The organism is Streptomyces sp. NPDC056835, assembly GCF_042789485.1.
Classification (GTDB): domain Bacteria; phylum Actinomycetota; class Actinomycetes; order Streptomycetales; family Streptomycetaceae; genus Streptomyces.
Window position 1 is genome coordinate 1 of the sequence record NZ_JBHUBB010000047.1, and the last position, 48,809, is coordinate 48,809.

The 48,809-nt window shown below is 69.9% G+C and carries 41 protein-coding genes; 34 read left to right on the plus strand and 7 right to left on the minus strand.

Going from position 1 to position 48,809, the window contains the following annotated elements:
* Positions 1-164 precede the first annotated feature (164 nt).
* Complete coding sequence (locus ACFRMN_RS35225; protein ID WP_383027734.1) at positions 165-1,139, minus strand: LacI family DNA-binding transcriptional regulator; 975 nt, start codon at positions 1,137-1,139, stop codon at positions 165-167.
* A gap of 491 nt (positions 1,140-1,630) precedes the next feature.
* Here ACFRMN_RS35225 and ACFRMN_RS35230 point away from each other — a divergent pair, with 491 nt between their 5' ends.
* The 11 genes from ACFRMN_RS35230 (at position 1,631) to ACFRMN_RS35280 (ending at position 13,485) form a co-directional block, all read left to right on the plus strand.
* Positions 1,631-3,082, plus strand: coding sequence for an ABC transporter substrate-binding protein (locus tag ACFRMN_RS35230; protein ID WP_383027737.1), 1,452 nt, complete (start codon positions 1,631-1,633; stop codon positions 3,080-3,082).
* A 64-nt stretch (positions 3,083-3,146) separates the two neighbouring features.
* Positions 3,147-4,190 (plus strand): carbohydrate ABC transporter permease, encoded by a 1,044-nt coding sequence (locus ACFRMN_RS35235; protein WP_383027739.1) that lies wholly within the window; start codon positions 3,147-3,149, stop codon positions 4,188-4,190.
* On the plus strand, positions 4,190-5,044 hold the full coding sequence (locus ACFRMN_RS35240) for a carbohydrate ABC transporter permease (RefSeq protein ID WP_383027742.1): 855 nt from the start codon (positions 4,190-4,192) through the stop codon (positions 5,042-5,044). Before ACFRMN_RS35235 ends, ACFRMN_RS35240 begins: the two co-directional genes overlap by 1 nt.
* 5 nt (positions 5,045-5,049) lie before the next feature.
* The gene (locus tag ACFRMN_RS35245) at positions 5,050-6,216 is read left to right on the plus strand and encodes a hypothetical protein (RefSeq protein ID WP_383027745.1); all 1,167 of its coding nucleotides are present in this window, start codon (positions 5,050-5,052) and stop codon (positions 6,214-6,216) included.
* On the plus strand, positions 6,217-7,206 hold the full coding sequence (locus ACFRMN_RS35250; RefSeq protein WP_383027747.1) for a hydroxyacid dehydrogenase: 990 nt from the start codon (positions 6,217-6,219) through the stop codon (positions 7,204-7,206). It begins immediately after the preceding gene.
* The gene (locus ACFRMN_RS35255; RefSeq protein ID WP_383027750.1) at positions 7,203-8,192 is read left to right on the plus strand and encodes a D-2-hydroxyacid dehydrogenase; all 990 of its coding nucleotides are present in this window, start codon (positions 7,203-7,205) and stop codon (positions 8,190-8,192) included. The genes ACFRMN_RS35250 and ACFRMN_RS35255 overlap by 4 nt, the downstream gene beginning before the upstream one ends.
* A 216-nt stretch (positions 8,193-8,408) precedes the next feature.
* Entirely contained in the window at positions 8,409-9,203 is a 795-nt protein-coding gene (locus ACFRMN_RS35260) for a polysaccharide lyase family 7 protein (RefSeq protein ID WP_383027753.1), read from the plus strand.
* A gap of 351 nt (positions 9,204-9,554) precedes the next feature.
* Complete coding sequence (locus tag ACFRMN_RS35265) at positions 9,555-9,962, plus strand: nuclear transport factor 2 family protein (RefSeq protein WP_383027755.1); 408 nt, start codon at positions 9,555-9,557, stop codon at positions 9,960-9,962.
* Entirely contained in the window at positions 9,959-10,471 is a 513-nt protein-coding gene (locus ACFRMN_RS35270) for an SDR family oxidoreductase (protein WP_383027758.1), read from the plus strand. Before ACFRMN_RS35265 ends, ACFRMN_RS35270 begins: the two co-directional genes overlap by 4 nt.
* Positions 10,472-10,675: 204 nt before the next feature.
* Complete coding sequence (locus ACFRMN_RS35275) at positions 10,676-12,187, plus strand: GMC family oxidoreductase (protein ID WP_383027761.1); 1,512 nt, start codon at positions 10,676-10,678, stop codon at positions 12,185-12,187.
* 236 nt (positions 12,188-12,423) lie between these two features.
* A complete protein-coding gene (locus tag ACFRMN_RS35280) occupies positions 12,424-13,485 on the plus strand; it encodes a protein kinase family protein (protein WP_383027763.1) in 1,062 nt (353 codons plus the stop codon).
* Between the two features lie 33 nt (positions 13,486-13,518).
* On the opposite strand, the gene ACFRMN_RS35285 is transcribed toward ACFRMN_RS35280, so the two are convergent.
* Entirely contained in the window at positions 13,519-15,237 is a 1,719-nt protein-coding gene (locus ACFRMN_RS35285) for a (2,3-dihydroxybenzoyl)adenylate synthase (RefSeq protein WP_383027765.1), read from the minus strand.
* Between the two features lie 256 nt (positions 15,238-15,493).
* Here ACFRMN_RS35285 and ACFRMN_RS35290 point away from each other — a divergent pair, with 256 nt between their 5' ends.
* The 7 genes from ACFRMN_RS35290 to ACFRMN_RS35320 all read left to right on the plus strand — a co-directional run bounded on the left by ACFRMN_RS35290 (position 15,494) and on the right by ACFRMN_RS35320 (position 21,785).
* A complete protein-coding gene (locus ACFRMN_RS35290) occupies positions 15,494-16,963 on the plus strand; it encodes a benzaldehyde dehydrogenase (protein WP_383027768.1) in 1,470 nt (489 codons plus the stop codon).
* Between the two features lie 128 nt (positions 16,964-17,091).
* On the plus strand, positions 17,092-17,853 hold the full coding sequence (locus ACFRMN_RS35295; protein ID WP_383027771.1) for a TetR/AcrR family transcriptional regulator: 762 nt from the start codon (positions 17,092-17,094) through the stop codon (positions 17,851-17,853).
* 120 nt (positions 17,854-17,973) lie between these two features.
* Positions 17,974-18,729: an Asp/Glu racemase gene (locus ACFRMN_RS35300; protein WP_383027774.1), complete on the plus strand. Its 756-nt coding sequence runs from the start codon at positions 17,974-17,976 to the stop codon at positions 18,727-18,729.
* Positions 18,730-18,774: 45 nt separating this feature from the next.
* Positions 18,775-19,428: a VOC family protein gene (locus ACFRMN_RS35305; protein ID WP_383027776.1), complete on the plus strand. Its 654-nt coding sequence runs from the start codon at positions 18,775-18,777 to the stop codon at positions 19,426-19,428.
* Positions 19,425-19,670: a hypothetical protein gene (locus ACFRMN_RS35310; protein WP_383027779.1), complete on the plus strand. Its 246-nt coding sequence runs from the start codon at positions 19,425-19,427 to the stop codon at positions 19,668-19,670. The genes ACFRMN_RS35305 and ACFRMN_RS35310 overlap by 4 nt, the downstream gene beginning before the upstream one ends.
* Positions 19,667-20,911 (plus strand): hypothetical protein, encoded by a 1,245-nt coding sequence (locus ACFRMN_RS35315; protein ID WP_383027782.1) that lies wholly within the window; start codon positions 19,667-19,669, stop codon positions 20,909-20,911. The genes ACFRMN_RS35310 and ACFRMN_RS35315 overlap by 4 nt, the downstream gene beginning before the upstream one ends.
* Before the next feature lie 160 nt (positions 20,912-21,071).
* Entirely contained in the window at positions 21,072-21,785 is a 714-nt protein-coding gene (locus ACFRMN_RS35320; RefSeq protein ID WP_383027785.1) for a TetR/AcrR family transcriptional regulator, read from the plus strand.
* A 67-nt stretch (positions 21,786-21,852) separates the two neighbouring features.
* On the opposite strand, the gene ACFRMN_RS35325 is transcribed toward ACFRMN_RS35320, so the two are convergent.
* Both ACFRMN_RS35325 and def read right to left on the minus strand, forming a co-directional pair.
* Entirely contained in the window at positions 21,853-22,656 is an 804-nt protein-coding gene (locus tag ACFRMN_RS35325) for an SDR family oxidoreductase (RefSeq protein ID WP_383027787.1), read from the minus strand.
* A 71-nt stretch (positions 22,657-22,727) separates the two neighbouring features.
* Positions 22,728-23,405, minus strand: coding sequence for a peptide deformylase (gene def, locus ACFRMN_RS35330; RefSeq protein ID WP_383027790.1), 678 nt, complete (start codon positions 23,403-23,405; stop codon positions 22,728-22,730).
* Positions 23,406-23,517: 112 nt separating this feature from the next.
* Here def and ACFRMN_RS35335 point away from each other — a divergent pair, with 112 nt between their 5' ends.
* Together ACFRMN_RS35335 and ACFRMN_RS35340 are read left to right on the plus strand one after the other, a co-directional pair.
* Positions 23,518-24,114 (plus strand): winged helix-turn-helix domain-containing protein, encoded by a 597-nt coding sequence (locus ACFRMN_RS35335; RefSeq protein ID WP_383027793.1) that lies wholly within the window; start codon positions 23,518-23,520, stop codon positions 24,112-24,114.
* A gap of 335 nt (positions 24,115-24,449) precedes the next feature.
* Positions 24,450-25,736 carry an MFS transporter gene (locus ACFRMN_RS35340; RefSeq protein WP_383027796.1) on the plus strand — a complete coding sequence of 429 codons (1,287 nt, stop codon included), beginning with the start codon at positions 24,450-24,452 and terminating at the stop codon, positions 25,734-25,736.
* Positions 25,737-25,759: 23 nt separating this feature from the next.
* Here ACFRMN_RS35340 and ACFRMN_RS35345 read toward each other — a convergent pair whose 3' ends face one another.
* Positions 25,760-26,698, minus strand: coding sequence for a MerR family transcriptional regulator (locus ACFRMN_RS35345; RefSeq protein ID WP_383027799.1), 939 nt, complete (start codon positions 26,696-26,698; stop codon positions 25,760-25,762).
* A gap of 306 nt (positions 26,699-27,004) precedes the next feature.
* Between ACFRMN_RS35345 and ACFRMN_RS35350 the strand changes: the two genes are divergently transcribed.
* Genes ACFRMN_RS35350 through ACFRMN_RS35360 form a run of 3 tightly spaced genes read left to right on the plus strand, consistent with a single transcriptional unit; the run spans position 27,005 to position 30,362 of the window.
* A complete protein-coding gene (locus tag ACFRMN_RS35350) occupies positions 27,005-27,760 on the plus strand; it encodes a (5-formylfuran-3-yl)methyl phosphate synthase (protein WP_383027801.1) in 756 nt (251 codons plus the stop codon).
* Between the two features lie 8 nt (positions 27,761-27,768).
* Entirely contained in the window at positions 27,769-29,220 is a 1,452-nt protein-coding gene (locus ACFRMN_RS35355; RefSeq protein ID WP_383027804.1) for an aldehyde dehydrogenase family protein, read from the plus strand.
* Positions 29,217-30,362, plus strand: coding sequence for an NAD(P)-dependent alcohol dehydrogenase (locus ACFRMN_RS35360; protein ID WP_383027807.1), 1,146 nt, complete (start codon positions 29,217-29,219; stop codon positions 30,360-30,362). The genes ACFRMN_RS35355 and ACFRMN_RS35360 overlap by 4 nt, the downstream gene beginning before the upstream one ends.
* 59 nt (positions 30,363-30,421) lie before the next feature.
* On the opposite strand, the gene ACFRMN_RS35365 is transcribed toward ACFRMN_RS35360, so the two are convergent.
* Positions 30,422-31,327 (minus strand): class I SAM-dependent methyltransferase, encoded by a 906-nt coding sequence (locus tag ACFRMN_RS35365; RefSeq protein WP_383027810.1) that lies wholly within the window; start codon positions 31,325-31,327, stop codon positions 30,422-30,424.
* Positions 31,328-31,877: 550 nt separating this feature from the next.
* On the opposite strand from ACFRMN_RS35365, the gene ACFRMN_RS35370 reads away from it, so the two are divergent.
* The 3 genes from ACFRMN_RS35370 to ACFRMN_RS35380 all read left to right on the plus strand — a co-directional run bounded on the left by ACFRMN_RS35370 (position 31,878) and on the right by ACFRMN_RS35380 (position 35,375).
* Positions 31,878-31,997, plus strand: coding sequence for an azolemycin family RiPP peptide (locus tag ACFRMN_RS35370; RefSeq protein ID WP_383027812.1), 120 nt, complete (start codon positions 31,878-31,880; stop codon positions 31,995-31,997).
* 88 nt (positions 31,998-32,085) lie between these two features.
* On the plus strand, positions 32,086-34,257 hold the full coding sequence (locus tag ACFRMN_RS35375) for a TOMM precursor leader peptide-binding protein (protein WP_383027815.1): 2,172 nt from the start codon (positions 32,086-32,088) through the stop codon (positions 34,255-34,257).
* 44 nt (positions 34,258-34,301) lie between these two features.
* On the plus strand, positions 34,302-35,375 hold the full coding sequence (locus ACFRMN_RS35380) for a SagB/ThcOx family dehydrogenase (protein ID WP_383027818.1): 1,074 nt from the start codon (positions 34,302-34,304) through the stop codon (positions 35,373-35,375).
* 83 nt (positions 35,376-35,458) lie between these two features.
* Here ACFRMN_RS35380 and ACFRMN_RS35385 read toward each other — a convergent pair whose 3' ends face one another.
* Entirely contained in the window at positions 35,459-36,046 is a 588-nt protein-coding gene (locus tag ACFRMN_RS35385; protein WP_383027820.1) for a tetratricopeptide repeat protein, read from the minus strand.
* A gap of 171 nt (positions 36,047-36,217) precedes the next feature.
* Here ACFRMN_RS35385 and ACFRMN_RS35390 point away from each other — a divergent pair, with 171 nt between their 5' ends.
* The 8 genes from ACFRMN_RS35390 (at position 36,218) to ACFRMN_RS35425 (ending at position 48,778) form a co-directional block, all read left to right on the plus strand.
* A complete protein-coding gene (locus ACFRMN_RS35390; protein ID WP_383027823.1) occupies positions 36,218-36,658 on the plus strand; it encodes a hypothetical protein in 441 nt (146 codons plus the stop codon).
* A complete protein-coding gene (locus ACFRMN_RS35395) occupies positions 36,655-40,491 on the plus strand; it encodes a hypothetical protein (RefSeq protein ID WP_383027825.1) in 3,837 nt (1,278 codons plus the stop codon). Before ACFRMN_RS35390 ends, ACFRMN_RS35395 begins: the two co-directional genes overlap by 4 nt.
* Before the next feature lie 151 nt (positions 40,492-40,642).
* The gene (locus tag ACFRMN_RS35400; protein WP_383027828.1) at positions 40,643-41,743 is read left to right on the plus strand and encodes a LacI family DNA-binding transcriptional regulator; all 1,101 of its coding nucleotides are present in this window, start codon (positions 40,643-40,645) and stop codon (positions 41,741-41,743) included.
* A gap of 133 nt (positions 41,744-41,876) precedes the next feature.
* Positions 41,877-43,490: an FAD-dependent oxidoreductase gene (locus ACFRMN_RS35405; RefSeq protein WP_383027831.1), complete on the plus strand. Its 1,614-nt coding sequence runs from the start codon at positions 41,877-41,879 to the stop codon at positions 43,488-43,490.
* Between the two features lie 125 nt (positions 43,491-43,615).
* Complete coding sequence (locus tag ACFRMN_RS35410; protein ID WP_383027833.1) at positions 43,616-45,745, plus strand: hydantoinase/oxoprolinase family protein; 2,130 nt, start codon at positions 43,616-43,618, stop codon at positions 45,743-45,745.
* Complete coding sequence (locus ACFRMN_RS35415; protein ID WP_383027835.1) at positions 45,742-46,380, plus strand: hypothetical protein; 639 nt, start codon at positions 45,742-45,744, stop codon at positions 46,378-46,380. Before ACFRMN_RS35410 ends, ACFRMN_RS35415 begins: the two co-directional genes overlap by 4 nt.
* 4 nt (positions 46,381-46,384) lie before the next feature.
* Positions 46,385-47,665 (plus strand): TRAP transporter large permease subunit, encoded by a 1,281-nt coding sequence (locus ACFRMN_RS35420; protein ID WP_383027838.1) that lies wholly within the window; start codon positions 46,385-46,387, stop codon positions 47,663-47,665.
* 27 nt (positions 47,666-47,692) lie between these two features.
* Positions 47,693-48,778 (plus strand): hypothetical protein, encoded by a 1,086-nt coding sequence (locus ACFRMN_RS35425; RefSeq protein ID WP_383027841.1) that lies wholly within the window; start codon positions 47,693-47,695, stop codon positions 48,776-48,778.
* Positions 48,779-48,809 lie beyond the last annotated feature (31 nt).

Below are 48,809 nucleotides of genomic sequence, written 5' to 3' on the forward strand. Positions count from 1 at the left end.
CGGGTCCCGCGGCCGCTTGACCCGCCTGGGTGGGCGGCACCCCCCTGGCCCCGGGCCCCGCGCCGCCCCGCTCCGGCCGGAGCGGGGCGGCGCGGGGCGGGTGCGGCGCGGAAAGCCGGGGGACGGCTTCGGATACGGCCATCGGCACGATTCATCTCGCTGAATCAGCCGCTGTAGGACAGCGGCGGAGCGCTCGTGTCGCCCAGGATCAGGTTCATCGGGATGAGGCTGGGTTCGCCGTCGAATTTCGACGTCATGAGGATTTCCAGCGTGTCCACGGCAATCCTGCCGAGTTCGTCCCTGGCCCCGGAAACCGTCGTGAGGCGGCCCGGGGACGGCTGCCGGTCGAGGGCGAGGTCATCGCAGCCGATGACGGACATGCCGGTGGGGACGGTGACGCCGCGTTCCTCCAGCGCGGCCATCGCACCCAGAGCGACCAGGTCGTTGTACGCGACGATCGCGGTGGCGGCGGGGTCGGACAAGGCGCTGACGGTCTGGTACCCGTGGCGGCTCGTCGTACCGCACGGGACGACCGTCACCTGAAGGCCGAAGGCCGCCGCGGCGTCGAAGGCCCGGACGCGCTCGGCGTTGGCCCATGAGTTCTCGGGGCCGCTGAGGTAGAGCACCCGGCGATGGCCGAGCTGGGCCAGATGTCCGCAGACCAGGGCCATACCGCCGTAGAAGTCCACCGAGACGGAGGGGGTGCTCAGGCCGGGGGCCATCCTGTTCACCAGGACCATGGGCCGGGAGTGGAGGGCGAGTTCGGCCAGGGACGCGCGGTCCATACGGGTCGAGCAGAGCAGGACTCCGTCGCACGACCTCATCAGGTCGAGCGCGAGTTCGTACTCGCTCGCGGCGTCTTCGTCCGATTCCATGATCATGACGCGACGCCCATAGGTCCGAGCCGTGCGAGAAACCGCTTTCAGGATATTCGGGAAGTAGGGATTCGCCAGATCGGGGACGAGTACGCCTATCGCGCCCGCCTCGCCCCTCGCGAGCCCTTGCGCGGCGGCGTTCGGGCGGTACCCGAGGTCGGCCACGGCGTCCTGGACGCGCCGGGCCAGCGATGGATCAACCTTGGCGGTGCCATTGAGCACGCGAGAGACCGTGGAGGTCGAGACGCCGGCGGCCGCGCCCACGTCTCGGATGGTCACCCGGGGCCGTTCGGGCCCGCTTGTCCTGCCGACCCGTTCCCGCGAACTGCTCAAGGACCGCCTCCGATTCCGATTCGGGTGAGTGGGACCGCGTGCCGCCACGCGTGCGAGCGACCGCAACGGGCCAGGCCGCCCCACCAGTTGACTATGCCGACCGGACGGCATGGTCGGTACCCAATCATGCCGAGGTGGTCCGTCGGCCCACACCCCACTCCGCACCCCGCCGCATCTGACCGGTCCCGCCTGTCGACCGGCGGGTGATCCCTTCCTGAAAACGTTCTCTCGAATCTAACAGCACGATGCGGATTCCTGCGACCTCCCTGCATTGTCGCAGGTCAGATGGATGTGACGGCAAGGGGTGATCCCCCCGATAAAGTTGATCTTGTGAAAACGCTTGCACACGGAGAGGGGCGTCCCTAGCCTCATCCGCACCTCGGGCCCTTCGGTTCGGCGTGGACGACTGCGGGAGGTCATTGATGCTCAGGAGAAAATGGGTAGGGGCGGCGGCGGCTCTGGCGCTGCTGGGGACGGCCCTGGCCGGCTGTGGCACGAGCGGAGACAGTTCCGCGTCATCCACGCTCACCATCTGGGACTTCTCGGCGGAGCAGACCGACTTCCACAAGAAGGTCGCCGCCCAGTACGCCAGGGAGAATCCGGGCAAAACGATCGAATGGCGGTCGATCTCCCAGGACGAATATGTGAAGACCCTGCCGCTCGCCTTCCAGAGCAAGCAGGGCCCGGACATTTTCTACTGGCGGCCGGCCGGTCCGACGGACATGGCCCAGCTGCTCGACCAGAAGTGGATCCAGCCGCTGAACGGCAACGGCAAGGTGCCGAAGTCCTTCACCGACCGCTGGCCCGAGGGCTCCTTCGTGGAGGGGATCAACACCCGTGACGGGAAGACATACGGCTTCCCGTTCTCCGAGAACCTGTACTGGGGTCCGGGCTACATGTTCCTCAACAAGAAGGTGTTCGAGGACGCCGGGCTCGACGCTGCCAAGCCTCCGCGTACCTGGTCGGAACTGACTGACGCCTGCGCGCGGATCACCAGCGAGACGGACGCGTCCTGTATAGCCTCGCCCAGCAAGGGCCTTGACCTCCAGCGCATCTGGTTCGCACTCGCGTCGGGGGTCTCGACGGACCTCTTCTTCGACTTCCAGAAGGGCAAGTTCAGCCTGGACGATCCGCAGTCGCTGAAGACGTTCTCGTTCATCCAGGACCTTCAGAAGAAGAAGTACATCGCGCCGGGGCTCAACGACAAGAACTTCAGCCGCCAGCAGTTCGCCGTGGGACAGGCGGGCATCTATCTGGACGGAACCTGGACGCCCAGCGCCTGGAACAGCCAGGGTTTCCTGGCCGACCAGTACACCGTGGCGCCGCGTCCCGTTCCGGACGGCGGCGCGACCGGCGCCCTGGCCCGCCAGCACGACGGCAACAAGTACTGGGTGAGTGCGCAGAGCAAGAAGTCCGCGGAGGCCTGGAAGTTCCTCCAGTGGATGACCGATCCCGACGGGTACTTCGCGAAGGAATACCTCAAGGCGGGCTTCGGGACCCTCGCCTTCACGGACAACGCCGCGCTTATCAAGGACCCCGCCATCCAGAAGATCATGAAGGTCGCGGACCAGCCGGGCTACCGCGTCGAGGTGCCGGTGGCCGTAAGGAAATGTCCCGATCTCGTCAGGTCGAATGCCTATGTCAAGGCCATCTCCGAGCGGCCCAACTGGGAGTACGAAGCGATGGTCGAGGCCCTTACGTCAGGAAAGCCGCTTGCCCCCGAGGCGAAGAAACTCGTCGCCGAACGCCAGCGGATCCTCGAATCGGAGCTCAAGAAGGAAGCGGCGTCGGGCCTCAAGGTGTCGATCGACTGCTACACCTTCCCGGACTGGAAGTACACCGAGGACTACCCGCGGGAGAAGTACCAGAAGTAGCCCGGTAACTCTCCTCCGACCGGTGATCCTTTGATCGCTCCAGAACAGAACCAGGGAACTCTCTATGGTCTCCGCACAGACCGCCGCACCACCGCCAGGGGCGGCATCGGCACCCACGCCGCACGACGACACACCGCACGACGTAACACCGCGCAACGACACACGACGGGATCGGCCGGCCGATGGTGAGCGTCCCCGCGAGCGGGCCAAAGGGTGGAACCGGGTATGGGTCGCGCTCTTCCTCGCGCCCTTCCTCCTGCTCTACCTCGGCTTCACTCTCTGGCCGCTGGCGGCCACGGTCTACTACTCGTTCTTCGACTGGTCGGGCAGCGGACCGGTGGAGAACTTTGTCGGACCGGGCAACTACCGCTCCATTCTCACCGACGAACTGTTCTGGCTGGCGGTCGCCAACACCCTGATCTTCGCGGTCCTCACCACGGTGATCAAACTTCCGCTCTCGCTGATAGCGGCCGTGCTCTTCACCCGGAAATGGCTGCGGGGAAAGAAGTTCTTCCGTACGACGTTCTTCGCTCCGCTCATCATCCCGGTAGCCATGGCCGGACTCGTCTTCACCTATCTGCTCAACCCGTCCAACGGTGCCCTCAACGCTCTGCTCCGGGACATCGGCCTCATCGACGAGTCGGTGGACGTCTTCGCCTCCCGCTGGAGCGCGTTGCTCGCTCTGGTGCTCATCTCGGTGTGGCAGGTCTTCGGTCAGTACGTCATCTACTGGATGGCCGCCATCCAGAACGTGCCCGAGGAACTGTACGAGGCGGCCGAACTCGACGGCGCCACGGAATGGCAGAAACTCACCCGCATCACTCTGCCCATCATCAAGCCGGTGGCCGTCGTCATCCTGCTGCTCGGACTGGTCAACGCCATGCACGTATTCGGGCTCGTCGTCACCCTCACCGGTGGCGGTCCCGGCACCAGTACCTACGTCATCTCGTACTTCATCTACGACCGGGCGTTCGCCAGCGTGCCCTTCTCCTACGGCTACGCTTCAGCGGCCGCTCTTCTCTTCTCCGTCATCGCCTTCCTCATCGTGATGGGCCAGGGCTTCTTCGTAAGCCGCGCACAGAAGCTCCGGAAGGAGTACGGAGTCTGATGGAAGACAAGGGAAAGCGTCTCCCCCTGAGCAGGGGAACGCGCGCCAACCTCATCGCCCTGCCGCTGCTCCTGATCGTCTCGCTCCTCTGGGTCTACCCGTTCCTGTGGACGATCTCCGGAGCCTTCAAGACGCAGGCGGGCCTGTTCACCGGCGGGGCGAGTCTGATACCCGACCAGCTGAATTTCGATAATTTCCGGCGGGCCTGGGTGAACGCCGGATTCTCCCGCTACTTCTTCAACACCGTCCTGTACACGGTGGTCTCCACATTCGTGGAACTGGTGAAGTCGGCGCTGTGCGGCTACATTCTCGCGCGGTACGAATTCCCCGGCCGCAAGCTACTGCACCGCACGATCGTCGCGACGCTGTTCATCCCTGTCGCTTCCATCATCATCCCGCAGTTCGTACTCGTGGAGCAGCTGGGTCTTCTCAACACCAGGGCAGGCGTGATCCTGGCGATGTCCGGCGCGGCGGGAGCGCTGTACGTACTGCTGTTCATCGGGTTCTTCTCCAGCGTCCCCCATGATCTGTTCGACGCGGCCAAGTTGGACGGCGCCGGATTCCTGCGCACCTTCTGGCTCGTCCTGCCGCTCGCGAAACCGGTGATCGCGGTCGTGGTGATCTTCCAGTTCGTCACCAACTGGAATGAGTTCAATATCCCTCTGGTCTTCACCCTGGGCCAGCCGGAGCTCCAGAACCTCGCGGTCGGAATGCTCTCGTTCAAGGGCGAACACGCCGTCGACTGGACCGGATTCGCGGCCGGAATGACCATTTCCGTCATCCCGATGCTTCTCGTCTTCCTCTTCTTCCAGAGCTACTTCGTGCGTGGCCTGGCCGGCGCGACCAAGGAGTGACCCGAGTGACCCGATCGAATCCCACCGGCTCGGACGGCGTCTTCGCCTACACCTGGGACATCGTGGGCGACCCGGCCGCCGCCGAACGGCTGGCCTCCCTGGGGGTCGGCTCGGTGACGCTCCAGGCGAGCTACCACGCCGTACGGGCGATCACCCCCCGCCACCCGCACCACCGCGTCGTGCACGCCGCGCACGCCGCCGCGTACTTCCCGCTGTCGACGGACATCTGGCGAGGCCAGCGGCTGAGGCCACTCGCCCCGACCTGGGGCGTCGAGGTGTCCGACCGGTTCGGCGCGGCGGCCACCGCGCTGGGGGAGGCGGGGCTGCGTACGGAGGCATGGCTCGTACTCACCCACTCCTCGGCCCTCGGCGCCCGAGCCCCTGAACTGACCGTGCGCAACGCCTACGGCGAGCAGTACACGTACGCGCTCTGCCCGGCGCACCCGGACGTCGCGGCGTACGCCGTCAACCTCGCCCGGGAGATCTGCTCGCGCTACGACGTGCCGGCGCTGATGCTGGAGGCCTGCGGCTGGCTCGGCTTCGAGCACGGCAGCCACCACGAGAAGACCCATGGCGCCGACCTCTCCTCCGGCTGCCGCGCGCTGCTGTCCGTCTGCCTGTGCCCGTCGTGCGGCGCCGCGCTCGCGGGCGGCGGAGTGGACCCCGATGACCTGGCACGGGACATCCGTACCGCTGTCGACGGGGAACTGCGGGAGGGGCGTACGGTCGCCCCCACCCTGGGCGAGACCCTTGGCGAAGACCGCGCCCAGCGGCTCTTCGACCATCGACGGTCCGTGATCACCGGGCTGGCCCGTCGTATCGCCACCGTCGCGGCCGGGCGCGAGCTGCTGCTGATGGCGGAGGACAACCCGCAGGCGACCGGGCCCGACAGCGCGCTGGACCTCGCCCGGTACGACGGGCCGGCCGATACCTACGTCCTCAAGTGCTGGGACGAGCCGGACGCCGCGCTGACACGGGTGAAGAGCGCGGCGCTGAACACCGCCGTGCCGATCGTCGCCAACGTCTCCGTCATAGAGGACCCGCCGGGCGAACTCGCGTCCCGGATCGCCGGACTGCGCGCCGCCGGCGCGCGCCACTTCCGCTTCTACCACGCGGGATTGGCGTCTTCCGCCAGGCTCGACGCCCTGCGCTCCGCCGTACGAGGAGGATGAATGACACTCAACGGCATCTACGCCATGGACCCGGCCCGCTTCGAAGAGGTGTACGGCCCCGACGAGCGCGCCGCCATCGAGCGGTACGTGACCGTCCCCGGCCCCAACCGGCCGGCGGGCCACCTCCTGCCGGACCAACTCGCCGCCGCCCAGGTACTGATCACCGGCTGGGGCGCGCCCCGGCTCGACGCCGACCTGCTCGCGTCGGCGCCCCGGCTCGAACTGGTGCTGTACGGAGCGGGCTCGGTGCGCGACGTCGTCACCGCCGACTCCTGGGAGCGCGGTCTCCGCGTCACCGCCGCCGGGTCGGTCATCGCCGACTGCGTCGCCGAATTCACCCTCGCCCAGATCCTGTTCGGGCTGAAGCACGGCTGGCGGTACGTGCTGCGGGCCCGTGCCACCCGCGCACCCGTCCCCAGGCGCGGCGAACCGGGAACCGAAGGTTCCGTCGTCGGACTGGTCTCGCTCGGGGCCGCCGGCCGCGCCACGGCCCGACTGCTCGCCCGGCATCCGGTACGCGTCCACGCCTACGACCCGTACGCCGACCCGGCCGAGGCGGCGGCCCTCGGTGTCCGGCTGACCGGGCTCGACGAACTGTTCGCGACGAGCGATGTCGTCAGCCTGCACACCCCGCTGCTTCCCGAGACACATGGCATGGTCGACGGCCCGCTCCTGGAGTCCATGAAGCCCGACGCCACCCTGGTCAACACGGCGCGCGGCGGGCTGATCAACGAGGCGGAACTGATCGCGGTGGCGGCCCGCCGGCCCGATCTGTTCTTCGCCCTCGATGTGACCGACCCGGAGCCGCCGCCCGCCGGATCACCCTTCTTCTCCCTGGAGAACATCGTCCTCACCCCGCACCTCGCCGGAAATCTGGGGCCGGAACGCAGACGGCTCGGCCGGGCCATGGCGGAGGAACTGGCCCGCTACACACGAGGACAGCAGCTGCGGCACGAAGTGACCGCCGACCGGATGGAGTTCGCGGCATGAGCGACGCCACGAGCAGAGGACCGTACACCCTGGTGATGCTGCCGCCGCGCGCGTCGGTGACCGAGGAGTGGGCCGAACGGCTGGAGCGGGAGCTGCCCGGCCTCCGCCTCCTCCGGCCCCGGCGGCCGGAGGAGGCCGCGCAGGCGCTGCGGGAGGCGGACGCCGCGTACGGCGCCCTCCCCGAGGATCTGCTGCCGCACGCCGTACGGCTGCGCTGGCTCCAGGTCCCGCAGGCAGGGCCCCCGCCCGGCTTCTACTACCCGGCGCTGATCGAACATCCCGTCCGCGTCACCAATATGCGCGACACCTACACCGACCACGTGGCCGCGCACACCCTGGCACTCGTTCTGGCCCTGGCGCGTGGACTGCCCCGCTATATGCGCGATCAGCAGGTCGTGCGGTGGGAACCCGACTGGAACCCCGGTTCTGTGGTGCCCCTGGCGGAGAGCCGCGCCCTGGTCGTCGGAGTGGGGGCCGTGGGCGCGGAGGTGGGGCGGCTGCTCGCCGCCTTCGGCACCGAGGTCGAGGGCATCGACCCCCGGCGCACGGGGGAGGTTACGGGCTTCACCCGGATCCACCCGGTGGACCGGCTCGACGCCCGCCTCCCCCTGGCGGACTTCGTCGTGCTGACCGTGCCGCACACCCCGCACACCGAGGGGCTGGTCAACGCCGCACGGCTCGCCCGTATGAAACCCACCGCCTGCCTGGTCAACATCGGGCGCGGGCCCACCGTACGGCTCGACGCGCTCGTACGGGCGCTCGACGCGGGTCAGCTGCGCGGGGCCGCGCTCGATGTGTTCGAGACCGAGCCGCTGCCGGCGGACCACCCGTTGTGGCGCCGCTCCGACGTCCTGATCACGCCGCATGTCGCGGGCGCGGGACCGCACGCGGACGAGCGGCGGTTCGCCGTGCTGCTGGAGAACGCCCGGAGATTCATGGCCGGTGAGCCGCTGATCAACGTGGTGGACAAGGCCGAGTGGCACTGAGCGCGGACGCGGGAGCGGCGTGCGGCCGTGCTGCGTACGACTGTGCTTCGTACGACTGAGCTCCGTACGACCGAGCCCGCGCCGCTGCCCCCTGATTCCCCGACGCCAGTGCCGACCGGACCGGCCCCTGGCATCGATGTTGACATGAACAGCGAAAGGAGGTGACACCCCCACCCCCAGCCCGGCCATCGATCCTTTCTCGAACAGGAGTCGCACATGCACAAGATCACATCCACCCACACCTACCGCCGCCGGGCGGTATACGCCCTCACCTCCTTGGGGCTCGGCACCACGCTGCTCACCGGCCCCACGGCCGTCGCGGCACCGAGCGCCTGCCCCTCACCCTCCACGGTCCTCGGGATGACCAGCGACTGGAAGATCCAGCTGCCGGTCGACGACCCCGACGCCTCGGGTACCCAGCCGCTGGAGATCAAGCAGCCCGACCTCGCGTCGTACAACAACGCCCCCTGGTTCACGCCGACGTCGGCGTGTGACGGGGTGCGGTTCCGTGCCGCCGTGAACGGAGCCACCACCACGAACACGTCCTACCCGCGTTCGGAGCTGCGGGAGATGACCAACAGCGGTAAGACCAACGCCAGTTGGTCGTCCACCTCGGGCACTCACACTCTCATCGTCGACCAGGCGATCAACCGGCTGCCCAACACCAAGAGCCATGTGGTGGCCGGCCAGATCCACGACGGCAACGACCGGTCGGTCTTCCGGCTGGAAGGCACCAACCTGTACGTCACCAAGGACAACGACACCCACTACAAGCTCGTCACCGACAACTACCGGCTCGGAACGGTCTTCGAGGCGAAGTTCGTCGTCGGAGGCGGCAACATCAAGGCGTACTACAACGGGGTCCTTCAGACCACCATCCCGGTGAAGTTCACCACCGGATACTTCAAGGCCGGCGTCTACACCCAGGCGAACTGCGGCAATTCCTCGCCCTGCGACACGAGCAACTACGGCGAGGTGACCGTGTACAACGTCAGCGTCAAGCACAGCTGAGCCGCCATCGCTGATCCACACACGACCGACCTGCCACATCTGAGCCGGCACGAGTGAGCCGGCCCGGCCGGGCGGCCCGCTACCAGGCGTCGAGGCCTCCGTGATCCTCCCGGCGACCGCCGCGGAATCAACGGGACGGCCGGTGTCGATCGACGTCCAACGGCGAGCCGCCCCGGCCCCGGCGTGACCGTCCGCCGGAAGAGCGTCATTCACGTCGATAATTTGACGCTGACGAGGAAGTGTGCGACGGTTGATCTCGTCGATGCCCTCGTCCGCCCACTCCGCCGCCCCCTCGGGGCGAGGCGAGCGCGAGCGTACGCATGCGACAGGTCGGCTTGGAAGGAATGGCTCATGTCAGGCAACGCAGACCTGCTCCGCTTGGCCTCGGACCTGGAAGCGAGGCGATCCGCACTGTTGGTCTCCGGCGACGCGGACGCGTTGGCCGGTCTCCTCTCCGAGGAGCTCTATTACGCCCACTCGACCGGGCTGCTGGACAGCAAGAAGTCCTTCATCGAGAAGTTCCGCGACGGCACGTTCGTCTTCCGGTCTGTCGACGCCCGGGTGGAGTCGGCCCAAGAGCTGGGGGAGCACGCGTTCCAGGCCGGCGGGGTGCTCAAACTGCTGGTCCTGGTCGATGGCATACCACGGCCGATCGTGGCCGGCTACCTCGTGGTCTGGCGGCAGGAGGAGGGGGCTTGGCGGCTGATCGGTCATCAGGCGACCACCGCGCCCATCGAACCGGACAACGCGACGACGTGATCGGATCCCTCAGCACGCTGGTGAACAACGCCGGTGTCATGAACTTCGGGAGTCTGGAGGACTACAGCCTCGAAAGCTGGGAGAAGATCACGTCGATCAATGTGACGGGTCAATTCCTCGGCGCCAAGGCGGCCCGTGCGAGCCTGATCAGTTCCGCCCCCGCCTCCATCATCAATGTGTCATCGGTAGCGGGATTCCGGGGTTTCGCGGGGCTCCACGGATACAACGCGTCGAAGTTCGCGCTGCGCGGTCTGACCAAGTCCCTTGCCCTGGAGCTCGCCGAGTTCCGCATCCGGGTCAACTCGGTGCACCCCGGCGCTGTCGCCACGGCGATGACCGATGGGCTCGACGTGGCTCAGCTGAACCCCATGAAGAGGGTCGCCGACCCGGCGGAGATCTCGGGACTCGTCGTCTACCTGGCCAGTGACGAATCGAGCTTCGCCACGGGCTCCGAGTTCATCGTCGACGGAGGCGAGCTGGCCGGCGGCGGAGCGATCGCGGCGGGCTGATACGCGACGACGGCGGGACGACAGCGGGAGAGGGTGCCAGATCCTGGCCCCTCTCCCGCTGCCGTCCTGGTGGCGGCCACCTCTCACTCACTCGAATTCGACGCCGAAGTGGAAAATTTGACATCTATGACATACGGTGAGGCGTGACGGTGGAACATGAGCCGTGTGCTTCCGGCGCGGCCCGGCCAAAGGAGTGTGTTTGCGGTGACCGAGCAGAACTACGACGTGATCGTCGCCGGCGGCGGGTCCGCGGGAGCGGTCCTCGCCAATCGCCTGACCGAGGACGCCTCCCGGAAGGTGCTCCTGCTGGAGGCGGGTCGGGCGTACGCCCCCGACGAGTACCCCGATGTGATTCGGAACAGCGGCCGGGTGGGCGGCGACGCGGACCACGACTGGGGTTACTCCGCCGCCACGGGGCAGGGCGACAACGAGATCCCGGCTCCGCGGGGCAAGGTGCTCGGCGGCAGCTCCGGCGTCAACGCGGGTGTCGCGCTGCGCGCGCGTTCCGCCGACTTCGCGGCGTGGCGTGCCCACGGCCTCTCGGGCTGGACCGACCCCGAGATGCTGGAGGCGTACAAGCGGCTGGAGACCACCTCGGCAGGTGAGGACGGCCTCCGCGGTCGCTCGGGGCCGCTGCCCGTCCACCAGCTGGGATATGAGGAGCTGACCCCGTCGCTGCGGGCGTTCATCGACGCCGCCGCCGACGAGGGGTTCAAGCGTCTGAAGGACGTCAACGGGGTTGACCAGGACGGAGTCACGGCCTACCAGCTCAACGTAGTGGCCGGGGTCCGACAGAACACGGGCATGGCCTATCTGACCGACGAGGTTCGGCAGCGCCCGAACCTGACCATCCGCGGGGGCGCGGAGATCGACCGGGTGCTCATCGACAACGGTGCCGCCCGGGGTGTCGTGACGACCGACGGTACGGTCTTCGCCGCGGGCGAGGTGATTCTCTGCGCCGGCGCCTTCGGCAGCCCCGCGATCCTGATGCGCTCGGGCATCGGCCCCGCCGACCATCTGCGGTCCCTGGACATCCCCGTCGTGGCCGACCTGCCGGTGGGTCTGCGTCTGCGGAACCAGCCCTTCTACTTCAACGTGTACTCCCTGCGCCCGGGCAGCCTCGGCATGACGCCCCCGGGAGGCGCGCTGGTCTGGACGGGAACCAGCGAGGCCGGCGAGGACGAGCTCGACCTTCATATCTCGGCGACTCACCTGATCGATCCGGCGTTCAGTCCCACCGGCGGCGCCATCGTGCTCGCGGTGTCGATCGTGCGGCCGGACTCGATCGGAACCTTCCGGCTCCGGAGCCGCGACCCCAAGGACGCACCGCTCATCGACTACAACTTCCTCGCCGAGCCTCGTGATGTGCGGCGCATGGTGGAGGCGGTCAAGCTCAGCCGGCGCATCGGGGCCAACGAGGTGTTCGCGAAGGTAGCCCAGGCCGAGCTACTGCCCGAGGACGCCGTCCAGGACGACGCGACGCTCGAAAGCGTCATCCTCGACAACCTGGGCTCCTACGAGCACCCCACCTCGACTGTGCCCATGGGCGGCGTCGATGACGAATGGGCCGTGGTGGACAGTGTGGGCGCGGTGCGCGGGGTCGGTGGTCTGCGTGTGGTGGACGCCTCGATCTTCCCCGAAGTCCCGTCGACCGCCACCAACCTGACGGCGATCATGGCCGCCGAATACGTCTTCCAGCAGGCATACGGCAAGTGACTCGCCGGACCCGGTTCGGGTGGGCGGTCGACACCTGTCCGAACCCGTCCGCCTTCACGTACAGTGCGGTCAAAAGGGTGTTCAGATCTGTTCTCACCAACCGATCTGGACGCCCTTCGCCCGTTCCGGGGGCCGAACCGCAGAGCTGAGCGACGCACGTACATGCTCTCGGAAGCGCCCAGGTATGTCGGAGAGAGGTCGGTGCCCGGATGAAGGCAGTCGTCGGGAGCCTTGACATGTCGCGCGGTGCGCGTCTGGCCGCCCACGGTGCCGTCTCCACATCGCTGGCCCTGTGCGGTGATCGCGAACTGCGCGAGCTCGTGGACGCGGCCGTACCGATGGGTTCCGGTATCGGCGGGAAGTCGGCGCTGCTGGAGGTCGACGGGACCCCGGTCTTCGTCAAGCGGGTGCCGCTGACCGATCTGGAGAGGCAGCCGGAGAACGCCCGGTCCACAGCGAACCTCTTCGGGCTGCCCACCTTCTGCCAGTACGGCATCGGCGGGCCCGGCTTCGGGGTCTGGCGGGAGCTGGCCGTACACACCATGACGACGAACTGGGTGCTCGCGAAGGACTACGAGGGCTTCCCTCTGATGTACCACTGGCGGATACTGCCGGACCCCGGGCAGTCGCTCCCCGAGGAACTGGCCGACGTGGACAGGACTGTCGCCTATTGGGGAGGCGGGCCGGAGGTGCGCCGCCGGATCGAGGGTCTGCGGGATTCCTCCGCGAGCGTCGCGCTGTTCCTGGAGTACATTCCCCAGAATCTGCACGACTGGCTGGGCGTTCAGGTCACAGCCGGCGACGAGCCGGCCGAGCGGGCCTGCGCCATGGTGGCGAGGCAACTGGAAGCCGGGATCTCGTTCATGAACGCCCGCGGCCTGCTGCACTTCGACGCCCACTTCCAGAACATCCTGACCGACGGTGAGCGTCTGTTCTTCGCGGACTACGGCCTCGCGATCTCCTCTCGGTTCGACCTGTCGAAGGAGGAGGCCGACTTCTTCGCCGGACACCAGACCTATGACCGTTGCTACAGCGTCACACATCTGGTGATCTGGCTCGTCAAGGCTCTGTACGGGTACGAGCGGGACGAGCGCGACGCGTTCGTGCGCGCGTGCGCCCAAGGGGAGCGCCCGACGGGAATCCCGCCGGAGGTCGCGGCGGTCCTCACCCGCCACGCCCCGCTCGCCGCGGTGATGACGGACTTCTACCGCAAGCTCCAACTGGAGAGCAGGCGGACCCCCTATCCGCTGGAGGAGATCCGCCGGATCGGCGATCCGTACAACTCGTCCATCGCCTGAGAACGTTGGGCGGCCATCGGACGGACCACGGGGCTATTCGTCCAGAAGCCCCGCGGCGTCCTCCGCCAGGAGCTTGGCCTCGATGTCCTCCCGCAGGGACTTCTTCGAGACCTTGCCCACATTGGACAGCGGCAGGCCGGCCACCACCTCGACCCGCTCGGGCAGCTTGTACTTGGCCAGGCCCTGCGACAGCAGGAATTCGCCCAGCGACCGCACGGTCAGCGGCTGTTCGCCGGGCTCAAGGACGAGGTAGGCGCATCCGCGTTCTCCCAGGACCTTGTCCGGCATGGCCACCAGCGCGGCGTTGGAAATGGCGGGGTGACGCATGATCAGTTCCTCGACCTCGTCGGCATGGATCTTCTCCACCCCGCGGTTGATCACATCCTTGATGCGGCCGTCGATCGAGTAGCAGGTCAGGCCGTCGATGAGGTGTCGCCTGGCAAGGTCGCCCGTGCGGTAGAACCCGTCCGCGGTGAACGCCTGCGCGTTGTGCCGCTCCGCGCGGTAGTAGCCGCGGATCGTGTAGGGGCCGCGTACGCACAGTTCGCCGATCTCGCCGGGGTGGACCTCCGTGTCCTGGCCGGGCCGCAGGATGCGGATCTCGTCGGCGGGGGAGAGCGGTTCACCCACGGTGTGGTGCCGCACCCGTTCACCGGCGTGCGCGGGTGTGAGGAGGAACATCCCTTCCGCCATGCCGAACTTCTGCCGTACCGCGATGCCCAGTTCGTCCCGCAGACGCTCGGCCACATCCTCGGCCAGCTTCTGTCCGCCGACGATGAAGTCACTGATGGAGGACAGGTCGGTCGTCCTGCCGCGTGGGTGGTCCAGCAGCCGGATCGCGAGGGCGGGCGGTACCAGAGGGATGACCCGCGGGCGGGTCGCCTCGATCAGGTCGAGTACGGAGCCGGCGTCCGCCGAGGGGGCGAGGGCCAGCGTGGCGCCGCTGAGCAGCGCGGGCTGCAGGGCCAGGGCGATTCCCGCGTTGTGCATGATCGGGAGCGGATACAGCACCACGGTTCCGTTGCCCCAGCCGAGTGTCCGGGCCCAGACACGGGCGTTGTAGGCGTATTCCTCGTGCAGCCGGGGCGCGATCTTGGGCAGACCGGTGGTGCCTCCGGAGAGCTGGAAGACGGCGATCCCGCGAGGGTCGCGGCGGTGGTACGGCAGAGCCTCGGGGGTGGCAGCCGCCCCGGACGCGAGCAGTTCTTCGTACCCGACGAAGGCGGATGTCCGGCCGCGGGCGACAACGACGTCCTTGATGACGCCACTGGCGACGAGCGCACGCGCGTTCTCGGGCAACTGCCCGCGCCCGAAGTCGGCCTGCAGGATGAGACCCCGGGCGCCGATGTGCTCGGCCAGCACGCCGATTTCCCGGACGCCGTGCTGCGGCAGCGTGCACACCGGCCGCACCCCGGCCAGCAGACAGCCCAGATAGGACACGACGGTCTCGGCGACGTTGCCCATCTGGAACATCATGGAGTCCCCGGGCCACAGACTCGTCGACTCCAGCAGGCCGGCGGCAAACCGCTGAGCTTCACCGAAGAGCTCCTGGTAGGTCCAACTGCCCTCAGGAGTGATCAACGCCGTGCGTTCGGCATGGGCGGACGCGGCGGACATCAGTTCCGCGGGCAGGGACCGGCCGGACCAGAGACCGGCCGCCCGGTAACGGGCCTCGACGTCTGGCGGGTACGGAACGAGTCCCGGCTCGTCGACTTCACCGCCGGGGAAGGTGTGCGCCGTTGCTTTTGCCATGTTTCGCAATCTAACGACACTCCTCCCGAAGGTCCACCCCGCGTGTCGAAGTTTTGACGATGGCGTCATATCGAGGTGGGGAGCCCTTTCGGAGAGTGTGGCATGGGCTCATTCGACTCGTTCGTCGATAGTTCGACGTGAAAGTTGACAGGATGGTGTGCCGGGCTCATTGTGGGAGGCGAGCCGTCTCGGCGGGCAGCGATGGAGCGATGGGATCGTCGCGTTCCCGGGGCATCTGACCAGCGAGGAGACGTTCATGGCCACCACACTCTTCGCGCCGTCCGGCGTGTGGAACGGCAAGATCTACAGCAACGGCTGGAAGGAGCCGGGGCTCGGGACCGAGCCGGTGACCGAGAAGGCCACGGGCGCCGTCCTTGGCCACACCGGGCTTGCCTCGGCGGACGATGTCGCGGCTGCCGCGGCCGTGGCGAGGGAGGCGCAGGTCGCCTGGGCCCAGGTGCCCGCTCCTCGGCGTGGGGACATCCTGCGGACGTTCTCGGAGCTCCTTGTGGAGCACGCCGACGAGATCGCTGAGCAGCTCATGCGGGAGACCGGCGCCATCCGCTTCAAGGGGGAGTGGGAGGCGCGCATGACCGCCCGCGAGATCCTTGAAGCCGCCGCGCTCGGCAGTCAGCCGGGGGGCATCCTGGCGGCCAGTGCGGAACCGGGACGGCACAGTGTCGCCCGCCGGATTCCGGTCGGGGTCGTCGGCATCATCACGCCGTGGAACTCTCCCCTTCTGCTGGCTGCCCGGGCCGTGGGCCCCGCGCTGGTGATGGGCAACGCGGTTCTCCTCAAGCCCGACATCCAGTCGCCGGTCTCCGGCGGCGTCGTCTTCGCGCGGCTCCTGGAGGAGGCCGGACTCCCCTCGGGGCTGCTGCATGTCCTGCCGGGCGCGATCGAGACCGGGCAGGCCCTGGTCAAGGACCCGGGGGTCGACATGGTGAGCTTCACGGGTTCGACCCGCGCGGGACGGGAGATCGGCTCCGTGGCGGGTGGCCTGCTCAAGCGGGTGTCCCTGGAACTCGGGGGCAACAATCCATACGTCGTGCTGGAGGACGCCGATATCGAAGCGGCGACCAGCGCCGGTGCCTGGGGCTCCTTCTTCCACCAGGGACAGATCTGCCTCACCGCCGGACGCCACCTCGTACACGAACGGATCGCGGACGCCTACACCGAGGCCCTGGTCAGGAAGGCCAAGGCGCTGGTGATCGGTGACCCGATGACCGAGGGCGTGACGGTGGGGCCGATCGTCAGCGAGCGTCAGGCGGCGCGCGTCGAACAGATCGTCGGCGACACCCTTTCCCGGGGCGCGCGAGTTCTTGTGGGCGGCTCCCGCGAGGGGCTCTTCTTCGAACCGACCGTACTGACCGATGTCGTGCCGGGCATGCCGGCCTTCGACGAGGAGATCTTCGGCCCTGTCGCGGCCATCACCACATTCAGCACCGATGACGAGGCCATCGCCCTGGCCAACCGGACCGATTACGGACTGGTGGCGGCGGTCGTCTCGGCGGACCAGGCCCGTGCCCGGAGGATCGCGGACGAGCTCCACTCCGGAGTCGTCCACATCAATGACCAGACCGTGCTTCACGAGGTGTACGGGCCGATCGGTGGCACCGGCGTGTCCGGCAACGGCTCCAACCACAGCACGCACACCAACGCCGACCAGTTCTCGGAGTGGCAGTGGGTCACCAGCCGCGCCGAGATCCCCGAGTACCCGTTCTGAGTCCAGCGTCCCGTCCGGGATGTCCCCTGCTCGCCATGTCGGCGGTCCGGCCGGACCGCCGAGGGTCGCCGATTCGTCGCTGGAGTGAAATTATCGGCATATCGACTTTTTTCGACTAGGATCACCGCATGGCAGGTAACCCACGGGAGAAGCGTCCTGCGGCGGCCGTGAAGGAGTCCCCGGCCAAGGGGGCGGAGGCCGCGCGCCGCAGTACCGCCCGGCGCACGCTGGTCACCCGTGACCTGCTGGAGAAGGCGACACTCCTCTTCGCCGAGAAGGGGTACGAAACGACCACTCTCCAGGATGTCGCCGCCGCTGTCGGTGTCTCTCGTACGGCCTTGTATCACTACGTGACCAGCAAAGAAGAGCTGCTCGCGATGCTGGTCGAGCAGATGAGCCTCGGGCTGGCCGAGACGCTGGCCGCGTTGCGGGCCCGTACGGACCTGACCTCCGAGGGGAAGCTGCGCGAGCTGACCGACACGCTCGTGCGGCAGCGGGCGGAGTCCCCGCACCAGTTCAGAGTCCACGAGCAGACCGAGTCGGTGCTGCCGGATCCGCTGCGCTCCCGTCACCGCCAGGCGCGACGGGATGTGCTGGCCGCGCTGACCGGCGTGATCGAAGAGGGCATTGACGGAGGGGAGTTCAGGCCCCTCGATCCCCGGGTCGCGGCCTTCAGTGTCCTGGGCATGTGCAACTGGGTGGCCTGGTGGTACCACCCCGGCCCGGACTACGACATCGATTCCGTGGCCCGCCAGATCAGTCAGTCCGCCGTCGACATGGTCGCCGCCGTCGACGCGCCGCGGGGGCGGGCGGATTCCGTGCGCTCCGCCCTGGCCGCGGCGCGGTCGAGCCTGGACGCGCTGGAGCGGCTGCTCCCCTCCGAGGGCTGATCTCTCCCCTCCTTCCTCTGTCCTGTCCTGCCGCCTCGCCGCGGTTCGCGCCGGCCGCTCTTGACATGCTGACGTTCACGTCGAAAAATAGTCATGAGAGTCAATCAGAGGGAGTGTCCCATGCCTGCACCGATTCGGATCGGACTCGTCGTACCCAGCTCGAACGTGACGGTCGAGACCGAGATGCCACGGCTGCTCGGTCGGCACCCCGAGGCGAACTTCTCGTTCCACGCCAGCCGCATGCGCCTGCACACGGTCTCGCCCGAGCAGCTGCGAGCGATGAACGCGCAGCGCGAACGGTGCGTCCTGGAACTGGGTGACGCGGGCGTCGACGCCGTCCTCTACGCCTGCCTGGTGGCACTGATGGTCGGCGGACCGGGAGAGCATCAGCGCGTCGAGTCGGCGATCAGCGAGCAACTTTCCACCGGCGGGGCGAACGCCGCGGTGCTGTCCAGCGCCGGCGCGCTTTCGGAAGGCCTGCGCGCCCTGAAGGCGTGCAGGATCGCTCTGGTCACCCCGTACACGCTCCCGCTGGCACGGAAAGTCGTCGCCTACCTGGAGGCAGAGGGGTTCGACGTCACCGACTGGCGGGCCCTCGAAGTCGAGGACAACGAACAGGTCGGCCGTATCCCCGGTGAGCGAGTGATGAGCGCCGCACGGGATCTGGACCTGGCCGGGGTCGACGCCCTTGTCATCTCCGCCTGCGTGCAGATGCCCTCACTCGACCTCGTCCAGGCCGCGGAGGACGAGTTCGGCGTTCCGGTCCTCTCGGCGGCAACGGCAGGCGCGTACACCCTGCTCCGAAAGCTCGGCTTGACCGTCGACATCCCCGGTGCCGGGAGCCTGCTCCAGGCGGATTCCCTGATCGCCGGATGACTCTCTCCCACCCATCGATCAGCTACGAGTACGAGGAGGTCTGACATGAACCAGCCCGAGCACCGGGTCAAGGGCGTCGACCACGCCGCCTTCCCCACCTTCGACCCCGTAGGCACCGTGCACTTCTACCGCGACGTGCTGAAGTTCCCGGTCGTTCACTCGATCTGCGCCGCGGGCTGGGGCCCGGAGCGACACCCGGACTTCATCCACTTCTTCTTCGACATCGGCAACGACGACCGCATCGCCTTCTTCTACTACTTCGGATTCGAGCCCCCCGCCGGAGCCGGTGACGCGGGCGACGTGTACGCGAAGTTCGCCGACGACGTGCCCCAATTCTTCATCAACTCCCGCCACTTGGCCATCCACGTGGACAACGAGCAGGACCTGCTCGAATACCGCCGGCGTCTCGACGCGTCCCAGTGGCCGGTCGAGATGCAGGTCATGCACGAAACGATCGAGTCGATCTACACCCACGACCCGAACGGCTACATGGTGGAGATCACCCGCGCACTGCGGCCGGTCACGCGGCAGGAAGACCTCGACGCCATCCTCACCGTCGACGCCCTGGTCGACGTGGCCTCGGGGCCGGAGCCCAGCATGGACAAGCTGCTCACTCGTAAGGCGGAGCTCATTGTCCAGCGAGCCGCGCGGTGGGAGGAAACCCGCGTCGACGCCGGGGAGAAGCTGACCCGAGGATGAGCACCTTCTTCGTCCTGGACGTCCCGGAGAACACCACGATTCCCGAGGTCGCCGCGCAGGACCCCGCCGTGCGGGTGGACAGGATCGGACCGTACTTCCGGATCACCTCACCCAGGACCATCGTCGTGGACCGCCGGGCCACGGGGTGCCGGCACGCCGTCTGGTACAGCGCGGTGGCCGGGCTCGTGGACTCCCGGATCACCCAGCAGGACAAGAACGCACTGCGCGTGGAGGCACGATGAGCTCTTCCGCCCGACTGGGAGCCGGCCGGTACATCACCGCTCGCGCGATCCCCGGCTCGACGGTCTCCTCGCCGCACGAACTGACCACCGCGGACGGTGCGACGGTGACGGGAGTGCTGCGCAGCACCCCCGGCGCCCGCACGGTCGTCTGTCTGATGCATCCCCGCCAGGACTTCACCCACCACGTTCTGGTGCCCGAACTGCTCGCCAGGGGAGCGGCGGTCTGGACGCAGGGGACGCGCTCGGTCAACAACGACCTCAACCTGCTTCATGAGCAGGCCGTTCTCGATATGGCCGCGGGCCAGGTGTTCCTTCGGAACCACGGCGGCTTCGATCACGTGGTCACGCTCGGACACTCCGGCGGCGGCACACTCGCCGCGCTCTACCATGAGCAGGCCGGACTGCCCCCCGAGCAAAGGATTTCCCGTACACCTGCCGGTCGTCCCGTTGATCTGGCCGGCACAGATCTGCCGGTCCCGGACGCCGCCGTCTTCATGGCGCCCCATCTGGGCCAGGGCGCGCTGTTGCTGCGCCTGATCGATCCGTCGGTCACGGACGAGACCGACCCCATGTCCGTCGACCCCGGTCTCGACCCGTACAGCGCGGCCAACGGCTTCGCCCCCGCCCCTCAAAGCTCCACCTACCCGCCTGAGTTCGTCGAGCGCTACCGGGCGGCCCAGCGCGCCCGTATCGAGCGCATCGACGCCCGCGCCCGGGAGCTGGCCGCCGAAGCGGCAGCCGCACGTGAGCAGTTCAAGCGGAGCGGCGACGCCGCGGACCGGCGACGGGCGCTGGTCCCGAGGATCATCACGGTCTACCGCACCGACGCGGATCTGCGCGGTGTCGACCAGGCTCTGGACGCCAACGAACGCCCCTACGGGTCACTCTTCGGCAGCCGGCCCGATCTCATCAACTACGGCCTCGTGGGATTCGGGCGACTGTCCACACCGGAAGCCTGGCTGTCCACCTGGTCCGCCGTATCGACCAACGCGGACTTCCTCCGGTGCGCACCCGGCGTCACCGCACCCACGCTGCTGGTCGAACTCACCGGGGACCAGGCGTCCTTCCCGCGGGACTCCGCGGCCATGCTGAGGAGCCTCGGCGCGGCGGACTTGACCCATCGCGGCGTACGGGGGCTGCACTTCGGCGGACCGATCGCACCCGGTGAGCCGGCCGGCAGCGGTCTCGCGGCCGAGTCGATCGGCGCGTGGCTGGCCGAGCGGTTCCCACTCGCTGTCTGACGAATGTCCGCCGAACGCGGATCGATACGAGCCAGGTCCTGTCTTCAAAGTAGCGCCGTCCGCCCGGAGGGCGGGCTCGGCGCCCGCCGCGGCAGCGGCAAGATGTCGCCGCGGTGCGTGCGATCGCAAGGCTCCGGCCTGCTCGCCTACGATCTCAGGCATGGCCAAAGCAAAGACACCCGAAAGCGGGCGCCGGAGTACCGCGCGGCGCTCACTCGTCACGCGTGATGTCCTGGAGAAGGCGACCCAGCTGTTCGCGGAAAAGGGATACGAGACAACCACCCTCCAGGACATCGCCGAGGCGGTGGGAGTCTCCCGGACCGCGCTCTACCACTACGTCTCCAGCAAGGAACAGTTGCTGGAGATGCTCGTGGAGCGGATCGGCTTCGCGCTCGCCGAAGAGGTTGTCAGCCTGCGCGCTCGTACCGACCTCTCCCACGAGGGAAAGCTGCGTGAGCTCACGGACCTGCTCGTACGTCAGCGGGCGGCCTCTCCCAGTCAGTTCCGGGTGCTGGACCAGTCCGAGTCGATGCTCCCGGAACCCTGGCAGGTCCGTCACCGCGAGGCGCGACGCCAAGTGCTTGCGGAGCTGTCCGGGGTGATCGAAGACGGCATCGCCGCTGGGGAGTTCAAGCCGCTGGACCCTCGCGTGGCCGCCTTCAGTGTGCTGGGCATGTGCAACTGGGTGGCGTGGTGGTATCACACCGGTCCGGACTACGACGTGGACGCGATCGCCAGGCAGATCACTCAATCCGCCATCGACATGCTTGTTGTGGAAGGTGCTCGCGGGCCGGACGACTCGGTCCGCTCGGCCCTCATGATGGCGCGGTCGAGTCTCGATGCCCTTGAACGGCTGCTGCCTGGTGAGGGGTGACACGCCTTCGCGGGCGTGACCCCTGCCGGAGGCGGCGCGGCGTCATCATTTCTTCGACAGCGCGTGGTTACCACGTGGAATCCCCGCGCAGCACCACATCGGCGCCCCCGTCCAGGAAGATGGTCTGCCCCGTCATATGGCCGTTCTTCTCGCTCGTGAGCCAGGCCAGCAGTTCCGCGGCCGCCACGGGCTCGTAGGGGCCGCCCAGCGGCATCGGGCTGCCCGCCTCGATGCGGCGCCTGGTCTCCTGGTCCTCGAAGAGCCGCTTGAGCAGTTCGGTGCGGACCAGGCCGGGGGCGACCGCGTTGAGCGGAATGCCCGCGCCGGCCCATTCCGCGTCGACGGCGTGCCGGCGGATCCATCGCGACAGGGCCCGCTTGGTCGTCCCGTACACCTGCCCCGCGACAGCGGCACGGGTCAGGGCGTCCTCTTCCTTCCCGTCCAGCATGATGTCCAGGAGCTGCTGGTCGAACGGGTGGACCGATGTGATCGAGGAGACGGCGACGACGCGTGGAGCGGGCGAATCGCGGAGCAGTGGACGCAGGCCGTCCATGGTGGCGATCGCACCGTAGTAGTTGATCGCGACGGTGGCCGGTCCCGCGATGTCGACGCCCGCCACGGCCAGGATCGCGTCGATCCTGCTTTCGCTGAGCTGGGTCACCTGCTCGACCAGGGCGGTACGGCCCTCGGGCGTCGAGAGGTCGGCGATCACGTCGGCGTCGCGGAGGTCCACCCCGATGACGCGGTGCCCCTGGGCCTCCAGGAGCTGCTTCGTCGCCAGACCGATGCCGGAGGCGGAACCGGTGACGACATGGATCCGCGGCGCGTTCGAGGCGGCGCCGCTCGCGCTGAGAGCATCATTGTTCGTCATGTCTGTAAAAATATCGACGTGAATGTCGACGGTCAAGTGGGGCGCATGCCGTGACGGGCTGGTCGTTGCCGTCATCCGTTCAGCCGGTGGCGCCCCAGGCCGGCCGCCTTGAGTGCGCGCTGGGCGAAGGCGTCGTCACGGCGCTCCGCCATCTGCCGCAGCGCATCCTTGCGGTCCCGTGTGGAGAGCCGGTCGAGATACGTATGGCCGACGAGGTGATCGCTCTCGTGTTGCAGACAACGGGCGAAGTAACCCGCACCCTCGATGACGAGAGGGCTGCCCTCTTTGTCGAACCCGCGGGCCACGGCCCGATCGGTGCGGGGAACCGCCATGCCGGCGCCGGGCACGGACAGGCAGCCCTCGAAGTCGTCAACGAGCCTGCGGCTACCCGGATCGGGCAGGTCCAGAACCGGGTTGATGATGTGTCCGACATGCCGGATCCCCTGGTCGTCCGGGCAGTCGTAGACGAACAGCCGCAGGTCGACACCGACCTGGTTGGCGGCCAGGCCGGCGCCGTCGGCCACGTACATCGTCAGGAACATGTCGTCGATCAGCGCCGACAGCTCCGGAGAGCCGAAAACGGTCACCTCCTGGCACGAACGGCTCAGGATCTCCTCGCCCACGACCGTGACCCGGCGCACCGAACCCCGTTCCGTCTCCGGCGGCAGAGCCGGATAGGAGTCGACGGGGCGCCCTTGCACACGGACCCGCCGGTCGACGGGACGGGACCGCTCGTGACGAACAGACATAGCTGTCTCCCCATTTCCGCGTACGCCACAGAGGCCACGGACGACACCGCGGCCTGACGCCCGCAAGCAAGACCGCTTGCCAAGCTCTTTGCAAAGTAGCAGACTTTGCAAAGTGACTGAAGATGACCTCAACACCCCGCCCGACCGGACACGCGACACCGGCGAGGAGCTGCGCGAGCACGACGTCCGCAGGGCCCTTATGGACCTGCTCGCCGAAGTCGGCACCGTCACGGCGACCGAAGCCGCCTCCCGGCTGGGGTACAGCTCCGGTCTCTGCTCATTCCATCTGCGGCAGCTCGCACGCCATGGATTCATCGAAGAAGCCCCCCGTAGCGGGGGCCGCGCACGCCCCTGGCGTCTGGCGCGGCACTCCCCGGCTGCCGCCGGGCCCACGGAGGAGCGGTTCGGCGACCTGGCCCGGGGGCTGGAGGACGAGAGCTGGCAACGATGGCTGACCCAGCGCGACGAGGCGCCGTCCGAATGGCGCCACGACGAGGCCTTCAGCGCCGTCGCCTATCTGACGCCCGAAGAGATGAGCCGGGTCGCGGACACGATCCGGCGGGCGCTCGCGCCCTACCAGGACCGCGAACAACGTCCCCTGGCCCGGCCCGACAACGCTCGACCGGTGGCCCTCATCACCCGGCTCTTCCCCCTGCTTCCCCACGCGGCAGAGCTTCCCCGCGCGACAGGTGACGCGGACCAGGACTGAGAGGTCGTGGTTCCTCGACGGGCGCCCGTCGCGTTCCCCTCCGGGCCGGTGTCTTCCTCGGCAGTGTCCTGACGCGGGTCTGGGGCTGGCCCCGGATCTTCCGCGCCGTCGCGGACGCCACGGGCGCCGTGGGCGCCGCGGAGAGCGCCACATGGCTGCTTGGGCTCTTCGCTGAGTCACCCGTCCATGGCCTGCCGGATCCATCGCTGTCGGATCCAGCGCCTGGCGGGTTAATTATCGCAGTGCTGTTATATTAGCGCTGTGACATTTTCTGACCCACCAGTACTGCCCGACCCCTGGCAGTCGCCGCAGGAGCACCTTGTCGAGCCGGCGCGATGAGGGGGCGTGTCCGGTTCCTCGACACCCGCCCGCTGCGTGGCAGCCGACCGTTCCGCGACCTGTGGGTCGGCTCCGCTGCCTCCCAACTCGGCGGGCAGATAGCTGTCGTGGCGGTGCTGGCCCAGGTCTGGGACCTGACCGGCAGCCCGGTGGGCACCGGCTTCATCGGGCTCGCCACCGGCCTGCCGATGGTGCTGTTCGGGCTGATCGGCGGCAGGTTGGCGGACACCGTTGACCGCCGTGCGGTGGTACGGGCCACCACCGCGGGCCAACTGCTGGCCGCCGCGGGGCTGTCTGCCCAGGCTCTGGCGGGCAACCGGAACGTGCTGCTGCTGCTCGCCCTGGTCGCCATGGGGACCGCCTGCGGCGCCCTCGGCGCCCCCGCCCGGCGCACCTTCCCGGTCCGGCTGCTGCCGGCCGACCAGGTCGCGGCCGGTCTCGCACTGACCAACGTCTCGTTCCAGGCGGCGATGCTGGCCGGGCCCGCGCTGGCCGGGCTGATCATCGCCCGCTGGGACCTCCCCGCCGCCTACGCCGCCCAGGCCGTGGCCACGGCGATCTCGACGCTCTCGGTGATCCGCCTCCCGGCCATGAGACCCGAGGGCGCCGACGCGGCCGGCGCCAGGCGTCGGCCGGAGCGCGGCGGCTGGCGGGTCGTCCTGCGCCGCCCGACGCTGTGGGGCTCGATGGCCACCGACCTGTCCGCGACGCTGCTCGCCATGCCGGTCGCGCTCTTCCCGCTGGTCAACGAGATCCGCTTCGACGGCAACCCACAGACCCTCGGCCTGTTTCTCTCGGCCGTCGCGGTCGGAGGGATCACCGCCGGCCTTCTCTCCGGCACGGTGACGCGCTGGCGCCGCAGCGGCCTGGTCCAGCTGATCGCGGCCGGCGTCTGGGGCCTCGCGCTGGCCGGTTTCGGCTTGGCCGGGCCGCTGTGGCCGGCTCTCGGCTGTCTGGCCGTGGCCGGCGCGGCCGATACCGTGTCGGTCGTCACCCGCAGCGCTCTGGTCCAGTTGGAGGCCCCGGACGCGTACCGGGGACGGGTCTCCTCCGTGGAACACGTCATCGGCGTCGCGGGTCCCGAACTCGGCAACTTCCGCGGCGGCCTGCTGGCGTCGGCCACCTCCGCCCCCTTCGCGCTGGTCGCCGGCGGCCTGTCCGCCACGTTGGCGATCGCCGCCGTGGCAGCGACCAACGCCTCCCTCCGCGCCTACCGCAAGCCGCCCGCCGCCCACGGGCCGACCGTACCCAAGGCCGCCGACGCGTCGACAGCAGCCGGTTAGGTCCTGTCCGGCTGGGCAGTTCCCTATTGGCTGAGCCGAGTGCGCAGAGCGGTGATGAACCAACTGAAGACCGGCGCGAGAGTAGGCGGTACGGACCAACCGTTGATGATCGACAGAAGCCGCCAGTAGTGCTCCGCCCGGGGGTCCGCGCCGGCCTCCAACCGGGTGACGAGCCAACGCCGCAAGTCGGCGTCGTCGGCGCGTCCGAAAGTCTCGGCATAGAGAGCGGTGAGGGAATCGAGGACGGGCGCCGCCCGGTCGGATGCCGGCTGGATTCCCGCCGCGAGAGCTTCGCCGACCTGCTCACGCACCGCTGTGGTCAGATCGTGATGCAGGCCGGTCGTGTCGCCCTGAGCCCGCTCCGCCGCCTGGTGTTCGGCCATCCTTCGGACAGCGGCCCGGAAGTCCGCGTCCTGGCAGAGTTCGGCGAGTTCGACCCACGCCTCGACCTGCTCGGGAGCGGCGTCGTCGGGGAGTTGGGGCATGGCCGAACGCATCATGGCCACGAACTCGGGGTTGGCGTCGAGGCCGCCGAAGGCGTCGTCGATGAAGTCGTTCACCAGGTGCTGTCGTTCGTCTTCGGAGAGCTTGGCGAGACTGTGCATGAGATCCAACTCCTCTGTTGTGGAGCCACGCCTGGCTACCGCTCGCAGTACGGATCGCCGCAGCCGGAGCGTACGAATCTGCACGTCCAGGGCATCGGCGTGCGCCGCCGCCACCTCGGGTACGGAGAGTTCCCGGTCGAGAACCCTCCTGATGGTGGAGAGGTCCAGCCCGAGGTCGCGCAGGGTGCGCACGAGATCGAGACGTGTGACGGCGTCGATGTCGTAGAGCCGGTAGCCGGCCGGGCTTCGGTCAGTCGGCGGCACGATTCCCGCGTCCGAGTAGAACCGGATGGCCTTCACCGTCAACCCGGTTCGCCGGGCAAGGTCACCAATCGCGTAGAGCGCGTCGCCGTTCATGTCCTCCACTGTGCTGTCTCCCCCTACCGGAGACTCAAGCGTGGTACGGAGCGCGGACCGCGGATGTGTTCCATCAATGGCGAGGATGTCCGTCCGTGTGGCAACGGGCACGCCGGAGCGTGGCTGGTTCGAACCGGCGTGGACGGCGCGCTGGGGGGTGAACGCGCCGTGGCAACGCCCCGTTCGGACTCCGCACGCTCTACCGACGGCCACGGGCCGCGGCAATGATGAGCGGACCGCAAGTGATCCAGGTGACTCCGCGCATCTGCCCCTCGGCAGGTGGACACGCGGTGGAAGGAATCCACGTTGTTGCTTCTCATCTCCCCGGACAGCGTCGAGGAAGCCCTCGACTGCGCGAAGGCGGCGGAGCACCTTGACATCGTCGATGTCAAGAAGCCCGACGAGGGCTCGCTCGGCGCGAACTTCCCGTGGGTCATCAGGGAGATCCGCGAAGCGGTCCCGGCGGACAAGCCGGTGTCCGCCACGGTGGGAGACGTACCGTACAAGCCCGGTACGGTGGCTCAGGCGGCGCTCGGTGCGGCTGTCTCCGGAGCCACGTACATCAAGGTCGGCCTCTACGGATGCACGACGCCCGAACAGGCCATCGATGTCATGCGAGGGGTCGTTCGGGCGGTGAAAGAGTATCGGCCGGACGCGTTCGTCGTCGCCTCGGGCTACGCCGATGCCCACCGGATCGGCTGCGTCAACCCGCTCGCACTGCCCGACATCGCCCACCGCTCCGGCTCCGACGCGGCCATGCTCGACACGGCGATCAAGGACGGGACACGGCTGTTCGACCACGTTCCGCCCGGCGTCTGCGCGGAGTTCGTCCGGCTGGCCCACGAGGCCGGTCTGCTCGCCGCCCTCGCGGGCAGCGTCAAGGTGGGAGACCTCGGCGAACTGACGCGCATCGGCACGGACATCGTGGGGGTGCGCGGGGCGGTCTGCGAGGGGGGTGACCGCAACACCGGAAGGATTCAGCCGCAGTTGGTGGCCGCCTTCCGGGCGGAGATGGACCGGCATGCCCGGGAATACGCGGCTGCCGTCGCCGCCGCGAGCTGACCGCCGGCATGCCGACACGTCAGCCCCGTCGCGCGCCCGAGACGGACGGTGGGCGCTTCGCCGTCCTCGATCCGGCAACGGGCGAGGCCTTCGACGAGGCTCCTGATCAGCGGCCGGACGAGCTGGACGCCATCGTCGACCGGGCCCACGAGGCCTGGCGCGGCTGGCGGGCCGACCCCGTAGCCCGCACCACCGCGCTACTCGCGGCTGCCGACGCCGTGGAGGCGGCCGGGGCCGACCTCGCTCCGCTGCTCACTCGTGAACAGGGCAAACCCCTGGCGGAGTCGTACGCGGAGATCGCCCGCACGGCGGCCCGCCTGCGCTACTTCGCCGAGCTGGACCCGGGGTCCCGGCCGATCACGGACGGCCGACCGGTACGCGGCGAGATCCGCTGGCGATCGCTCGGGCCGGTCGCCGCGATCGTCCCGTGGAACTTTCCCCTCCAGCTCGCGTCGGCGAAGTTCGCGCCCGCGCTCGCCGCCGGCAACACGATGGTGCTCAAGCCCTCCCCGTTCACACCCCTCGCCACACGGCTGCTGGGGTCTGTCATCTCCACCGCCCTCCCCCCGGACGTACTGACGATCGTCACCGGTCGCGAACCCCTCGGTGCTCGCCTCGCGTCCCATCCGGGGATACGCCACGTGACCTTCACCGGTTCGATTCCCACCGGACGGGCCGTCGCGGAGGGCGCGGCGGCCTCGCTCGCCCGGGTCACCCTGGAGCTGGGCGGTAACGACGCCGCGATCCTGCTGGAGGACGTGGATGTGGAGCGGATCGCGGACCGGCTGTTCTGGGCGGCGTTCCGTAACTGCGGGCAGGTCTGCATGGCGGTCAAGCGCGTCTACGCCCCGGCCCGGCTCTACTCGCGGGTGGTCGACGCCCTCGCGCAGCGCGCGAAGACCGTCGTCGTCGGAGCCGGGCTCGACCCGGGCTCGCGGCTGGGGCCGGTGAACAACGCCCCCCAACTGGCCCGGATCGAGCGCTACACGGCTCAGGCCATGGCTGCCGGCGCCCGAGCCGTGGCCGGTGGCCACCGGCTGGACCGGCGGGGCTACTTCTTCGCCCCGACGATCCTGGCCGATGTCCCGCCCGAAAGCCCGGTGGTGATGGAGGAACAATTCGGCCCGGTCCTGCCGGTGTTGCCGTACGGGAGCCTCGACGAAGCCATCGAGGCGGCCAACAACACGGGCTTCGGGCTGGGCGGCTCGGTATGGGGGACCGACCTCGACCGGGCCGAGGCGGTGGCGGACCGGCTGGAGTGCGGGACGGCGTGGATCAACCACCACGCCGAACTGTCCCTCGCCCAGCCCTTCGCCGGCATCAAGGAGAGCGGTGTCGGCGTCGCGGGCGGGCCGTGGGGGTTCTACGGAAACCTCAGGCCGTTCGTCGTGCACCGTCCGGAGGTAGCGCTCGTGCACCGTCCGGAAGAAGCGCTCGTACACCGTCCGGAGGAGGCGTGACCAGGAGGTTCGGCGCGGCGGTACTGCGCTCGTACGAGAGCCGATTCGCCGTCGAGGAGGTGATCCTGGACGCGGGACCGGCCGACGGCGAGGTCCTGGTGAGGATCGCGGGCTGCGGGATGTGCCGGACCGATCTCGCGGTCCGGCGTTCGGCGGGCCGCTCACCGCTGCCTGCGGTGCTCGGCCACGAGGGTGCCGGGGTCGTCGTGGAGACGGGCGGCCCGGACACCGGCCTGAGCGCCGGTGACCATGTCGTGCTGAGCTTCGACTCCTGCGGTCACTGCCGGAACTGTCTGGGCGCGGCCCCCGCCTACTGTGATTCCTTCGCCTCGCTCAACCTCTTCGGAGGGCGCGAGGAGAACGCCGCGCGGTTCACCGACGCGGCCGGGGGCGAGCTGGCGCCCCGGTGGTTCGGCCAGTCCTCGTTCGCCGAGTACGCGATGGTCCCGGCCCGCAACGCCGTCCGGGTCGACTCCTCACTGCCCGTCGAACTGCTCGGACCGCTCGGCTGCGGCTTCCTGACCGGCGCCGGAGCGGTCTTGAACTCCTTCGGCGTCAACCCCGGCGACACCCTCGCGGTCTTCGGCGCGGGAGCGGTGGGCCTGGCCGCGGTGATGGCGGCCACCGCCGCCGGGGCGGTGGTCGTGGCCGTAGACCGGCACCCCGGACGGCTGGCTCTCGCCGAGCGGTTCCGCGCGATCCCGCTGCACGCCGCGTCCGCCGATCTGCCCGACCGTATCCGGCGACTGACCGACGGTGGCGCGCGGTACGCGCTGGACACCACGGGCTCCGCCCAGCTGATCAACGACGCGCTCCGGGCCCTGCGCCCGACCGGGCACCTCGGCCTGGTGGCACGGCTCCACACCGCGCTGCCGCTCGAACCGGGGACACTGGACCGGGGCCGGGGGATCTTCCACATCTGCGAGGGGGACGCGGTGCCGGGACTGTTGATTCCACGGCTGACCGGACTGTGGCAGGCCGGGTTGTTCCCCTTCGACCAGCTGATCCGTACGTACCCGCTCGCCGACATCAACGAGGCCGAGCGCGACTGCGACGCGGGCCGCGTGGTCAAACCGGTCCTGATTCCGGGGGGAGAGGAGCCGATGAGCGAGGCGTTCAAGGCCACGCACCGGTCCGCCTGACGGCAGCGCCGCGGGCACGGCAACGCCGCGGGTACAGCAGCGTTGCGGGCACGGCAGCGTTAGGGCCGGGGCTTGTTCGCGAACACCCACCGGTTGCCCGCCAACGCGTCGTTCTGCTCGGGCAGCGGGCCGCGTCCATGCCGACGGGTGAACTCGAAGGGGGTGTGGACCGATGTGGACCAGCCCTTGCCCGCCAGATCACCCGCGGAGTCGGGCCGCGGCTCTCCGTCGAACAGGTTGAGCAGGTCGATGCCGATCTGTTGTTTCGTCGAGGTGTAGAGCGGGCTGTCGCGGTATTCCAGCAAGTCCCTTTCGAGCTTGACCTCGTACGCCAGAGCGCTTCCCCCTGCGCTCAACCGGTCCACCGTGTCGATGAGATACGTCTCGGCGGCGCTGGGCAGATAGAAGAGCAACCCCTCGGCCAGCCAGACGCTCGATGCGGCCGTGTCGAAGCCGGCGTCGGTCAGCGCTCCGACCCAGTCGGCGCGCAGATCGATCGGGATCGGTACGCGCGCCGCCTTCGGGGTGGCCGACAGCCCGCCGAGCACCTTGTGCTTGAACGCCAGTACGCCTTCCCTGTCGATCTCGAAGATCACGCAGCCGGGAGGCCAGTCGAGTCGGAACGCCCGCGCGTCCAACCCCGCCCCGAGCAGGACGACTTGGCGGGCGTCCGCGTGCACCGACCGGAGGAGAAAGTCGTCGAGGACCCTCGTCCGCAGACCGAAATAACGCGCGAATCGCCCCCACAGCGGGTTCGCGTCCCCGTCCGGAGCCTGTTGCATGCGGACCGGCCAGCCCGCGGACGCCGGTGCGGCGAGCACGAAGTGCTCCGCGTAGACGTCCCGTGCCAGGCTGTCGCGGCGGTGGGTCTCGATCGCCCGTGCCGCGGCGACCAGGAGAGCGGTCAGGCCGACACCGCCTTCCACGCCTTCCACACCGGTGTTCCGATGGGCTGTGCCGACCATGTGTCCTCCCTTGAGGCGAGTTGAGACCACGAACAGCGAGGAAGAGGAATACGAAGAATGGATCCGCGGCGAACGCACGAGCCTGTTCCGGCCGCGTGCGGTTCGGTTCGGTGATCCGGTCCACGTCCCTTTTTGAGGGGCGGGGCCCGTGTACGGACTGTCGTGCTCCCAAGGCCATGCCTTGTCGGATGGCGCGAATGGAATTCGGGATTGATCGGCCCGGCATGTCCGGCCCGAATCCGACGCCGGACATCCCGCGGACTCATCACTATCCAGTCGACGATCGCCCCCTGTATGAAAAGCCAATCGGATTCACCCGAACAGGTGGGCATCGTTCAAGGGCCCCCGAAACACCCCGAAGTGTGCTGTGCCCCCACCGGACCCGGGTGACGAATACTCATACATTTCAGCCTTCTGAGTGGTGAGTAGGCCGATTTCTGGACATATCAACTGGCCTCACGCGTAATGGAGTTGCGTGTGTGCTGGTACTGCATGGCAGGCCCAGACGCACGCGTCCAGATGGAGGGTCGTCCAAGGAAGGAGAAGAAGCATGTCTGAGAACGACGAACTGTTCGAGGAGATGGCGCTGCCCAAGGCGGAGGAGACCTTTGCCGGGCACAGCTGTTTGTCAGCCGTCGCCGCGGCCGACACCGAAGTCGAGGACGAGTAAGTAGCGCCAGAAGCATCCTCCCGCCGCCCCACTGGCGGGAGGGTGCCCCTCTCTCACCCCTGACGCTCCATCAAGAAGGCGGACCGCTTTGGACACACACGCTGCCTCCTCGCTCGCACCACCGTCCGTTGCGCTCACCACCCGGCGCGATGTCCGGCTCGTCGCGCGCGGCGACCACCTGTACGTCTGCGCGAGCACCGGCATGCTGCGGCTGCCGCCCTCTCTGGCCGAGCCCCGGGAGGACAGGGACGGGAATCTCCCCCTGGACGCGCTCCCCGAGCGGGTGGTTCAAGGGCTCCACGCCCGCGGCCTGGTCCACCAAGGGGGTGAGCGGGAGGCCCACCCGCTGTATGCCTCGGGTGGCGACGGATTCGAGGATCACGTGGTGGCCGTCGCCGACGGCGGTGCTCTCGGGGAGGGCGTCTCGTCGCTGCTTCGACGGGCCGGAGTGAGTGTGGCCCCGGCCGAGGCGCCACAGGCCGGAGCCCAGGCCCCGGCCGTCGCGGTCCTGCCGTTGTCCTTGCCGGAGCCCGAGCTCCAGCGATGGGCCCAGGTGTCGATGGACAACGGCATCCCCCTCATCGTCTGTCTGAGCACCCCGAAGCGGCTGCTGTCCGCCGTTCTCGCACCGCCCCACACTCCTTGCCCGGTGTGTCTCGTGCGCCGTATCCGTGCGAACCACGTCTGGCAGGCGGTGGCCGATCTGCCGCTCGACGTGCTGCTGGGGGCGGCCGACAGCGAGGCGTGGCCCACCACCGCCATCGCGTCCGGGCTATTGGCACACGAGACCCTCAGGCTCCTCGGCGGCCGGCCAGGACCGGAGCAGGGGACCCTCGTCGAGTTCGACCACCAGGAACTGGAGCGCACCCGGCACGCCCTGTTCCATACTCCCGGCTGTCCCGGCTGCTCCTCACGCGCCCGTACGCCACGGCGCGACGACCCCGGCGACACCGGCGTCCGCGCCTGCTGGGAGCGGATGCGCGGTGCGGTCGACCCGCTGACCGGACTGGTGCTGGAACTCCGCGTGGACGACGGGGCCGGAGAAGAAGGCGACACGACGTACGCGCGCACCGCCGGACGTACCACGACGAGTTGGTTCTCCCCGGTGGATGCCGAAGCACGTGGAGGTGCCGTCAAGAGCGATCCGGTCACCGCCCGGGTCTGCGCCGTGGGCGAGACAATGGAGCGTTACGCGGCCGGAGTCTATGGTCGCGACCAGCTTGTGCGAGCCTCTTTCAGCGACCTCGGCGACGACGCCATCGACCCCCGTGACCTGCCATTGGGCTCAGCCAAGGAGTACGCCGACCACCCCCGCTACGGCCCCTTCGCCCCGGACACCGAGATCGACTGGGTGCGTGGACGCTCCTTGACGACGGGCAAGACGCGGTACGTACCGGCCTGCGCGGTCTATCTGCCCTACCGGTTCCCCAAGAACCACCGGGCATGGTTCGACCCCATCTCCACCGGGCTGGCCGCGGGCAGCTGTTACGAACACGCGGTACTTGCCGGGCTGATGGAGGTTGTCGAGCGGGACGCGAGCGTGGTGTTCTGGGAGAACCGCCTCACCCTGCCCAATCTGGACCTGACGAGCCTGCCGGACGGAGTACCACGTCGCATCGTCGACAAGCTCACCGCCGCCGGCGTCGCGGTCACGGGCAAGGACCTCACCACCGACCTCGGTATCCCGGCCTTCGCCATCCGCTGCCGGGAAGACACGGAACGGCGGCCGGTGACCGTACACGCCGCCCGGGCGGACCTGGACCCGCACGCGGCCCTGCTCGGCGCCCTCGAAGAAGCGTGTCTGGGCCGTGCCGGCGCCGCCACCTGGCAGAAAGAGCTCGACGCGGGTGCCCGCATCCCCGCCGCGGACGCCGCGCTGGACACGCTCAGGGACTTCAGCCTCTACTACTGGGACCACGACCGGGCGCGGCACCTGGAGTTCTGGCACGACGGTCCCTCACGGCCCGTCCCGCAGCCCAGGCCCTCCCAGGGGTTCCAGGCGGACGTCGACGAAGCGGTCCGGCGCCTGGCGGCAAGTGGCTACGAGGCCATCAGCGTGGACATCACTCCCATCGACGTCGCCGAGTGCGGTGTGTCGGTCGTGCGCTCCCTGGTGCCGGGCCTGTGCCCCATCACCCTGCGCAGCGACTTCCACCGGCGCGGTGGCCCTCGTGTCTTCCACGCACCGGTGGCGATGGGCGCTCGCGCGACCCCCCTCAGCGAGGACGATCTCAACCCCCTGCCGCTGCCCTTCCTCTGAGACCCCCCGAGGCACCGGACCCGCTCAGGAAGGACCACACCCGCGTGGACACGCGAACGCTCTTCCGCCGTAACCCCGACCTACTGCTGGAGTGGGACGACCACTCCGGATCCGTGCTCGTCGACTCCCGCAGCGGCCGGAAATTCGTCGCCAAGCCGGAACTGGTCGACCTGCTCCAGCAACTCGACGGCCCACTGACGGCGGACGAACTCAACGCCCGGTGGCCACACCGGGCGGACGCCGAAACGACCCGGACGCTACTCGAACGGCTGGCCTCCGCGGGCATCGTCCGCCACGACGACAAGGAGGGCGCCGCCCCCGCAGCCGACGGCCTGACACCGTACGAACGCGCCTGCCACGCGCAGGCCGGGCGCGGACCCCTGCCCGGCACGCAGCGCGGCACACCGCCCCCCGCCCGACTCCGCCACCCTGAGGCCACCGGGACCGTATCCCTGCCGGACGCCCGCGACCTGCCGAGCCGCACGCTGGCTGAGGTGCTCAACGAGCGGCGCAGTATCCGCGACTTCGCCGCCGACCCGGTGCCGCTGAGGCTCCTCGCCGCGTTCCTGGACCGGTCCGCGCGGGTGCGCGGTTACCTGCCACCGCGATCCTACGAGCAGACGCAGCGCCCCGCGCCGTCCGGGGGCGCCCGGCACAGCCTGGAGATCTACCTGATCGCCCGCGACGTGGAGCACCTACCACCCGGGGCGTACCACTACGACGCGTTCGAGCACGCGTTGCACCGGCTGTCCGACTGGAACGACGACCTCGCCGCGCTCCAGCAGCGGACCATCACCCTCCCGGCGCTGCTGAACGAGGCGCCCCCGGCCGGGCTCTATCTCGCTTCCCGCGCGGACCGTACGGGCTGGAAGTACGCGGGGATGGCGCTGAGCATGATCTATCGCGACACCGGCTGTCTGCTGCAGACCATGTGCCTGACCGCCACCGATCTCGGCCTGGCGTCCTGCCCGACCGGACGGATGGAGGTGCCGGTGATGGCTCCCTTCCTCCACTCCTACGACCAGCGGCTTTTGCACGTGGGAAACCTGGCGCTGGGCCTACCGGACCCCTCTGCCACCACCACCGCTCCGACACCGGCTGACCTCCCGGCCGACTGAACGGCTGACCGGATGACAACTCCAGCGGCCGCACCCGCTGCCCCGGCCACGCGGTAGGCCACCCGTAACCGCTGGGCACCGGTTCATCGACCGCCCGCGTTGCGCTGTGCGATCCGCAGATTCTGGGCGATGTTGTCGCGGAGCCCGTGTCCGTCGGGCAGGCGTCGGCTGGCGGCGTACGCCTGGCGCAGCAGTCTGAGACCGTCGGTGACGGCCCCGGCAGTGAACAGGGTCATGCCCAGTGTGCTGGCGGTGGTGAGGCTGTCCTCGTGACCGTCGCCGAGCCGGCGGATGCGGCGGCGCAGGGTGTCGTCCAGGATCGCGACCGCGTCGGACGTACGCCCCTGGACGGCGAGCGCGGCACCGTAGTTGTGGGCGTAGCCGAGGGTATCCGGATGGTCGCGACCCAGGACCCGGGCCGCCCGGTCCACGGCCTCGCTGTGCATGGCCGCGGACGCGGACAGCTTGCGCTGCTGGTAGAGGACAGACCCCAGCAGATTCAGCAGGCCGATCGACTCCGGGTTGTCGGTGCCGAAGGCGTCGTCGCAGTCGGACACCAGCTGGCGTATCAGCGACTCGGCCTGCTCAAGGGCTCCCTCGTCGAACAGGGCGCGGGCCGTGCGCATCTGCCTGCGCAGGCTCTTGCGCTGCCGACCGTTGCGCCTCCACACGGCGGCCCCTCTCCTCGCCCGACCGTTCCGTCAACAAGCCTAAGGGGAGAGGGTGTTGAGGGGCAGAGGTGCGCAGGTGCTGCACCTGGGTTTTTACGGTCGCGGGGCGCCTCCGGCCCTCGGGTTGATGGCACGATGGGAGCACATGGGCTGAGCGGTGGGAGGAAGCCGATGATCGAATCCCTGGCGGTTGTCGCCACGGCCGCGTCGACGACGCTGGTCGCGGCGATGGCCACGGACGCCTGGGGGGCCGCGCGCACGGGCATGCTGCGCGTGCTGCGCCGTGGGAACGAGGACGAACAGGCCGGACTCGCCGCGCAGTTGGACGGTGAAGCGGCCCTGGTCGGGGCCGCGGACGACCCCGACACGGCGCGGCGGACACTCAGGCCCGCCTGGCAGCTGCGCCTGGAGCAGTTCCTGCGGGACCACCCCGAAGTGATCGATGATGTACGGGAGTTGACGGAGCGGTTGAAGGGTGAGCTGCCCCGCTCCGAGCAGCCCTGGGTACAGCACATCGAGGCACGTGACCATGCGCAGGCGTTCGGTGTGCAGCACGGCGACGTGATCATCCACCAGGAGCCCGGGTCCGGCCGCGGCGGCCCGGTGACGTGACAACCCAGCACGTCACAGCCACCGGCGGATTCGCCTACGGCGCCATCGGCGCGGACATCCACGTCTTCGGCGACGGCACCCCGCTGTACCTCCTGAAACAATGGTCGCCCGCCCCCGAGCCCGAGGCCGCGTGGCTGACACAGCAGCCCAGCCGGATGCTCAACGCCCGGTTCGCCGTCGCCCCGTTCACCGGCCGCGACAGCGAGCTGTCGGCACTGCGGTCATGGTGCGTCGAGGGGCCGCGGCGGGCGGCGCGTTGGCTGCACGCGCCGGGCGGCCAGGGCAAGACCCGGCTCGCGCACCAACTCGCGCACGAACTCGACACGCGGGGCTGGAAGGTGGCCACCGCGGTCGAGGGGCCGGGCAGCGTACTGCCGCCGCCGGGAAGCCAGGACCTGCGCCTCGACGGCGCGGCGGGGCTGCTCGTCCTGGTCGACTACGCCGACCGCTGGCCGCTCACCAGTCTGACGTGGCTGTTGAGCAACGCGCTGCTGCACCAGCCGGAGGTGCCGACGCGGGTCCTGCTCCTGGCACGCAGCACCGATCCCTGGCCGGCGCTGCGCGCCGCACTGGCCAACGAAGAGGTCGACGTGTCGGCCCAGGCGCTGGGGCCCCTCACGGTGGCGGGGGAGCAGGGGCAGCGCGGGGACGACCGTGGCGCGATGTTCCGGGCGGCGCGCGACAGCTTCGCCGCCCGGTACGGGATCGCCCCGGCGGCCCGGCAACCCGACCTGAACCACCCGGACTTCGGGCTCACACTCGCCGTGCACATGGCGGCGCTGGTCGCGGTGGACGCCCTGGCCGCCGGCCGCCGGGCCCCGCGGGATCTGGCGGGGCTGACCGTCTACCTCCTGGACCGTGAGCAACTGGGCTGGGCCCTGCTGCACGACAAGCGGGGCCAGGGACGGGTCACCGTCCCGCCGGCCGTGATGAACCGGGTGGTCTTCGCCGCCTCGCTGGGCGGATCCCAGCCGACCGGACGCGGCACGCTCCTGGTCGACGCCTTGCGGCTCGCTCATCGCACGACGACCGTGCTCGCGGATCACGCCGTGTGCTATCCGCCGCCCGACTCGGCGGACGACACCGTCCTTGAGCCGCTGTACCCGGACCGTCTCGCCGAGGACTTCGTCGCTCTCACACTGCCGGGCCACCCCGCCGACTACCCCGCGCAGCCCTGGGCCGCGGACACGGCGGCCACGGTGCTGCGCGGCGGGGGCGGTCCCGCCCGTACCGTCACGGCGCTCGCCACGGCGGCGGGCCGCTGGCCGCACGTCGGCGCCACCTGTCTGTACCCGCTGCTGACCGCCGATCCCGGGCTCGGCGTCGCCGCCGGGGGCGCGGCGCTCACCGCCCTCGCGGACCTCGCGACCATCGAGCCCGGCCTCCTTGAGGACATCGCGGCCGAGGTGCCCGATCCGGTCCCCGCGGACCTGGTCGTGGGGCGGGCGGCCCTCATGGTCCGGCTGTTCGAGCACCGGCTGGCCGCCACGGACGACCCTGCCGCGCAGGCCCGGCTCTTCGTCAACCACGGCAACAACCTGAACGATCTCGGCCGTTCCGAGGAGTCCCTGCGCTCCGCGCAGCGAGGTGCGGAGCTCTTCGGCGACCTGGCCGCCACCGACCCCGAGCGGTACGAGGAGCACGTCGGCCGCGCCCTCACCAATGTCGCCGGCCAGCTGGCCCGACTCGGTCGGCCGGACGAGGCGCTGAGCACTCAGCGGCGAGTGGTGGACATCTTCGAGCGCCTGACGGAGACGGACTGGGCGGCCCATGCGCCGGACCTGGCCACCGCACTGGCCAATCTCGCCGGAAGCCTGGAGCTGTCAGGGCGCTGGGAGGATGCGTACCGCGCCAACGAGCGGGCGACGCTGACCTACCGGAGCGTTGTGGCCCATGACCCGCGCTACCGCCGGGGGCTCGCCATCGCCCTGACCAATGGGGCGTCCTTGACATTCCGTCCGCCCGCCGGAGCCGACGCGCTGCGCGAAGCGGTCGCCCTGAGCCGGGAGTTGGTGGCCGACGGCGCGCTTCCCGAGGACACGCCGCTCGTCCCGTCACTGTCGCGGCTCCGTGAACAGCTGTCCGCCGACGGCCGCCACGCGGAAGCCGTCGACGTGGCGCGGGAGATGGCCGCGATCGGCCGGCGTCTCGCCGAGGCCAGTCCACAGCACTACGCCGAGGCTTCTGCGACCTCGCTGATGGATCTGCACACCGCCCTCATCGACGCGCGCCGTCCGGGCGAAGCGATGGCGGTCGGTGAGGAGGCCATCGCCCTGCTGCGGCGGCTCGCCGACGCGGCCCCGGCCACATACGAAATGAGACTGCTGGGCGCGCTGCACGCGCAGAACGACGCCCGGCGGTACGCCGGCCTGCCGGAGGATCCGGAGGCCGACGCCCGGTCCCCGCGGGTCGACCTGGACCACGTGCGGCGGATCCCGGCCGCCACCATCACCGTGTACGGATGGCAGCCGCACCCGCGCCGCGCGCACGCCCTGTCGTCCGCCGTGCTGCGCGCCGAGGCCAAGCGGCTCGCGGGGCTTCGGGACTGGCCCGCCTACTGGGAACTCGTCTGCGCCGCGCCCCTGGCCGACGCCGTGCGGCTGGTCCGCCGGATGCCCCGGCGCGGCTGGTCCCCCGCGTCCCTCTCGGACCGGGAGCTGCTGCCCTGGCTGCGCGCCACTTCGCCGCGCGGCGCCGGAGCGCTGATCGCCGGCGCCGCGGCGGGGGCCACGCGGCCGCTGCCCGAGGACTTCGTCCTGTACTCGGCCGCGTACGGCGCCTTCGCGCACGGCGGCGGCGTTCTGGCCGTGGCCCACGTGGTCGACGGGCCCGACGGACCCGACGGCGGAACGGCTGAGACGATCGAGACCCTTGAGGTGGACTCGGGCCTCCGCACCGTGCTGTACCGCGGTCCCGTCTGCCACGCGTCCTTCGCCTGCCTGGGCACCGACGACGTGGTCGCGGTGCGGCGGCCCACGGGGCGCCGGGCGGAGGCGGAGCTCGTCCGGCACGGGCCGGGGGGCACCCGGGTTCTCGCGCAGGGCGATCGGCTCACGGGTCTGCGCGTGGCCGCCACGGTCGGCGGGTGCGTGGTCGGCCTCGCGCTCGTCCCGGCGGCGTTCGTGCTGGGCCGTACGGGCGAGCTGCGTCAGGTCGACCTCCGGGACTGGGCCCTGGCCCGCGGCGACCGGATGGCGGTGACACCGTCCGGCGACCGGATGGTCCTGTGCGACGGCCACCGCCTCATCGCCGCCGACTCCACGCTCACCAGAGCACTGGCCGCGGCCACCGTGCCGCAGGGGCACGCGGAGGTGTCGGATCTGGTCTTCGCCGACGAGGACCTGCTGGTGACGGCGGGGAACCAGGGCGGTCTGATGCTGTGGCGACTGGGCGGGGCCGAACTGGAGCCGGTGGCCCGGCGGGACACCGTCCGGCTGTCCGAGCTGTTCGCCGTGCCGGCCTGGGGAGTGGTCGGCGGCAAGGCCGGCTCGGAGGACCGCGTTCACTTCTTCGACCCGGCCGACGGTCTGGCGCCGGTCGCCGCCCCGTCCGCAGTCGTCGGCGACGCCGGTCACCTCAAGGCGGTGGCGGCCGCGCCGGGCGGGCGGTACGTCGCGTACGCGGGCCAACTCGACGTCACCGCTCCGCTGCGCCGCCGCTCCTTCGCGTGGCTGACCAGGGTGCACGACCTGCATCATCCCGGCGCGCTGCTGCACCGCCCGCTCGCCGCCTTCGGCGACGCCGAGCGGGACGCCCTGGCCCGCGCGAACGGCACCGATCCCCGGCTGCGCGATCTGTTCCGGCTGGCCCACTCCCTCGCCTCCCGCCCCTGACCGCACCACGCCGAGGCGGGTCGATTTCCCGGAAGAGCCGTGGCGGAGTGCGAAAGAAGTATCGGGCGATCTCTTGACCGGCGCGCACCGGAGGTCCACAGTACTCGTTAATGCGCATTACTAATACGCATTAACGATCCGGAGGAACACGGTGGAGGAACCCAGGAAGCGGGCCCGGCCAGGCCGGACCCCCGCCCCCGCGGGCCGTACGTCGCGACCGCGCCAGGCCGAGGTCGCCAGGCTCGCCGGGGTCTCGCAGGCCACGGTCTCGCTGGTACTCGGGGCCCGGAAGCAGGGCGCGACGATCTCCGAGGAGACCCGGCAGAAGGTGCTCGACGCCGTACGCAGCCTCGGCTACGTCCCCGACCCGGCGGCCAGCCGCCTCGCCGCCGCGCGAAACAATCTGCTCGGGGTCTTCAGCTTCACGTCCACCTTCCCGACCGATGTGCAGCACTCGTACTACCCGTTCCTCGTCGGTGTCGAGCAGGAGGCCGCGGCACGCGGCTACGACCTGGTGCTCTTCACCGGCTCCAGCACGGGCGGCGCGGGGGCCGCCGGACCGCACGCCCTCAACCGGGTGCGGCTCGCCGACGGCTGCCTCTTCCTCGGCCGCCACGCGCCGGCCGACGAACTGCTCCGCCTGGTCGCCGACGGCTTCCCCGTGGTCCACCTCGGACGCAGGGACGAGCTGGAGGGACTGGCGTGGGTCGGCGCCGACTACGTCAGCGCCAGCAAGGAAGTCGTCACGCACCTCGCCGGGCTCGGCCACCGGCGGATCGTGCTGGTACGGGAAGACGACGAGGCCGCCGCGTCCACCGACCGTGAGCACGGTTTCCTCAAGGGGCTGGAGGAGGCCGGACTGCCCGGCGGCCCGGCCGCCGTCTTCCGTTCCGCCGCCCCGGAGCACGACCTCACCGCCGAGCGGCTGCGCGGCTGGCTCGACGACGGCGTCACCGCGTTCGTCGCAGAGGAGACCGACACAGGGGACGCCTGGCGCGCGTTGCACGGCGCCGCGCACTTCGTGGGCATCGACTGCCCGCGCGACGCGTCGCTCGCGCTGCTCGGCAGCCCGCCGCCGGACCTGTCGGACGGTCCGGCGCCCACCGGATTCGACATCCCCCGGCCGCAGTTGGGCGCCGCCGCCGTGCGGATGCTCGCCGCGCTGGTGGCGGGGGAGCAGGCCGTGGAACCGCTGGTCGCCTGTGCCTTCCGACCCGGCACGACGGCGGGCACGCCACCCGTCCACCACTGACCCGTCCAGCCGTCCAGCCGTCCGACACCGCACCGCCCGTACCGCCCCGACGCCGGCCGGCCACCCACCCGCACCACCAACCGCAAACCAAGCGTCAACCGCGCCACGCACACACCGCACTTCAAGGAGATCCGTGACATCCGCACCCGACATCCTCATCGTGGGCTCCGGGCTCGGCGGCGTGGCCGCCGCCCTCGCCGCCTGCCGGGCCGGACGCACCGTCGTCCTCACCGAGGAGACGGACTGGATCGGCGGCCAGCTCACCTCCCAGGCCGTCCCGCCGGACGAACACCCGTGGGTCGAGCAGTTCGGCACCACAGCCTCGTACCGTACGCTGCGCGAGTCCATCAGGGACTACTACCGCCAGTGGTACCCGCTGCGCTCCGAGGCGCGGGCCCTCACCGATCTCAACCCGGGCGCGGGCCGCGTCAGCAAGCTCTGCCACGAGCCGCGCGTCGCCCTCGCCGTCCTGGAGGCGATGCTCGCTCCGCACCGCTCCTCGGGCCGGCTCACGCTGCTGACCGAACACCGCCCGGTCGCCGCCGAGCCGGGCGACGACGACACCGTACGGTCCGTCACGCTCACTGACCTGCGGGACGGCACCCGCCGTACGATCAGCGCCCGTTACGTCATCGACGCCACCGAGACCGGCGAACTGCTCGAACTCGCCGGGGTCGAGCACACGATCGGCGCCGAGGCGCGGAGCGAGTTCGACGAGCCGCACGCCCCCGAGGAGGCGGCGCCCCTCAACCAGCAGGGAATCACGGTGTGTTTCGCGCTCTCCCACCACGAGGGCGAGGACCACACCATCAGCCGGCCGGCCGACTACGACTTCTGGCGCGCCTACCGGCCGGACTTCTGGCCCGGACCGCTGCTCGGTTTCCTCGCGCCCGACCCCCGCACCCTGGAGGCCGTACCGCGCACCTTCGTCCCCAACCCGGACCTCGACCCGCTCGACGTCACCGCCGACCAGTCGGCCGACGCGGGTGACAAGGAGCTGTTCGGCTTCCGCCGGATCCTGGCCCGCAAGCTGCACCGGCCCGGCGCCTTCGACTCCGACATCACCCTCGTCAACTGGCCCCTCAACGATTACTGGCTGAAGCCCCTGATCGGCGCCGGGGAGGAGACGTCGGCCGCCGCGCTCGCCGAGGCGCGCCAGCTGTCGCTCTCGGTCCTGTACTGGCTCCAGACCGAGGCGCCGCGCGCCGACGGCGGCACGGGATTCCCCGGACTCCGGCTGCGTCCCGATGTCACCGGCACGGCCGACGGGCTGGCCAAGGCGCCGTACGTACGCGAGTCACGCCGTATCAAGGCCGTCACCACCGTCACCGAGCACGATGTCGCGATCGACATCGTCGGCCCCTACGGCGGCACCCGCTACCGGGACTCCGTCGGCGTCGGCAACTACCGCATCGACCTGCACCCCTCGACCGGCGGCGACAACTACATCGACATCGGCTCCGTGCCCTTCGAGATCCCCCTCGGCGCCCTCGTACCGCGCCGCGTCCGCAATCTGCTGCCCGCCGGAAAGAACATCGGCACCACCCACATCACCAACGGCTGCTACCGGCTCCACCCGGTGGAATGGAACATCGGCGAGGTCGCGGGCGCGCTGGCGGCGCACTGTGTCGCCGAGGGCGTCGAACCGCGCCAGGTCCAGGCCGAGGACAAACGGTTCGACCAATTCGCCCGGCTGCTCGACCGCGAAGGAGTCCAGCGCCACTGGCCCGACGTACGCGGCTACTGACATCGCCCGACAGAACGACGGCGACAGAAAAACGGCGGCGGACAGCCGGGCAGAAGCAGCTCCACCTGCCCCGCCCGGCCTACCGCCCGCGCCATGCCAACTGTGCACAAGGAGGTGCCCAAGCCATGAACACCCACCGCATCCGCGTCGGCATCGACGTGGGCAGAACCTTCACCGACGCCGTGGCCGTAGACGCCACGACCCTGCGACTCCTGGGGCAGGTGAAGGTCCCCACCAGCCACCATCACGAGGACGGCGTCGCCCACGGCATCGTAGAAGCTCTCGACCGTCTGCTGGAGCAGACCGGACACGCCCCGAAGGACGTGGCCTTCCTGGCCCACGGCACCACCCAGGCTACCAATGCCCTGCTGGAGGGCGACGTCGCCACCGTCGGTCTGATCGGTGTGGGCGCCGGTCCGAGCGCCGGGTTCACCCGAGGGCTCGCCGCCTTCCGGAAGCTCGAACTCACCCCCGGCAAGCGGCTTCCGCTCGCCTACGCCCATGTCGCCGACCCGGACGACGCGCCCGCCGTACGCGCCGCCGTCGACGCGGTCGTCCGGGAAGGGGCCCAAGTCGTCGTCGCCAGCCAGCCGTTCAGCGTCGACCGCCCCGAAGGCGAGGACACGGTCGTCGCGGTGGCCAAGGAGCGCGGTCTGCCGACGACCGCTGCGCACGAGATCACCTCGCTGTACGGGCTCCACAAGCGGACCAGGACCGCCGTCGTGAACGCCGCGATCCTGCCGCGCATGCTCGCCACGGCCGACCTGGTCGACACGTCCATCACCAAGGCGGGCGTGAGCGCGCCACTGATGGTGATGCGCTGCGACGGGGGAGTGATGTCGCTGGACGAGATGCGGCGCAGGCCGCTGCTCACCGTGCTGTCCGGACCGGCGGCGGGGGTCGCCGGCGCGCTCATGCAGGAGCGCGTCAGCGAGGGCCTGTTCCTGGAGACCGGCGGCACGTCCACAGACATCAGCGTCGTACGGCGCGGCAAGGTCGCCGTCCGGCACGCCACCATCCTCGGCAAGACGTCATACCTGTCGGCGCTCGACGTCAGGACCGTCGGTGTCGGCGGCGGCTCGATGGTCCGCGTCGGCGGCGGCAAGGTCACCGGCGCGGGACCGCGCAGCGCACACATCGCGGGACTGCCGTACGCCTGCTTCGCGACCCTGGACGACCTGCGGGACGCGAAGGTCAGCACGATCAGGCCGATGGACGACGACCCGGCCGACTACGCGGTGCTCGACGCCGCCGGCGGACGCTTCGCGATCACCATGACCTGCGCGGCCAACGCGCTGGGCCGGGTACCCGAAGGGGACTTCGCCCACTGCGACCCGGCCGTGGCCAAGGCCGCGATCGCGCCCCTGGCCGCCGCGCTCGGCACGGACGTCGCCACGGCGGCGGCCCGCGTCCTGGACGCCGGCACCGACCAGGTGAAGTCCGTGGTCGACGCGATGATCCGTGACTACCGCCTGGACAAGGACACCGCCGTGCTCGTCGGCGGCGGCGGAGGCGCGGCCTCCGTCACCCCGCACCTCGCGGCCGTCACCGGACAGGAGGGCAGGATCGCGCGCCACAACGAGGTCATCAGCCCCATCGGTGTCGCCCTCGCCCTCATCCGCGAGCAGATCGAACGCATCATCCCCGGCGCCGGCCAGGAACAGATCCTCGCCGTACGGGCCGAGGCCGAGGCCGCCGTCGTCGCCCAGGGCGCGGCCGCGGACGGCGTCGAGGTGGAGGTCACCGTCGACCCGCAGACCAGCACCGTGCGGGCCGTCGCGACCGGCGCCACCGAGCTGCGTACGCAGGACCGCGCCCACCGGGCCGACGAGGCCGCCCGGCTGCGCGCCGCCGCCGACAGCCTCAAGACCGACCCGGCGTCGGTGCGCGTGCTCGCGGGCACCCCCGCGCACACCGTGTACGGCACCGACGTGCACCGCCGGTTCCGCCCGGACCGCCACCCGGTGCGCGTCGTGGACGCCGACGGGGTCGTACGGCTCCACGCGCCCGACGCCCGCGTCGAGACCACCACCGTCCGCCGCGCGCCCGAAGTCCTCGCCGGGCTGGTGCGGGAGGCCACGTCGTACGGCGACGGCGGCATTCGTGCCCCCGCCCTGCGGCTGCTCCTCGGCTCCCGGATCGCCGACCTCTCCGGCGTACTCGACCCGCAGCCGCTGCTCGCACTCGCCCGCAGCGAACTGCGGGCACGCGCCGCCGACGAGCCGGTCATCGCCGTGCTGGAGGTGCGCTCATGACAGTCGCCCTGCCCGACCGTGCCGAGCTCGCGGCGATCAAGGCACTCGAAGCGACGGACGACATCGAGTTCGACGTCCGGCTGCTCGCGAACACCCCCACGCACGAGAGCCGCGACCCCGCTCTGCTGCGTCAATGGGCTTCTGCCGCCGACGAGTTCGGCGCCTCACTCGCCCCCGTCGCCCGGGCGCCCCACGTCGTGGAGAGCGGCGACGGCCTGGCGAAGGGCCTCCTCGCCCGCTACACCTCCAGGCCGGTCCCGACCGTCGAGCTGTTCACCGACACCCTGGCCCTCGCCGACGAGCTGATCGACCGCCTCGGCTGGCGCCACTGGTATCCGGCCGGGTCGGTACGGGCGGCGGCGATCGCCCACGAGGCCGTGCACGAACAACTCCACCACGGACCGGCGAAGACGGCCCTGAAGCGGTCCCTCGGCCACGTCGTGCTGCGCGCGGGACGCCACCGCCTGTACGGCCATGTCGCGGGCGCCGACGAGATCGCCGCCCACGCCCACGCCCGCACGGTCTGTGGCCTCGGCCGCAGCCCGCTCCTGCTGACGGCAGCCCTGGCCACGGCCACCGCGGCCGAATCGCCGCACGGGTCCTCGCAGGGGTCCCCGCACGGAAGAAAGAAGTAACCCCATGGGCGTCGTCATCCTTCTCGTCATGGCGGCCGGTGTCGCCGCGATGCTCACCCGCAGACTCCCCACCGCCTTCGCCCTCGTCATCCTGGCCGTCGTCATCGCTTTCCTCGCCGGCGCCCCGCTGACCGGCGAGAGCAGCGTCCTGGACACGGTCGTCCAGGAAGGCGCGCCGGCCCTCGCCGCCACGATGATCGCGATCCTGCTGGGCTCCTGGCTCGGCAAGCTCCTCGACGAGACCGGCATCGCGGGCACGCTCGTCCGCAAGATCGTCGAGTTCGGCGGCGACCGACCGGTCGTGGTCGCCCTCGGCGTCCTCGCCGTCTCCACCCTCGTCGGTACGGTCACGGGCTCGGCGCCCGCCGCGATGCTGGCCGGCATCATCGGCATACCCGCCATGATCGCCGTCGGTATACCCAAGGTCACCGCGGCCGGCACGATCCTGATGGGCATCGCCGCCGGTATGCCCTTCGAACTGCCCATCTGGCAGTTCTTCTCCACCGCGCTCGAACTGCCCGTGGACACCGTGCGCGGCTTCATGATGAAGTTGTTCCCCTTCGCGCTGGCCGCCGCCGTACTCTTCGTCCTCATCGAGACGCGACGACGGGGCGTCGAACACGCGTGGTCGCTCAAATCCGGTTCCCCGAAGTCCACTTCGCGCCGTGAAAAGCTCGGCGACGCCCCGTGGTACGCGCTGCTCACCCCGCTCGTACCACTGATCCTCGCCCTCGGTCTCGATGTCGCGATCCTGCCGTCGATGCTGGCCGGCGTCCTGTACGCGCTGATCACCACCACCCGGCCGGGCGAGATGAGCAAGCGGCTGCTGCGCACCCTGTACGGCGCCTTCGAGATCGCGGCGGCGCCGATCGTGCTCTTCATCGCGATCGGCATCCTGCTCGCCGCGGTGAAGCTGCCCGGCGCCGTGGAGGCGCTGGAGCCGCTGATCAAGGCGGTCAGCCCGCAGAACCCGGTGCTGTTCGTCGTGGTCTTCACCCTGCTCGTACCGCTCTGCCTCTACCGGGGCCCGCTGAACGTCTACGGCCTCGGCGCGGGCATCGCCGGTGTCCTCATCGCCGCCGGCATCTACCCGGCCGTCGCGGTGCTGGGCCTCGCCACCTCGTACAACCAGGTCTTCGGTGTGGCGGACCCGACCAGCACCCAGACCGTGTGGAGCGCGCAGTACGCCGGAGTCACACCGCAGCAGGTGATGCTGCGGACCCTGCCGTACGTCTGGGCCGTCGCCCTCGGCGGATTCTGCGTCACCGCCGCCAGCTATCTGTGATCTCTCACTCCCGGGACGGAGCACGACATGACACAGCACGACAGCGACCCGAAGCAGCGGCACGACACGCCTGAGCCGCGGCGCCCCGGCCGGCGCGTCTTCCTGCGCGCCGCGGTCGCGACCGCGGCGGTGACCTCCGGTGTGGCAGCCACCGGCGCTACGGCGGGCGGCGCGACCGCCGCCCCTGCCCCGGCGGGGGCACCCGCTGTCGCCGCGGCGCCCGGTGGATTCCCCGACTACCGTTATCTGAAGACGCTTCTGACGCCCTCCCAGCTCAAGTACAACCCCACCGGGGAGATCATCTTCCCGTGCGTCCGGGGCGTCTACGACAAGTTGGCCAACCCGCTGGGCCGTTACTACCTCTACTACGGCCCGCACGACGCGCCAGGCGGTATCTGCCTGGCCTACGGCGACTCGCTGGAGGGGCCGTTCACCGAGTACACCGCGAACCCGATCGTCTCCAACAACTGGCAGCCGCACTACAAGGTCTCCCATGTGGCCTCGCCACACGTCCTGTGGAACGAGGACGTCAGGGAGATGTGGCTCTACTTCCACGGGGAGAACAGTACGACCCGCCTCGCCCGTTCCAAGGACGGCATCACCTTCACGTACGACAAGGTGGTGCTCACCACCGCGATGCTGCCCGCGGGCAGCAGCGAGACCTCGTACGCGCGCGTCTTCCGGCACGACCTGCCCTCGCGCGACGCGCGCTACGTGATGCTCTTCATGCTCAACAACCAGTCCAACCACCGTGACATCGCCTGGGGTTGGTCGCGGGACGGCCGTGACTGGACGTTCGACCAGCAGCCGCTCGTCCGCCACTCCGACGTCGGGGCGAACAACATCGGCGGCCCGCACCTGCTGAGCCGGAACGGCAGCACGTACGTCGTCTACAACACCGGCAAGGAGAACGGCGGTAATCTGCTGATCACCGAGGTCGGCAACGACTTCAGCCGCCGTAATCATCTCGGTCTCTTCTACGACTCGGCCAACAGCGCGCCGGACAACGGGCGCAGTGCCTCGCCGAGCTTCGGAACCGACCGGGGGGTGCCGTACATGATCTACGAGGCGGGCGAGCGGCTTCAGGGCTCGATCGCGGTGGCACGCGGCTGACCCACCGTCGCCGGACGGGCCGTGGTGCGGC

Coding starts and splice junctions, on each gene's coding strand:
- ACFRMN_RS35230 (WP_383027737.1), top strand. CDS start 1,631: ATGCTCAGGAGAAAATGGGTAGGGGCGGCGGCGGCTCTGGCGCTGCTG.
- ACFRMN_RS35235 (WP_383027739.1), top strand. CDS start 3,147: ATGGTCTCCGCACAGACCGCCGCACCACCGCCAGGGGCGGCATCGGCA.
- ACFRMN_RS35240 (WP_383027742.1), top strand. CDS start 4,190: ATGGAAGACAAGGGAAAGCGTCTCCCCCTGAGCAGGGGAACGCGCGCC.
- ACFRMN_RS35250 (WP_383027747.1), top strand. CDS start 6,217: ATGACACTCAACGGCATCTACGCCATGGACCCGGCCCGCTTCGAAGAG.
- ACFRMN_RS35255 (WP_383027750.1), top strand. CDS start 7,203: ATGAGCGACGCCACGAGCAGAGGACCGTACACCCTGGTGATGCTGCCG.
- ACFRMN_RS35260 (WP_383027753.1), top strand. CDS start 8,409: ATGCACAAGATCACATCCACCCACACCTACCGCCGCCGGGCGGTATAC.
- ACFRMN_RS35265 (WP_383027755.1), top strand. CDS start 9,555: ATGTCAGGCAACGCAGACCTGCTCCGCTTGGCCTCGGACCTGGAAGCG.
- ACFRMN_RS35280 (WP_383027763.1), top strand. CDS start 12,424: ATGTCGCGCGGTGCGCGTCTGGCCGCCCACGGTGCCGTCTCCACATCG.
- ACFRMN_RS35285 (WP_383027765.1), bottom strand. CDS start 15,237: ATGGCAAAAGCAACGGCGCACACCTTCCCCGGCGGTGAAGTCGACGAG.
- ACFRMN_RS35290 (WP_383027768.1), top strand. CDS start 15,494: ATGGCCACCACACTCTTCGCGCCGTCCGGCGTGTGGAACGGCAAGATC.
- ACFRMN_RS35295 (WP_383027771.1), top strand. CDS start 17,092: ATGGCAGGTAACCCACGGGAGAAGCGTCCTGCGGCGGCCGTGAAGGAG.
- ACFRMN_RS35300 (WP_383027774.1), top strand. CDS start 17,974: ATGCCTGCACCGATTCGGATCGGACTCGTCGTACCCAGCTCGAACGTG.
- ACFRMN_RS35305 (WP_383027776.1), top strand. CDS start 18,775: ATGAACCAGCCCGAGCACCGGGTCAAGGGCGTCGACCACGCCGCCTTC.
- ACFRMN_RS35310 (WP_383027779.1), top strand. CDS start 19,425: ATGAGCACCTTCTTCGTCCTGGACGTCCCGGAGAACACCACGATTCCC.
- ACFRMN_RS35315 (WP_383027782.1), top strand. CDS start 19,667: ATGAGCTCTTCCGCCCGACTGGGAGCCGGCCGGTACATCACCGCTCGC.
- ACFRMN_RS35320 (WP_383027785.1), top strand. CDS start 21,072: ATGGCCAAAGCAAAGACACCCGAAAGCGGGCGCCGGAGTACCGCGCGG.
- ACFRMN_RS35325 (WP_383027787.1), bottom strand. CDS start 22,656: ATGACGAACAATGATGCTCTCAGCGCGAGCGGCGCCGCCTCGAACGCG.
- def (WP_383027790.1), bottom strand. CDS start 23,405: ATGTCTGTTCGTCACGAGCGGTCCCGTCCCGTCGACCGGCGGGTCCGT.
- ACFRMN_RS35340 (WP_383027796.1), top strand. CDS start 24,450: ATGAGGGGGCGTGTCCGGTTCCTCGACACCCGCCCGCTGCGTGGCAGC.
- ACFRMN_RS35345 (WP_383027799.1), bottom strand. CDS start 26,698: ATGAACGGCGACGCGCTCTACGCGATTGGTGACCTTGCCCGGCGAACC.
- ACFRMN_RS35355 (WP_383027804.1), top strand. CDS start 27,769: ATGCCGACACGTCAGCCCCGTCGCGCGCCCGAGACGGACGGTGGGCGC.
- ACFRMN_RS35365 (WP_383027810.1), bottom strand. CDS start 31,327: ATGGTCGGCACAGCCCATCGGAACACCGGTGTGGAAGGCGTGGAAGGC.
- ACFRMN_RS35370 (WP_383027812.1), top strand. CDS start 31,878: ATGTCTGAGAACGACGAACTGTTCGAGGAGATGGCGCTGCCCAAGGCG.
- ACFRMN_RS35390 (WP_383027823.1), top strand. CDS start 36,218: ATGATCGAATCCCTGGCGGTTGTCGCCACGGCCGCGTCGACGACGCTG.
- ACFRMN_RS35410 (WP_383027833.1), top strand. CDS start 43,616: ATGAACACCCACCGCATCCGCGTCGGCATCGACGTGGGCAGAACCTTC.
- ACFRMN_RS35415 (WP_383027835.1), top strand. CDS start 45,742: ATGACAGTCGCCCTGCCCGACCGTGCCGAGCTCGCGGCGATCAAGGCA.
- ACFRMN_RS35420 (WP_383027838.1), top strand. CDS start 46,385: ATGGGCGTCGTCATCCTTCTCGTCATGGCGGCCGGTGTCGCCGCGATG.
- ACFRMN_RS35425 (WP_383027841.1), top strand. CDS start 47,693: ATGACACAGCACGACAGCGACCCGAAGCAGCGGCACGACACGCCTGAG.